The 57,671-nt window shown below is 35.8% G+C and carries 51 protein-coding genes and 1 rRNA gene (1 of these 52 running past the window's edge); 19 read left to right on the top strand and 33 right to left on the bottom strand.

Translation table 11 applies throughout. The features are described from left to right. Both ABMA76_RS00260 and ABMA76_RS00255 read left to right on the top strand, forming a co-directional pair. Positions 1-1,630, top strand: partial view of a hypothetical protein gene (locus ABMA76_RS00260; RefSeq protein WP_393060558.1) — the 3' portion only. 1,001 nt of this gene lie to the left of the window's left edge; only the last 1,630 of its 2,631 coding nucleotides appear in the window; its start codon lies off the left edge, out of view; the stop codon is at positions 1,628-1,630. Then, positions 1,618-2,100 carry a hypothetical protein gene (locus ABMA76_RS00255; RefSeq protein ID WP_392910663.1) on the top strand — a complete coding sequence of 161 codons (483 nt, stop codon included), beginning with the start codon at positions 1,618-1,620 and terminating at the stop codon, positions 2,098-2,100. The genes ABMA76_RS00260 and ABMA76_RS00255 overlap by 13 nt, the downstream gene beginning before the upstream one ends. Here ABMA76_RS00255 and polA read toward each other — a convergent pair. Further along, complete coding sequence (gene polA, locus ABMA76_RS00250; RefSeq protein WP_393060556.1) at positions 2,092-4,749, bottom strand: DNA polymerase I; 2,658 nt, start codon at positions 4,747-4,749, stop codon at positions 2,092-2,094. The genes ABMA76_RS00255 and polA overlap by 9 nt on opposite strands. Before the next feature lie 73 nt (positions 4,750-4,822). On the opposite strand from polA, the gene ABMA76_RS00245 reads away from it, so the two are divergent. Next, the gene (locus ABMA76_RS00245) at positions 4,823-5,290 is read left to right on the top strand and encodes a GAF domain-containing protein (protein WP_392910667.1); all 468 of its coding nucleotides are present in this window, start codon (positions 4,823-4,825) and stop codon (positions 5,288-5,290) included. Here the strand turns inward: ABMA76_RS00245 and ABMA76_RS00240 are convergent. Next, positions 5,287-5,784: an RDD family protein gene (locus ABMA76_RS00240; protein WP_392910669.1), complete on the bottom strand. Its 498-nt coding sequence runs from the start codon at positions 5,782-5,784 to the stop codon at positions 5,287-5,289. The genes ABMA76_RS00245 and ABMA76_RS00240 overlap by 4 nt on opposite strands. 196 nt (positions 5,785-5,980) lie before the next feature. Between ABMA76_RS00240 and trxA the strand changes: the two genes are divergently transcribed. From trxA to ABMA76_RS00215, 5 genes are all read left to right on the top strand, one after another. Continuing rightward, positions 5,981-6,304, top strand: coding sequence for a thioredoxin (gene trxA, locus ABMA76_RS00235; protein WP_021268010.1), 324 nt, complete (start codon positions 5,981-5,983; stop codon positions 6,302-6,304). Between the two features lie 45 nt (positions 6,305-6,349). Then, a complete protein-coding gene (gene gmhA / locus ABMA76_RS00230) occupies positions 6,350-6,931 on the top strand; it encodes a D-sedoheptulose 7-phosphate isomerase (protein ID WP_392858107.1) in 582 nt (193 codons plus the stop codon). A gap of 111 nt (positions 6,932-7,042) precedes the next feature. Then, entirely contained in the window at positions 7,043-7,693 is a 651-nt protein-coding gene (locus tag ABMA76_RS00225; protein WP_392910671.1) for a MotA/TolQ/ExbB proton channel family protein, read from the top strand. 2 nt (positions 7,694-7,695) lie between these two features. Continuing rightward, positions 7,696-8,223 carry an ExbD/TolR family protein gene (locus ABMA76_RS00220; protein ID WP_392858104.1) on the top strand — a complete coding sequence of 176 codons (528 nt, stop codon included), beginning with the start codon at positions 7,696-7,698 and terminating at the stop codon, positions 8,221-8,223. A 21-nt stretch (positions 8,224-8,244) separates the two neighbouring features. Then, complete coding sequence (locus ABMA76_RS00215) at positions 8,245-8,754, top strand: biopolymer transporter ExbD (RefSeq protein ID WP_021268040.1); 510 nt, start codon at positions 8,245-8,247, stop codon at positions 8,752-8,754. Between the two features lie 42 nt (positions 8,755-8,796). On the opposite strand, the gene ABMA76_RS00210 is transcribed toward ABMA76_RS00215, so the two are convergent. The 10 genes from ABMA76_RS00210 to ABMA76_RS00165 form a co-directional block, all read right to left on the bottom strand. Continuing rightward, positions 8,797-10,080, bottom strand: a complete 1,284-nt coding sequence (locus ABMA76_RS00210) for a hypothetical protein (RefSeq protein WP_392910675.1) — start codon at positions 10,078-10,080, stop codon at positions 8,797-8,799. Between the two features lies 1 nt (position 10,081). Continuing rightward, positions 10,082-10,843, bottom strand: coding sequence for an outer membrane lipoprotein-sorting protein (locus ABMA76_RS00205; RefSeq protein WP_392910678.1), 762 nt, complete (start codon positions 10,841-10,843; stop codon positions 10,082-10,084). Positions 10,844-11,003: 160 nt separating this feature from the next. Beyond that, positions 11,004-12,890 carry an AgmX/PglI C-terminal domain-containing protein gene (locus tag ABMA76_RS00200; RefSeq protein ID WP_392910680.1) on the bottom strand — a complete coding sequence of 629 codons (1,887 nt, stop codon included), beginning with the start codon at positions 12,888-12,890 and terminating at the stop codon, positions 11,004-11,006. Positions 12,891-12,899: 9 nt separating this feature from the next. Further along, positions 12,900-13,160 (bottom strand): hypothetical protein, encoded by a 261-nt coding sequence (locus ABMA76_RS00195; protein WP_392910681.1) that lies wholly within the window; start codon positions 13,158-13,160, stop codon positions 12,900-12,902. After that, positions 13,160-14,047, bottom strand: a complete 888-nt coding sequence (locus ABMA76_RS00190) for a tetratricopeptide repeat protein (protein ID WP_393060554.1) — start codon at positions 14,045-14,047, stop codon at positions 13,160-13,162. The genes ABMA76_RS00195 and ABMA76_RS00190 overlap by 1 nt, the downstream gene beginning before the upstream one ends. Continuing rightward, positions 14,047-16,875: a hypothetical protein gene (locus ABMA76_RS00185; protein ID WP_393060552.1), complete on the bottom strand. Its 2,829-nt coding sequence runs from the start codon at positions 16,873-16,875 to the stop codon at positions 14,047-14,049. Before ABMA76_RS00185 ends, ABMA76_RS00190 begins: the two co-directional genes overlap by 1 nt. Then, positions 16,872-18,266 carry a hypothetical protein gene (locus tag ABMA76_RS00180; RefSeq protein ID WP_393060550.1) on the bottom strand — a complete coding sequence of 465 codons (1,395 nt, stop codon included), beginning with the start codon at positions 18,264-18,266 and terminating at the stop codon, positions 16,872-16,874. Before ABMA76_RS00180 ends, ABMA76_RS00185 begins: the two co-directional genes overlap by 4 nt. Positions 18,267-18,277: 11 nt before the next feature. Further along, on the bottom strand, positions 18,278-18,991 hold the full coding sequence (locus ABMA76_RS00175; protein WP_393060548.1) for an outer membrane beta-barrel domain-containing protein: 714 nt from the start codon (positions 18,989-18,991) through the stop codon (positions 18,278-18,280). Between the two features lie 77 nt (positions 18,992-19,068). Next, complete coding sequence (locus ABMA76_RS00170) at positions 19,069-22,266, bottom strand: UvrD-helicase domain-containing protein (RefSeq protein WP_393060546.1); 3,198 nt, start codon at positions 22,264-22,266, stop codon at positions 19,069-19,071. Further along, on the bottom strand, positions 22,266-24,572 hold the full coding sequence (locus tag ABMA76_RS00165) for a PD-(D/E)XK nuclease family protein (RefSeq protein ID WP_393060544.1): 2,307 nt from the start codon (positions 24,570-24,572) through the stop codon (positions 22,266-22,268). The genes ABMA76_RS00170 and ABMA76_RS00165 overlap by 1 nt, the downstream gene beginning before the upstream one ends. 75 nt (positions 24,573-24,647) lie before the next feature. On the opposite strand from ABMA76_RS00165, the gene ABMA76_RS00160 reads away from it, so the two are divergent. Beyond that, on the top strand, positions 24,648-25,496 hold the full coding sequence (locus ABMA76_RS00160) for an Hsp33 family molecular chaperone HslO (protein WP_393060542.1): 849 nt from the start codon (positions 24,648-24,650) through the stop codon (positions 25,494-25,496). Here ABMA76_RS00160 and ABMA76_RS00155 read toward each other — a convergent pair. After that, entirely contained in the window at positions 25,493-26,329 is an 837-nt protein-coding gene (locus tag ABMA76_RS00155) for a hypothetical protein (protein ID WP_393060540.1), read from the bottom strand. The two genes, ABMA76_RS00160 and ABMA76_RS00155, sit on opposite strands and share 4 nt — an antisense overlap. A gap of 261 nt (positions 26,330-26,590) precedes the next feature. Between ABMA76_RS00155 and ABMA76_RS00150 the strand changes: the two genes are divergently transcribed. The 5 genes from ABMA76_RS00150 to ABMA76_RS00130 all read left to right on the top strand — a co-directional run bounded on the left by ABMA76_RS00150 (position 26,591) and on the right by ABMA76_RS00130 (position 35,118). Beyond that, complete coding sequence (locus tag ABMA76_RS00150; protein WP_393060539.1) at positions 26,591-28,621, top strand: (Fe-S)-binding protein; 2,031 nt, start codon at positions 26,591-26,593, stop codon at positions 28,619-28,621. Then, the gene (locus ABMA76_RS00145) at positions 28,602-30,539 is read left to right on the top strand and encodes a hypothetical protein (protein WP_393060537.1); all 1,938 of its coding nucleotides are present in this window, start codon (positions 28,602-28,604) and stop codon (positions 30,537-30,539) included. Before ABMA76_RS00150 ends, ABMA76_RS00145 begins: the two co-directional genes overlap by 20 nt. Continuing rightward, positions 30,526-31,578 carry a hypothetical protein gene (locus ABMA76_RS00140; RefSeq protein WP_393060535.1) on the top strand — a complete coding sequence of 351 codons (1,053 nt, stop codon included), beginning with the start codon at positions 30,526-30,528 and terminating at the stop codon, positions 31,576-31,578. Before ABMA76_RS00145 ends, ABMA76_RS00140 begins: the two co-directional genes overlap by 14 nt. After that, complete coding sequence (locus ABMA76_RS00135; RefSeq protein WP_393060533.1) at positions 31,575-32,330, top strand: hypothetical protein; 756 nt, start codon at positions 31,575-31,577, stop codon at positions 32,328-32,330. Before ABMA76_RS00140 ends, ABMA76_RS00135 begins: the two co-directional genes overlap by 4 nt. A gap of 121 nt (positions 32,331-32,451) precedes the next feature. Beyond that, a complete protein-coding gene (locus tag ABMA76_RS00130; protein WP_392910699.1) occupies positions 32,452-35,118 on the top strand; it encodes a valine--tRNA ligase in 2,667 nt (888 codons plus the stop codon). 31 nt (positions 35,119-35,149) lie between these two features. Here the strand turns inward: ABMA76_RS00130 and ABMA76_RS00125 are convergent, their stop codons facing one another. Genes ABMA76_RS00125 through ABMA76_RS00110 form a run of 4 tightly spaced genes read right to left on the bottom strand, consistent with a single transcriptional unit; the run spans position 35,150 to position 37,801 of the window. Beyond that, positions 35,150-35,686, bottom strand: coding sequence for a GNAT family N-acetyltransferase (locus ABMA76_RS00125; RefSeq protein WP_392910700.1), 537 nt, complete (start codon positions 35,684-35,686; stop codon positions 35,150-35,152). Positions 35,687-35,738: 52 nt separating this feature from the next. Further along, positions 35,739-36,671 carry a hypothetical protein gene (locus ABMA76_RS00120; protein ID WP_392910702.1) on the bottom strand — a complete coding sequence of 311 codons (933 nt, stop codon included), beginning with the start codon at positions 36,669-36,671 and terminating at the stop codon, positions 35,739-35,741. Beyond that, positions 36,646-37,386, bottom strand: a complete 741-nt coding sequence (locus ABMA76_RS00115) for an EI24 domain-containing protein (RefSeq protein ID WP_392910704.1) — start codon at positions 37,384-37,386, stop codon at positions 36,646-36,648. Before ABMA76_RS00115 ends, ABMA76_RS00120 begins: the two co-directional genes overlap by 26 nt. 10 nt (positions 37,387-37,396) lie before the next feature. Then, entirely contained in the window at positions 37,397-37,801 is a 405-nt protein-coding gene (locus ABMA76_RS00110; RefSeq protein ID WP_392910705.1) for a DUF309 domain-containing protein, read from the bottom strand. Positions 37,802-37,927: 126 nt separating this feature from the next. Here ABMA76_RS00110 and hisC point away from each other — a divergent pair, with 126 nt between their 5' ends. From hisC to ABMA76_RS00085, 5 genes are all read left to right on the top strand, one after another. After that, positions 37,928-39,061, top strand: coding sequence for a histidinol-phosphate transaminase (gene hisC, locus ABMA76_RS00105; protein WP_392910707.1), 1,134 nt, complete (start codon positions 37,928-37,930; stop codon positions 39,059-39,061). Beyond that, positions 39,058-40,062, top strand: a complete 1,005-nt coding sequence (locus ABMA76_RS00100) for a fumarylacetoacetate hydrolase family protein (protein WP_393060531.1) — start codon at positions 39,058-39,060, stop codon at positions 40,060-40,062. Before hisC ends, ABMA76_RS00100 begins: the two co-directional genes overlap by 4 nt. Further along, positions 40,062-41,168 carry a homogentisate 1,2-dioxygenase gene (locus ABMA76_RS00095; protein ID WP_393060529.1) on the top strand — a complete coding sequence of 369 codons (1,107 nt, stop codon included), beginning with the start codon at positions 40,062-40,064 and terminating at the stop codon, positions 41,166-41,168. The genes ABMA76_RS00100 and ABMA76_RS00095 overlap by 1 nt, the downstream gene beginning before the upstream one ends. A gap of 2 nt (positions 41,169-41,170) precedes the next feature. Next, positions 41,171-41,800, top strand: a complete 630-nt coding sequence (locus tag ABMA76_RS00090; RefSeq protein ID WP_393060527.1) for a flavin reductase family protein — start codon at positions 41,171-41,173, stop codon at positions 41,798-41,800. Positions 41,801-41,932: 132 nt separating this feature from the next. Further along, the gene (locus tag ABMA76_RS00085; RefSeq protein ID WP_392910715.1) at positions 41,933-42,592 is read left to right on the top strand and encodes a hypothetical protein; all 660 of its coding nucleotides are present in this window, start codon (positions 41,933-41,935) and stop codon (positions 42,590-42,592) included. A gap of 31 nt (positions 42,593-42,623) precedes the next feature. Here ABMA76_RS00085 and ABMA76_RS00080 read toward each other — a convergent pair whose 3' ends face one another. The 16 genes from ABMA76_RS00080 to rrf form a co-directional block, all read right to left on the bottom strand. Beyond that, on the bottom strand, positions 42,624-43,370 hold the full coding sequence (locus ABMA76_RS00080) for a hypothetical protein (protein ID WP_392910717.1): 747 nt from the start codon (positions 43,368-43,370) through the stop codon (positions 42,624-42,626). A gap of 92 nt (positions 43,371-43,462) precedes the next feature. Further along, complete coding sequence (tig, locus tag ABMA76_RS00075; protein ID WP_392910719.1) at positions 43,463-44,743, bottom strand: trigger factor; 1,281 nt, start codon at positions 44,741-44,743, stop codon at positions 43,463-43,465. Positions 44,744-44,846: 103 nt separating this feature from the next. Further along, positions 44,847-45,611 (bottom strand): tRNA pseudouridine(38-40) synthase TruA, encoded by a 765-nt coding sequence (truA, locus tag ABMA76_RS00070; protein ID WP_392910721.1) that lies wholly within the window; start codon positions 45,609-45,611, stop codon positions 44,847-44,849. Further along, entirely contained in the window at positions 45,598-46,575 is a 978-nt protein-coding gene (locus tag ABMA76_RS00065; protein ID WP_393060525.1) for a hypothetical protein, read from the bottom strand. Before ABMA76_RS00065 ends, truA begins: the two co-directional genes overlap by 14 nt. Beyond that, positions 46,556-47,317: a CDP-diacylglycerol--serine O-phosphatidyltransferase gene (gene pssA / locus ABMA76_RS00060; protein WP_392910724.1), complete on the bottom strand. Its 762-nt coding sequence runs from the start codon at positions 47,315-47,317 to the stop codon at positions 46,556-46,558. The genes ABMA76_RS00065 and pssA overlap by 20 nt, the downstream gene beginning before the upstream one ends. A gap of 13 nt (positions 47,318-47,330) precedes the next feature. Further along, positions 47,331-47,777 carry a hypothetical protein gene (locus ABMA76_RS00055; RefSeq protein WP_392910727.1) on the bottom strand — a complete coding sequence of 149 codons (447 nt, stop codon included), beginning with the start codon at positions 47,775-47,777 and terminating at the stop codon, positions 47,331-47,333. A 177-nt stretch (positions 47,778-47,954) separates the two neighbouring features. Continuing rightward, positions 47,955-48,551 carry a hypothetical protein gene (locus tag ABMA76_RS00050; RefSeq protein ID WP_392910729.1) on the bottom strand — a complete coding sequence of 199 codons (597 nt, stop codon included), beginning with the start codon at positions 48,549-48,551 and terminating at the stop codon, positions 47,955-47,957. After that, entirely contained in the window at positions 48,551-50,101 is a 1,551-nt protein-coding gene (rseP, locus tag ABMA76_RS00045) for an RIP metalloprotease RseP (RefSeq protein WP_392910730.1), read from the bottom strand. Before rseP ends, ABMA76_RS00050 begins: the two co-directional genes overlap by 1 nt. A gap of 8 nt (positions 50,102-50,109) precedes the next feature. Further along, complete coding sequence (locus tag ABMA76_RS00040; RefSeq protein ID WP_392910732.1) at positions 50,110-50,928, bottom strand: phosphatidate cytidylyltransferase; 819 nt, start codon at positions 50,926-50,928, stop codon at positions 50,110-50,112. Positions 50,929-50,939: 11 nt separating this feature from the next. Further along, positions 50,940-51,692 carry a polyprenyl diphosphate synthase gene (uppS, locus tag ABMA76_RS00035; protein WP_392910744.1) on the bottom strand — a complete coding sequence of 251 codons (753 nt, stop codon included), beginning with the start codon at positions 51,690-51,692 and terminating at the stop codon, positions 50,940-50,942. 18 nt (positions 51,693-51,710) lie between these two features. Then, complete coding sequence (gene frr / locus ABMA76_RS00030; protein ID WP_392910734.1) at positions 51,711-52,268, bottom strand: ribosome recycling factor; 558 nt, start codon at positions 52,266-52,268, stop codon at positions 51,711-51,713. Positions 52,269-52,285: 17 nt separating this feature from the next. Beyond that, positions 52,286-52,993, bottom strand: coding sequence for a UMP kinase (gene pyrH, locus ABMA76_RS00025; protein ID WP_021268728.1), 708 nt, complete (start codon positions 52,991-52,993; stop codon positions 52,286-52,288). Between the two features lie 78 nt (positions 52,994-53,071). Next, entirely contained in the window at positions 53,072-53,956 is an 885-nt protein-coding gene (gene tsf / locus ABMA76_RS00020; protein ID WP_392910736.1) for a translation elongation factor Ts, read from the bottom strand. Between the two features lie 26 nt (positions 53,957-53,982). Beyond that, positions 53,983-54,762 (bottom strand): 30S ribosomal protein S2, encoded by a 780-nt coding sequence (gene rpsB, locus ABMA76_RS00015; RefSeq protein WP_021268438.1) that lies wholly within the window; start codon positions 54,760-54,762, stop codon positions 53,983-53,985. Positions 54,763-54,948: 186 nt separating this feature from the next. Beyond that, entirely contained in the window at positions 54,949-57,402 is a 2,454-nt protein-coding gene (locus tag ABMA76_RS00010) for a DNA translocase FtsK (RefSeq protein ID WP_392910738.1), read from the bottom strand. Positions 57,403-57,553: 151 nt separating this feature from the next. Then, a 5S ribosomal RNA gene (gene rrf / locus ABMA76_RS00005) occupies positions 57,554-57,670 on the bottom strand. Between the last annotated feature and the right edge of the window lies 1 nt (position 57,671).

Genomic DNA, 57,671 nt, shown 5'->3' with positions numbered 1-57,671 from the left:
TCTAGAACTCGACATCTTAGCGCCTATTTCAGAGGGGGTTCAAAATGACCTTCTTAAAGATCCATTTGCCAGTGTCAATCAAGATATTCTCGATATCGCCTCGTATAACGATGCTGATAAGTGGATAGAGCATATATTCAAGAATCAGACTCAAACTAAGAACTACGTTAAAAATAAACTTATTGATTCATTAACTTTTTTCTCCCTCGTGAGAAATCGCCTTAGGCCAGAAGAAGTTAAAGAACAGCTCGCATTTTATTTTAGAAATCTAGATGGTAATACGATCAAAAATGATCTTTATTACTTATGTGCAGAAGCTTCTGTTATCTCGGATGATATCTTTAGTTTCACAAAGAAACATATTGAAGGCCTAAAAGGAACAGATCTCATCGATAACCTTGACCTTATTTTTTCAAAAAAGCCTTATGATGATGTTATCGATTACTATAAGTCCCTAATGGATGAAGCTCGTGCCTATTGCAAGAGTCTAGATCAAAAGAATATTTGGAATGATGAATTTGATATCGAATACGAAGGATTTCATCAGTGGTTTATCGATAAGACCAGAGCGGCAAAAACTTTTGAAACATTTCCAGAAAAGCACTACGAAAGTGATGCCCTCTCACAAGATTTTATAACGTATGAGAATGGAGACATTATTTGTCGCTCAATAAGTCATTGCTTAAGAAAATCTATTATCAATATTATTGAAACTTCTCGTGCAAGCTACTATGGTGATCTCTTCTGGAAGGCGAAGTTCTCACAAGCTTCTGCAGACTTATTTAATCCATACGCAGATCGTGTCTCTTGCAAGGTATATGATCCTTACTTTAAGACAAAGCAAGTCATGACTCAATTTGTGTCAGATATTGGCCAGGGACTGATGAGTTTCTTCACACCAGGTGTTCTATATACAAGAGTGAGCTTAACACCTGGCTACGTCACTTCTTTTAATAAGATGATTAAAGATGGCCAAATTGAATTTAATAAAGACTATGAAAAATCAAAAGTTAACGTTGAACTAATTACTGAATTTGGGCCATTAATTGGAGTTCCTTGTGCCCTCTCAATCACAGGTAGTACTAAGAGTCCAACGAATTTATATCATTTCAGAGGCATCTCTGTTGGTGCTTGCTTTGATCGTAGCGGTAGTGACATCATTGCCAATAGTGGCTCAGATGTGTCTTCACAAGACCCAACACGTAGAGCGGCATGTGCTGCTTGTCGAATCAACTTTGAAGGTATTTCAAATACACTTACTTATTTTAATTCAAAACTTGGACCTTTCTTCTATGTAGCAAGAGCTTTATATAGCTTATACAAGGGCCTAACTGATTTTGATAATATCCCTAGAAGATGGGAGCTAGACTTAGAAAAACTTAAAACGACTTATCAACGCTTTGGTGAGATTCCTAAGAGGTGCCGTTCGACTCTTTTAAATGGAAACCACTGTTTAAGTAATCAAGATGAGAAACTAGCTATAGAGGCAGTTCTTGAGAAAAACTTAACAATATTCGCCTCAAAGAGAGTTGTTAATGGTTACAAATTTAAAGTCAGAGAATGTAGAAATGATTTAACTGTTAGGGTGGAGCAAAATTTTGCGAGGTTATTTTCATCATGCGAGCAATAATACTATTATTTTTCTTACCAATTATTAGTACTTATGCATTAAGTGTTAATATTATTTGGACACAAGATTTTACAAAAGAGCTACACCTAGAGTGTTCTAATATTGGTTGTCTTGATGGCCAAAGCTCAGACGTTATTGAAGAAGCTATTTGTGATGAATGTTTTTCTGATTCAGTTAACTCTACATTTATCTTCAATAATATAACAACCTATCTTCATCCAAATGAATTGATATCTCTTGATGAGTTTATCACTTACCTTTACACAGCGGATTTTATCTCAATCAACTACAACTCTCCCTATGATCTTGTCTCAAGTCGCTCGATGGAAATTAAGAAATTACTTTATAAAGATTTGTGCCCGAATAAGCACGATGCAATTATTTTTTTTAGAAGAGGATATGCTGATACATTTTCCTCTCCAGAGCTTATTTACTGCGGAGAGGAAATATATACTGCACAATTATTTTAGATCGTACCAGTTAACACCAAATGCAGGGTCGACTTTTAGTGGAACTTTTAATTCGACGACGTTTTCCATGCCTTCTTTGACAAGAGTCTTCATTTCATCAAGCTCTGACTCAAGAACATCAAAGATAAGCTCATCGTGTACCTGAAGAATCATTTTAGACTTTAGTCCACACTTCTTCATTTCTGCATCGATATTAATCATTGCACATTTGATGATATCAGCTGCAGTCCCTTGAATTGGCGAGTTAATTGCCATACGCTCAGCATTTGCTTTGACTGTGCGATTATTAGAATGAATATCTGGAAGGAACCTCTTTCTTCCATACATTGTAATTGAATAACCTGTTTTCTCAGCATCTTCCTTAAGTCCATCTAAGAAGCCTTTGATCTTCGAAAATCTCTCAAAGTATTTTTCAATATAGGCCTTAGCATCTTTTCTAGAGATTTTAAGGGCCGAAGCTAAACCGAATGAAGACTGTCCATACATAAGACCAAAGTTTACGGCCTTTGCCTTTGAACGCTCATCACTTGTAACTTCCTCAAGAGCAATGCCATTAATTTCACTTGCCGTTTGTGCGTGAATATCCTTGTCCTCATTGAATGCCTTAATCATTGTTGGATCTTCACTGTAGTGAGCAAGGATTCTAAGTTCTACTTGAGAATAATCGGCAGCTAAAAGTAAGTTACCAGGTGTCGCAATAAATGCCTTTCTCACAAGTCGTCCTGTTTCAGAACGAATTGGAATATTCTGTAGGTTCGGATTCACACTTGAAAGTCGACCCGTTTGAGCAACGTGCTGATTAAAGCTTGTATGAACCTTGCCTGTTTTAGGATTTACGATTTCAGGAAGGGCCTTCACGTATGTCGAAAGAATCTTTCCTAATTCACGATACTGAAGAATTAAACCTGGGACCTCATTAATATTTTTTGAATCAAGCTCTTCTAATACAGAAGAATCCGTTGAGTAACCTGTTTTCGTTTTCTTAACAACAGGGAATGATAACTCATTAAATAAGAACTCCCCTACTTGTTTTGGAGAATTCAAGTTAATTGTGTCATTCATTGAATATGAATCAACTTTCTTTTGAATCTTATCTAAAGACTCTTGTAGATCTTTTGCCATTTCATAAAGATATTCCTTATTTAAATGAACACCTTCAAATTCCATTTCAGCTAAGATTGGAATAAGCTTATTGTCGATATCTTCATAAACACTAACGAGCTCTTTCTCTTTAAGCTCTTCTCTTAGCTGGTTTGCAAGCCTAAAGACTGCAATTGATCTTAGGCCAGAATAAGAAGCCTTATCTTCAATCGTTTCAAGTGAAGTAATAAAAGGAGTCTTCTTATCAAGAGTTGTTACCTTTACATTTACATTAGATGCGATAACGTCAAGATTATGTCTCGTACTTGGACTAACATTATAGTGAGCCAGTGTAACATCAAAATTATTCGCCTTAAAATCTAGTCCATGTCTAAGTAAGTGAGAGTAGTCACGCTTTGAGTGTTCACTATATACTTCTCTCGATTCATTACCCCATATTAGCTCTAACAGCTCTTTCTCATTAGAGTCATTTACTTCGACAAAGTAAGAATTATTATCATCAAATGAAATACTTATACCCACAAGATTACGAGCATGAATATCTTCACTATCAAACTCTGTTTGAACAGCAAGAGCTGTTTGATCTTTTATAAGCTTCTTAAATTCATCAAGAGTCGTAACTTTGTGCTCAAAAGGAGATGCAAGCTCTTCACCTTCTCCTTCCTCACCATCTGCAATAGAAAGTTGGTATTTGAGATCTTCCATTCTCTTAATCATTGAGTTCATACCAAGATCTTTAAGAAATGTTAGAAGCTCCTCTGAAGGATAGAACTTAATCTCAGAATCATCTGCCTTACACTCTAAATCAATATCTGTGACGATCTTAATTAGTTCTTTTGAGAGCTTTGCATCCTCAACATGTTCAGTAAAAGCAGTTGTTAACTTCTTTCCTTTGAATGTATCTGAAACTTCAAAACATTTCTCAAGAGTTCCATGCTCGGCAAGCAGTTTTGCGGCCCCCTTTGCACCGATTCCACGCATACCTGGAATATTATCCGAAGTGTCCCCCACCATTGATAAATAATCAACGATTTGATCTGGGCGTACCCCCATCTTTTCAAAGACACCCTTCTCATCGTAAGTAACGTCCTTCATCGTATCGAGCATCTTAATATTACCGCCAACAAATTGCATAAGGTCCTTATCACCTGAAGCGATTAGGATTTCATCAAAATCATCTTTCCACTGAACAACAGTTGAGCCAATAATGTCGTCGGCCTCATATGTTTCATTGGCAACATTTAGAAGACCCATCTTGTCGATAAGTTCTTTGATAAGTGCGAACTGAGGAACAAGTTCTTCAGGTGGTTCAGAACGATTGGCCTTATACTGATCATAAAGTTCATTTCTAAAAGAGCCACCCGAAGTATCGCGAGCAAGAAGCATATGTGTTGGCCTATAATTGGCCATAATTTTTAATAACATTGAAAGCACACCATAAGTGGCATTAACAGGTGTTCCGTCTGGGGCATTCATAGAACGAATTGCAAAAAATGCACGGAATATAAAGTTACTGACGTCGACGACGATTAATCTTTTCTTTGACATATAATCTCCAATTTATGCTATAAATCTAGCCAATTATGTTGAATCTGTTAATGATTAATGTGGAGAATCGATTATGGACAATGCACAAAAGATCGAAATTTATACCAGAGTGAAGCGTGATATCTTTGCTATTTGTGAAGGCGAAAGTAGCACAATTGCAAAAATGGCCACCATTTCTTGTATTTTAAAGCAGGCATTTCCCCATTACTACTGGTGTGGATTCTACATGATTGACCCTACTAAAGAGAAAGAACTTGTTGTAGGCCCTTATCAAGGAACCCTTGGTTGTCTTCGTATCCCTTTCGGCAAGGGAGTTTGTGGCACTGCCGCCCAAACATTGGAAACGCAAATCGTTGAAGATGTTCACTCTATTGAAAATCACATCACTTGTGACCCAAAGAGTCAGTCCGAAATTGTTATTCCCGTTTTAGAAAATGAAAAGTTAATTGCAGTCCTAGATGTTGATAGTGATTTACTTGCAAGCTTTAATGAAATTGATAAAAGTAATTTAGAAGAGATTATCAATACAGTCTTCGCCTAAGCTTGAGTCCCCTGGTCTTCAAACCAATTTGTTTTGCGCTTTTTAATTGCAAGCATTGTATCATCGTTTGCCATAACAGTTGTGTCGGCCATAACATCACCTAGGCGATGCCCTGAATCAAGCTTATAGAGGAGATAAAGCTCAATCCCCACAATTGGAACCCCAACGATAACCGCCATAAACCAACCAGCGACAGGGATAATGGCAAATACTAATGGAATAATAAAAGGTAGATTTCTAATAAAACTTTGCTTAAGTGAACAAGGTGTTCCGTCAACTAAAGAAATTACTCTAAAGCCAATAAATTTCTTACCAACAGACTGACCATTTTGAATTGAGTCAGCAAAAGTTAAGTAGACGATCGAAAGAAGAATACCAATTGGATACAAGAATAGAGACAAAACGACGACAATAAAAAGGTCAATTGCCTTAGCGAGTATGCGTGAATAACGTGCAACCTTAATGGCCGACTTTAAGAGGTACTTTCTATCCATATAACTATCTTATCCTATGAATTTTATTAGAAAACAAGGCATTTTTTGCACCTAGTCCAAACAATAGATATTAACTAAAGAAATGCTTAACCTCTCTATCAGTCAATAGACTTTGATTAATAGCCAAAAATAGGATTTTAATATATAACTTTAGACTGAGACTAAATAGAGCACATACGCTCTGGAGGATAATTATATGAGTACTGTTGGTAAAACTGACGTAACAAATTTTGAATCTGATGTACTAAAAAGCGCGAAGCCAGTTCTAGTGGACTTCTGGGCAGAGTGGTGTGGACCTTGTAAAACACTTGGACCTGTACTTGATGAAGTAGCATCAGAAATTGGTGAAACTGCAACAATCTTAAAAGTGAACGTTGATGATAACGGAGAACTTGCTCAACAATACGGAATTAGAGGGATCCCAACAATGATCTTCTTTAAAGACGGTCAAGCAAGCAAGACTCTAGTTGGTGTTCAAACAAAAGAAGAAATTAAGAAGTCTTTAGAAGAACTTATGTAATAAAAGCCTCTACGATAGAGGCTTTTCTTTTTTGAGAAGGAATTTATGTCTAATTTTATTTCCCACGCATTTAATCACGCCCAAGAAACTCTAACAAAATTTATCGCTAATGAAGAAAACTTCGCCACTATGGAGAAAGCGATAAACGAAATGGTTACGGCCATTAAAGGTGGAGGCCGTGTGATCAGCTGTGGAAATGGTGGTTCAATGTGCGACGCAATGCATTTCGCTGAAGAACTTACAGGACGTTTTCGTAAAGATCGCCCAGCAATGCCGGCCATTGCTATCGCGGACTCTTCTCATATCACATGTGTGGCCAACGACTATGGTTTTGAATATATCTTTTCAAAATATGTTGAGGCCCATGGACACAAAGGAGATGTCCTTCTTGCCATCTCAACTTCAGGTAATTCACCAAATTGTCTTGAGGCCGTAAAATCAGCTCATGAAAAAGGGATGAAAGTAGTCGGTCTTCTTGGAAAAGGCGGTGGTAAAATGAAGGATCTTGTGGACTTCCCTATCGTTATTGAAGCTGATCTTTCTGATCGAATTCAAGAAATGCATATTAAAATTATTCATACGTTCATAGAGGGAATTGAGCGCCAAGTTTTCCCTCAAAACTACTAAAGAATTACGAGAAAGAATCGGCAGTTTATTCCAAGTCTTTAAAATCAAGTGCTTGACGCGAATATGAGTTAAAATATTCTTAAGTTAGTACATAATTTTAAGGAGCTATAAATGGAAGGCACAGCTGTATCATCGGTAAACACGATCGCTGCTTTTTTTCAAAACGGTGGAATCTTCATGTGGATCATTCTCTTTATCTGGGCCGTTGGTCTAGCTATTGGATTAGAAAGATTCTTTAAACTAAGCTTTAAATTTGATGTTGATGGAGCATCATTTATGAATGAACTTCGTCGCTATATTATGGCAAATGATGTTGAAGGTGCCTCACGCGTATGTTCAGGATCAAACGCTGCCTTACCAAAGGTATTAAGAAGTGGACTTGAAAGAGCTTCTGCTAAGCCAGAGCAAATTCAAAACGCAATCGATGCAACTGCTTTAGAAATCATTCCAAAAGTAGAACTAAGACTTAATTACCTACAGCTAATTGCTAATATCTCAACACTATTTGGACTACTGGGAACGATCCAAGGTCTAATCGCTTCATTTGCGGCCGTTGCTGCTGCTGATCCAACGCAAAAGGCAGAGCTTCTTGCTAAAGGTATTTCACAAGCAATGAACACAACATTCCTTGGTCTACTTGTAGCGATCACTATTATGATCATTCACGCTTTCCTAAGTTCAAAGTCTGAAAAGATCATCAATGAGATCGATGAGTATTCAGTTAAGTTAATGGACATCTTAAATACAGAAGAAAGTAAGTAATTATGTATAGAAAACCGAGTCGAAAATATAAGAATAAGAAAGTTGAGAGACTGAATCTAATTCCAATTTTAGATTCGGTCTTCATCTTTATCTTCTTTCTTTTAATGTCTGCAAATTTTGTGAGAATTTATGAGATTGGATCTGATGTTCCTATCATTTCAAACTCAACTCCACCAAAGAAGCAAAAAGAGAGATTAGATCTAACTCTAAAGATCAACACGAGTAATATCACTCTACACTCTGGGCCAAATGAGAGACGTATCTTTACAGCAGGTAAAACAGCTGATGGTGAGTACGATCTATTCAAACTAAGAGAAAAGTTAATTGACCTTAAGAAGAGATATGTGGATGAGAAAGAAGTTATCTTCATCCCAAATGCAAATATCTCTTACGAAGAATTAATTAAGATCATGGATGCTGTTCGCGATATCAAGAAAACAGACCCAGAAGTTTGGACAAAGAGAGATGGACAGGACGTAAAGGTTCTAGAGCTATTTAACAATATTATTTTTGGCGATACACAATCGTAGAAATAAAGAATCAGGTTTATTATGAGAAATCGTTCAATTAGAAATAGAGGAATCAGAAGAAAGAAGGAACCGTTTGATATTGACATCACTTCCCTTCTCGACATTCTTGTTATTCTTCTTGTATTCCTAATTCGAAGCTATGATACAACAGGTGTAATTCTTAATATTCCAAAAGATATTACAATCCCACACTCTGCTTCAAAGTCTATTAATGAGCAAGGTGTTGTTGTTCAGGTTTCGACAAAGATCGTCTGGGTTGACGATAAAGAAGTCCTTAATACTGAAACCTTCAAAGGACAGCTCTACTCTCAAGGTGGGAAGCTTATTGTTCCACTTTATAACGAGCTCGTTGCAAAGAAGAAAGAAATTGATGATCTTGCAAAGATGACACCTAATGCGAAAAAATTCTCGGGTATTGTGAATCTGGTTATTGATAAGTCTTTGAAGTATAACTATGTTAAAAAGCTTATGCACACTGCTGCTGAAGCGGGTTTTCAACAGTATAAATTCGTTGTTCTTGGACAAGAGTAGTAATAAAGAAAAAGGCTCCGAAAGGAGCCTTTTTTATTTGTGCTAGAAGAATCTAGTTAAAGTCACGCCAAATTCATCATCCCCATCAAGAACATAGAGCCCTCGATTGTCGGCCTTAGCATCATCACCAATTGTCACTCCACGGAAGTTTAACTTCATCTTCCATGCGTTGTTTAGGCGGCGCTCATAGCTCAAGTAGTAAAGAGTCTCCCCTGCTCTCTCAAGGTCAATGTAGAGACCTAGCATAAACTCATTTGAGTATGCATCGTTAAGTGCTAGGCGATGACCAATAAAGAGATCATTTTGAAAAATCTGAGCTTGGCTTCTTTTATCTTTACCAACACCAAGGACGCGTTGGTATTCAGTATAGAATCCAGAACTCCAATTATTATCATAATTATATGTGTACTCGTGACCAATAGACGCTAGTTGATAGTTAAAGATCTCTCTTTGCCCACCAGTATAGTCAATAATTGAAACTGAGTCGTTTACATTAAAGTCAGAGTAAAGGTATTCGAATTTAAAAGTTTGCTCACCCCAAAAGTAAGTGGCCGCAGTACCGTAATCAGCAACATCAAGATAATACGCATTGATATTCCCTGCTAATAAATCAGGTACAGATGCTGCCGCGAAAACAGGTCTCGTACGATCAATATGGTCAATAGCAAAGACAGTAAGATCGAGATCACCAAACTGATGTGCATAGTAAACTGCGAATTGATCAAATTCATTATCTTCATCTGAGTCCGTAATTTTATTGCCTTTAACGACATTTTGTTTTTGAGGACTAAGGCCATCAAAGATTCTCATTTTAGAATCTGGATAGAAACCTTCTTTAAAATATGGCATATAGATAAACTTCATCGTTCCAATGCTTGTATAGTGACTTAGAACAACAGAAGTTTCTCCAAGTTTTTCAAAGCGTTCAATATTGCCATCATTGATACGAGAGTTGATAACATCCACAACATGGTATGCTTCAAGACGTGACCACATAAAGGTATGTTGTCCTACTGAAGCCTGCCAATTGCCAAAGCTACGCCCTAGGTTTAATTCATTGAAGTCCACATAACTATTGTCTTGATACTTCTCATCAGCACGACCGACGAGAGAAAGGTTATATTCCCACCCGCTCCAGTCACCTCTATCTTCTAAGGTAACTTTAACAAAGGCCAATTCATTAGGCTGATTCTCTCCTAAAAGAGTTTGAGCATCATCAACATAACCTCTAAAGTTTAATGAAACCTCACCTCTACCATCAGCTAAAGAACTAAGGCTTGATAGTGTAAGTGCACCTGTGATTAATCCGTATATTAGTGTTTTCAATTTACTTTAACTTCCTCTTAGTAAGATCATTCTCATTAACGGCCTTACCAATAACTCTATTTTTCCACTTAAAAATCGACTGCTTCTTATTATTAAGGTTTAACATAACAATTTTATTAGCACGCCACATCTTTCTCTTACCAACAGTGTATGATTTGAATTCATCCATTGTAGAAGTTTTAATGTGTTCATTTCTTTTATTGTAATATTCTGACTTAACTGGTGCTAAGTACTTTTGAGAAACGTAAAGCACTACTTTAGAGTAAGAACTCTTAGCCTTTGCAACTCTTTCAAGTACCCAAACTTTTTGTCCTGCAACTTTGTCATCTTTTAGATATTTATAATTGTATTTCTCAATTGTTTGACCACCAATATCCTCGAACGAGAATTCAGAACCCATAAATGAACTACCTTTTGAGCGTGAATTAATTTTCTTAACTCGCTTTAAAGACGGAAGATAAAGCCATTGGTCATCATCTTTTTCATTTTTCCATGTCCAAGTAAGTAGCTTTGTTCCTTTAACATCTAATGGTTTTTTAAACTCCATTAAACTCTTATCAACACCATCAAATTCTCCAGATGCCCCTAGCATTTCACGGATAATTTCAACACCACTTGAATCAACTAGTACAAGCTCCATCGTTGATGTATCACCAATATAACCCTTATTCGCTTGATCCATTTTCCTAGCAATCTCTAGGCCTTTATCATTAGCAAATACAGAAAGTGTTAATAACATTAATAAAAGTTTAACTATCTTCATTAGAAACCTCGTGTTTTTTCGGTATGTTTTCCCATCAGATAGTAGCATTCACAACACAATGATTGAACATTTACTCGTGATAATGACAATGGATTCATTAAATTATTGAAAATATGCCCCTTATTTTACAACAAGGGGCGTTAGTGTTTTTTAGATGAATTTAGTAAGCGCTTGAATTTAAGTTAAGTGGTACGTGAACACCAACTTCGGCCCCACCTTTTGGTCGTGGGAATTGAATTGTTTTTAAATGATTTACAACACAATTTTTAACACTTGGCGGAACACCTCGGTCTGCTTTGGCAACACTTGCCTTTGTCACGTTACCAGAGGCACCAATAACAAATTCCATTCCAAGAACTCCAGAAATACCTTTCTGTTGCACATCAAGTTCTTTCTGGTAACAATATCTAAATTGAGGAACGTTCTCCATTAGAATACGCATAATATCATTTCGATCCATTGAACCTAAAATTACCTCACGATATGGTACACCAGCAATATAAACTTGTTTCTTCTGAACAAGTCCATCTGTACCAAACGATGATGAAAGTTTTCCACTCGCCTTACTACTTAATGAACCAACTTCTGCCTTAACATCAGCTTTCTGAACTTGTGCTGAATCACCTGTCGATAGTGCAGAGTTATCATCTGCAAAGCTTTCACTTGCTCCAGAGCCAGCTTTAAAAGAATTTAGAGCTCCACCTTTGGCCATAAGTGAGTTCATTGAAGAAGTAAAAGATGTTGATTTATAAACATCAACTTTCCCGCGACTTTTTCTATTTGTCGCTAACTTCTTAACTGTAGTTTTCTTATTTGTCGTACGAGCAGGCTTAGACGCCTTCTTTTTCTTTTGTCTCACAACTTGTTTATCATTTGGCTTCCCTTGTCTCGCCTTCCCTTTCTTAGGAGTTGAAGTAGACTTTTGTCTAGGATCACCTTTACTTTTTGTTACCTTTTTAGGCTTCTCAACATTCGAAACCGCCTGTTTAACTGGTGCTTTCTTTTCAACCTTCTTTTTAACTTCATTTTTAACAACATTCTTCTTCTTAGTGACACGAAGTTGTTTTGGACGATAAAGAATTTTTGCGATTCTTTCAGGAACCTTTTCTTTTTCGATTTCTTTATCTACTTTAAAATTCAACATTCCAGCTGCAAAGACTATAAAGAAGAGAATACAGAAAATAAGATATTTTCTTAACTCTTTATCACGTCTAAAGATCGGTGCAGTCTTAACGATTGGAGGAGCTTCTGTTCCTCTTATAAAAACCTTTAGATTATCCTTTTCAAAAATATGGATATCATCTCGACGAAGTGAACTTTTAGCGTTTTTATTATTTAAGAATGTACGATGCTCAAATCCAGGAATAGTTCCAACTGCAACATCATTCTTTCTAATATCTAGAAGCTCAACTTTATCCTTCTTGCCTAGGTATGGAAATTCAATATCATTTCCACGAGCATTTGAACCCACTAAATAGAATTTCCCATCTTTGTGTGGGATATAATCTAGTGAAACGATTTTTCCATTAAATAAGATAATAACTTCCGCTGCTTCTTTATCAATGCTATATTTAAAGATTGGATAAATTTCATCTGGTTCTTCAAATATATATTCAGAGAATTTTACATTATCATCAATACTTAAAGGATAGTTAACTTGGTACTCTTCATCCTTTCTAATTCTCTCGTCATTAAACTTAGGTTGTTTTGGTAAGTTCTTCACAACCTCTTGAGGGTGAATTAGTTGCTGAGGAGGAAGTTGAGCAGTCGAATCAAAAGTGAATGAGTAATTACCAATTGTAATAGACTCCCCACCTTTTAGTTCAGTTGTAACAATTTCTTCTCCATTAACTAATACAGGTTTTGAAGAAGACATACTGTAGATAGATACCTTGTCTGCAAACTCAATTAGACAATGAATATCATCGATACCAGCACCTCTCATACGTACATCACAAGAGTCACTTGCTCCTAAGATAATACGATTTTTCTGAGGTAGACGAATATCTTTTTTACCTTTTAAATAAAATGATCTTCCTTGATCCACTTCTACTCCCTAGCGTATACGATCCAAACCTTTCATCATTTCAAGATGAAAATTTGGTTTTGAAGGTAATTTATTTTTAAATTGACGAAGGTAGCGACTCGAAACTGTAATTTCACCAGGAGCACCTAGTTCTCCATCAACACTGATCTCTTCAAGATTAAATTGTTCAAATTTCTTATATTTATAAACTACTTTTTCCTTAACAGATTTTTGTCCATAAGCTTGAGTAGTTAATAGTAATAAAATGGCAGACATTAATACTTTCATCATTACATCTTCCTAACTTGTTGATAGAAGGCCTTATCCTTAGCATTCATATCAGTAGTATCTAAATCACTTTGAATTGTAGTTGCATGTTCACTCTTTAATTGCTTCAAAGAATAGTAAAGAGCAATTTTAAGACTTGGAATATCAATATAATCCGAGTTCATTTCCTTAAGAATTGTATAAGCATACTTAGGCTTAACATCAAACAGATATGAATATACTAACGAGTTAATCACATCACGATCGTTCTTATTCACTGAATATAAACGTTTAAGCAGAGAAATCGACTTTGAATACAGGCCATATCTAATGTAGATATTAGCAAGGTTAAACATTGCCGTTTTATTATTCTTTTTAAGGATCAGAACCTGTTTAAAAGCTGCAATGGCCTTCGCATCTTTATCTTCATCTACATAGACCACACCAATATTATTAATTGCTGGAATATACTTATCATCTAAAGCAACTGCTTTATTAAAATACACTTTTGCAAGTCTCTTGTTACCAGATTTATAAGAACAAATTCCTTGTTGATTCCAATATGAAGGATTGGCCTTGTACTTCTCATACATTTGATCAAGTTGAGAAAGTCCCTCTTTCGTATTTCCCATATAACAGAGACCTACAAGTCCTGTTTTTTTAGAATCAATTTCTTCAAGTTTATCTAGCTTAACTTTATCCAGAGATTCGTCTTCTAAAACATCATCAACCAGATCATTAATTAAATGATAATCAGCTTCTGCATTATAGCGGATCTGACTCTTTGGTTTAAAATCAGCATTCGTTAGGTTTTCAATTTGCTCACCATCTTCTAATTGCTGAGTTGTCCCCTTCTTTGAAGAAGCACATGAAACAATTAGTAGCATTGAAAGAATAGCTAAATACTTCATTAACGATTCCCCCTCTTATCCATTAAGACCGGTCCTGTCATCGTTGGAAGACCTAGACCTTGTCTCGACAACGTCCCAAAGTTTACCGTTAGAACATCATTTTTATTGATTAAGTTATCTAATTCTCTTTTTAATTGACGTGACTTAGTTGCGAGATTTGCTGAAACGTTGGCCATACTTCCCTTAAAGGACTTCACATATTCAGCGGACTTGCCTGTCGGTGAAAAATTACCAACGTCAGATGAAAATTGATCAAATGAATTAATTAAAAGAGAGTAACTCTTAACCATTGCCTCACCAGACCCCATGGCCACGATTGCTGCGACTTTTCCTTGAATACGATCTAAGCGATTAAACTTTAATTTCATCGTATTATTGAATTTATTTTCAGGGAAGCTAAGAGCTATTGAATTAAAGTTATTAACTTCATTTTCTAACTTATCAACTTCCATCAGAGCGACTTCGTCTATTGTTTCAATTGCTAAGCTTTTCTTCTTTTTCACCTTACTGTAGATATAATTTAGCTCTCCTGCATAACGAGAATTATTCTTCTGGGACCTTGAAAGCTTCGAAAGTTTCCCTACATACTCAGATTTTTTATACAAGCTCTTTGTATAAGCACTTAGGCGTTGACGATATATTGTATCGGCCTTGCTTAATAGTTTAAAATCAATATAGTAATCAAAGATTTGCTCATACGATGCTAACAATGTTGAATTATTGAATCGACACTTAGATTGTGCATCCACAAAACTAACAGCAGCACTATCTTTTCGAGTAGCAAGTCCCATAACGATATAATTCTTAAGTAAGCCTTCTTTATTCTTATCTCTAATCGAACATGTTTTCGTTAACAACTTCTGAGTTAGTGCCATACCTGCATCAACTCTTTGTCTTAAAAATAATTCACTAATAATGCTATTAAAAGATTCGTAGAACTTAGTTATTTCAGAAACGAGCATTTCATCTATTGCGCGATCTAACCATTTGGACATAAGATCAACATTACCTGATTCATAGAATAGAACGGCAATATTGTAAGCAGCATTTCTTTTGGCCTCAGCAGTACTTTCTTTATCTTTATAGATAAATAGGTAACCCTTTAATGCCGTTACCTTATCACCTTTTTGATTTGCCTTTTGAATATCTGAGAACTGGGCAACAAGAATAATTTTATTTAAATGAGTAATAAAGCCTCTTCTAAGCGGAATCCCTGTTGACTTTAACTCACCAACAAAACTCATAAGTTCTGATTTATTCTTTTGAGACTTATTTAGATCGACAATTCGGCCAATCATTGCCTCATTTTTTGAAATTGCTCTTGGGTTTTCCTTGGCATAAACAAAGAATAAGTTCTGAGCTTTTTTGGCGTCTTTTTGTTCATCGACATAATAAGAGAATAGTTTTTCAACTGCTTTATTCTTTTTAACCTTTGAATCTTCATGCTTAATATATGTCGAAAAAACTTTTTCGAAGTATTTAGATCTAATTGATGCAGACGTTTTTTTATCATTTAGTACGACAATCATACCTGCTAGGGAACGCTTAAAATACACATTATTAGTCTTATCCGATGAGATAACCTTATCGTACATAAAGAGTGCTTGCTTATATTCATCAGCTGCATAGTAAGACTCACCAGCATAGAATAGCGCTCTTTCACTTAAGCTAGGGTCGACTTCTTGTGAGATGAAGTAAAGTTCTGCTGCGATACGCCCCTTAAATCTCATGACCTTTGGACGTTTCTTATTGTGTGACATTCCCAATTCTTTTTGGAGATGAGCTGCTCTCTTTGTCACATAGAAAAGTGCTTCTTTTCTTTGTTCAGGGTTTAGTTTTGTTTTAGTGATTGTACGTGCAAAAACAAGAAAATTCTTATTGTTATTATACTTATCGTAAATCTGAAGAAGTTGAACTAAAGACTTCGCCTTATATTCTTCATTATTCCCTCTAAAAGCAGATTTAAACATTCCAGCAGCTTGAGAGTACTTTTGCTTATCAAGAAGAAACATTCCCATATCGTAGAAGTTTTTCTCAGGAGTGCCTTTTTCATTTTGATAAAACTGAAGAGCTCTCTTTGTGTCGCCCTTATCTGCATAGAAATAACCAACATCACGTCCGGCCATATCTTTCTTATCAATGTATTTAGGACTCTTAGATAGGCTATGAACCTCTTTCATTTGCTTAATCGCAGTATTCTTCTTTCCGACTCTAAAGTTAGACCAAGCCAGATTGTATAAATATTTTGTATACCACTTATCATCTTTAATTTTATAGATGACAGTGTCGTAGTATCTCTTAGATTTATTAAAGTCCCCTTCTCGGTAGTAGATATCACCTAGAGCAAGGCGAGACTTCACACCAATTAAGTCATTCTTTGGCGCAGACTTAACGGACTTAACAAATAATGACTTTGCGCGATCCATTTGAACATTCTCAAGTTCATTATAAGCAAGAATATAATAGATATGTGAACGGGCCTTTGCATTTGGCCTCTTCTTCAAGATTGCTAAACCGATTTGTTGAGCACGGTTGTAGTAAGAGCTAGATTCTGCAAAGAACTTCTTGCGATCAATACGCTTCTTATCCTTAATATCTAAATTGAAGAAGTTTTCATTCTCTTGTTCACGAATGATTCGGCCCTTTTCTAAATTTAGTTCGGCCATACGTAAATCGAGCATTGTATCGTTTTTTGAGTATCGTTTCATACGCACAAGCTCTTTAAGCTCCATATCGATTACTGAAACAATACGATCTCTTTTGGTATTAAGTTTGATACCAAAAGAATTAAAACTTATAAGAGTTGCAAATAATAAAACCTTAATCATTTCTGACACTCCGATCGAAGAGCAAATACATAATCACCTAATTCATCTGCCCAAAACTCACCATTAAATGACCAAAAATATTGTTTTGAGTTTCTCTTAAGGTACTTGATGTCTCCTCTTGCACCCGTATCTGTAATTCCACTATATAAAAGTGCTTTTCTTGCATTTAAAGCTTCAAGTCTTAAGTAACTTAGACCAATGAATGACTTTTCTAATTGCGCAGAAGTTAACTTAAAAACCTTTTTTACATATGATCCTATAAGCTTCTGTTGTAAAAAGAGAGAGTCTTTCAGGTTGATTGCAAGAATCTTTCTTAGTCTTCTATTCCTTACTTTTTTAATTGTTTTAATTTCTCTAAGCCCATCTTTATAACTCTTATAAAGTTGAAGAAAAGCTGGGTCCTTTCTTACGTTTTCAAGAAGCTTATTAGTTAATGAATCGTAATACTTCTTTCCATCAACATAACTATTGATAAACTTGAAGTACCACTCAAGAGAGTGTTTCTTAGCAAGCATCTTATCAATAACTTGCTTAGACTTATCGAATTCTTTATAGTGATCATCAATGATATTGGACATATCATCATATAGGCATAGCTTATAGTAGCTCAGTGCCTTCAAAACATTAATCTCAGGATTTACAATATAGTTAAGAACAGGAGCTTTATATGTTACTAACTTACCAAGAGTCCTGTTATAGTCTCCCTTATAATAACTATTCCATGCCTCTTCAATTAGTAGCTCAGGCCAAATATATGATCTTTTATCAATATCAATAAACGCAAGTTCTGACTCTTCAAGATTTCTTTGTTCATACTTTACTCGAGCAATTCCGGCCAAGCAGTAGTCTTGATTAATCTGTAGTTGCCTTGCACGAACTTCATCATTACTACTTGTTGATTGATCAATACAATTTTCAAATGCGCCAACAGCGGCCTTGAAACTTCTTAGCATTGTAAACGCCACACCTTCAAGGTGTAAGGCAAATGGTTTAACCGGATGAGCCGATGGGATTGTACCATTTAAAGTTTGTAATGCTTCCTTGTATTTTCTTCTCTTAAGTTGCTTTTTTGCAAGTAGATACTTAAGAGTCGGTGAATCAATATTTTTCAGATAGCTTTCTGGTAACAGAATAAATTGTCTATCCCCTACTTTTGATACAACTTGTTCAAAAAGATATTCGAAATTCTTATTCGTTCTTCCTTTATATGTAACTAAGTACTCTTTCACGTAAGGTACTGCTGTGTGATACATCTCTTTATCAATTAATTGCTTAATGATATTTGGATAACGAGTAATACGGTTTTTTGATTTCGTTAAGTCAGTCCATATTGACTCAAGAGCATAGGCCTGACCCAATATTAGAAATGTTATAAGCGCTTTCTTAAACACAATAGCTTCCTTTATAAGTCAAACTGAACAGCGAAAGTAAGATCAATATTCGAATACAGTTGATCACTCTCTGAACCAGATTCCCTCGCAGGTGCTGCTTGATACAGGATTCCGTTAATATCTGCTCTAATACTCCATGATTGATTAATATAGAATTTAGTTGAAACATCCCACATTAGTCCCGTGTGAGACTCATCAATAGTTAGACCAGGGTTTGGAGATCCGGCCCTAACTTCTGGACCGTTATTTGTTTCGTTAAGTTTTGCGAAACCTAGACCAAAGATCCAGTCGACATATAAAATAGTGTTGAATGTATTAATTTTAGAATAGAAAGGTGCCCAAGTTACCATAGCACCAATATAGTCATTTACAATTCTTCTAAATGGAATAGAACCACTTCCTCCCCCATTACTATTTCTAACCGAAGCGGCCGTATCGTTTTCTTCACCTGAGTTTGAAGAATAAATAAACTCAGCACCAAGCTCTTCAGTAAAAAAATAACCGGCCCTTAACTGCATCGAAGTTGAATCAACGAATGCGCCAGAAAGGGTCTTACCAAATCCTCCACTCACAAAGAAGCGTTGCTGTTTTTTGAACTTACGATTTTGAAGTACGTAAATTTCTTTATCTTTATCAAGCCATGAAAAATTGTAGAGATCACTTTCTGCTGCGAAAGTTTTAATCGTCATAAAAGTTAAAAATAATACAAAGATCATCCTAATCATTTTAGCGTCCTGCCTTTCAAATAGTTGGATTTACAGTGATTATTTTAACATAAGATGTTAACTACAATTTAAGTCGCTTATTGGTGGCATAAATTTCCATACGTGCATGATGAACAGTGTGGAATCCTTTTTCCGACTAAGTCTGTAAGGTTTCGCCAAGTTGCAAATAAGTCAGCTTCAAGGTTGGCCACTAAGACCTCTTCCTCGATCACTCTTTTTTGGTCAAGAGCGAGGACCTTCAGCTTAATTTTTTCAGTAACTTGTTCACCAACTAATACCAGACCAAGAGCATATGTCTTTAACTGGAAGAAATATGATCGTAACTTATCATCATCAATTAAACCTGATTTGAAGTCCCAAATTTCGATTACCTGTCCGTTTTGATAGAGTAATCCATCAATAATCCCCGTGATCATCTGACCAAAGAAAGAGAATTTTATTTGGTGTTCACTTAAGATTTTATCATGGGATGATTTCTTAATTTCATCTCCAACCCATCCGACTATTTCTACTTCATCAGTATTATTGAATTTTAAATCACGTTCCTTGATTAAATTTTCTACTAAGAAGTGAAGTCTATTTCCGCGATCAACATCTGAAACACCTTGAATGTGTGGTAGCTCAATATCTTTTTCTTTTGCAAACTCTTTGAGATCATCTTCTAGTTTTAAAACCTGATTTAAGTAGAACTTTCTAGAACAAAGAGCTAGCTCCGATAGCTTCGTAACTGAAAGTTCAGAGATTAGGCCGATATCTACTTTATTTTCAATATTCTTAATCCCGAGAGGATCCAGAAAGTAAATTGGTGGTCGCGTTGCTTGAGAAACTTCATAGTCTAGTTCAAAGTCTTCAAGAGAAACTGTTTTTATTTGATAATTTCTAAGTGGAACAATCCAGCTATTATCAGAATGCTTAACATCCTCACCATTTATACTAATATCAAAATATTCGATATTTTCGACGGCCCTAGTGCAGGCAACATAGAAAAGTCTTTTCGACTCTGAAAACTCTTTTTGTTTCTTTATTAACTTTTCTAAAATCAAATTAGGTGATGAATTCAGCTTTTTACTATTGATATCTGCACTCCAAGATAATGCTCCAGGAAGCGCACCAAATTTTGATTTATCCACTACAGTTCGTCCATTAGTGTGAATACCACCTAAAATGATCGTATCGAACTCTAGTCCCTTAGAAGCGTGAGTTGTCATAATTCGAACTTTCGGTTGAGAAAGATAAGAAAAGCTCGCACTGTAAGAGTCTTTTTCTAATGATTTAAGAATTTTATATATTTGATCGATATCACCCTTTGCTCCACCAATGATTCCATTAATTTTTTCAGAGTTATTCTTGTATGCAGAGCTTGATAGGCCCAAGTCAAATACAAATGACCAAAATGCATACTCAATATTACTATTGAGAAAAATATCTTTCATCTTTATCAGATTTAATACATCTACATTTTGATATGATTCATAGTAATGGCTACAAACCCCTTCTATGATAAAGTTATAATATCGTGCTATTGCCTGAAGTCTCTTTTCATCAGCACCTTCCTTAACTCCTTCTATTAAGAAGTTTACAAAGGCCTTAAATATAATAACAAGCGGGTCTTCACCATATGGAATTTTAACTTGGGCCACAAATGGAATTGAGGCGGACATAAGATTAGAAATCAGCTGTTTTGAAGGAGCTAGTGTTCGATATAAAATACATATCTCTTCATCAGGATTTTCACTTTGCTTTCGTTTAATTAACTCACAAATTGCAGCTGCTTCAATATTGTCATAGACTGTCGAAGATTTCTTTTCTAATTCAAGCTCAAGATTTACCTTGTGACCTTTTACAATTCCAAGACCTGCTTCCTTTACATCTGGAAAATTTTGATAATCAACTTTCACACTATACTGATCATGACCTTGATACTTTTCCCCAAGACCAAAGATTGTTTCAAAAAATTGATTATTGAAATTTACAACTGCTTCCTCAGAGCGGTAATTGTTAGACATATAGAGATTTTGTGGAATAACTTTTTCCGTTTGGTTAAAGACAGCAATTTCACCACCTCTAAACCCATAGATGGCCTGCTTTCTATCACCTACACACATTAAGCGATTAAAGTTTTCACCAATAACATTTTTAATAATTTGATACTGCCCTGGAGAGGTATCCTGATACTCGTCGACAATAATATAATCAAAGTTTTCCTGGCAAAGCCTACGTGACTCTTCACTCTCCTCTAATGACTTAAGTGTTAAGTATTCAATATCCGAAAAATCAATACCAGGGTAATTATAATAATGTTCTTCAATATAATTAAATAACTCCTTATATAGAGTTAGCCACTCACGGTATATTTCTTTGTTTTCAAAGAAAGCATCATAATTTTCAGATTCCTTATCATAGAACTTCAATAAAGAATTACATTGATCAATAAGCTCTCCAACTTCTAGAGGTATTCCCTTCGATTTTCGAGGCTTATTAGACTTATATATTTCACAAAAGCGTTTTATATTTTCCCAGCTATAATTCTTAGACAAAAAGAAAGACTCTGATGCACTTAAATGCTTCCACCAAGCTTTCTTGCTATGCTCATCAGAGTAAGTATCACTTGAGTAGTGGTTACTAAAGACTTCATTGCAACCGAGTAAGCCTAATATATTATCGAAATATTCACTCTCGTTAAATGAAACATCGTCTACATCGATGCTGGACCATTCATACCTAAGCTCTGGACTTGCGAAGACAAATTGCATCGAACTGATTAGCGCATCAATATTCTTTAAAAATATCTCAATCTTTTGCTCTTTCAAGTTACGAGTAAACCACTGCTTAGTCAGTTCTTCAATTTTTACATTAATTTTAAAACGATCAACGATATCGAGATTAGCTGGTGCACCAAAAATATAGCCGCGTTTAATTAATTTTAAGCAAAAACTGTGAATAGTTGAAATCCCAAGAGACTCTAGTGCTTCATCAATTACTTTCTTCTTTGTAACATCATCCACATTTGAAAATCGATCAAACATACGAGACTGTAACTCTCCAGCCGCTTCTTTTGTAAATGTCATAACCACTATTTTAGAAAGATATGATTTTAACTGACCTAGGATATCTGTGTGTCCCACTTCAAAAAGTGCATCATACTTCTTCTCTATTAAATATGCTAAGTGTTCGATAATAACTCTAGTCTTCCCCGACCCTGCTCCAGCATTGAGAAGAACACCACCACTATGCATGACTGCTTTTTCTTGTTCTGAATTTAATTGAATGGCCATTACTGATCTCCACCTTTAGCACAAATTGGATTTGCAACGCAGAAGGTACATATACTAGAGCTTTGAGGAGTTGCCGGCCAAGACTCGGCTTCTCTCATTGAAACCATTGTTTCACTCATAAACTCATTAAACTCTTCTTTCTTATAATTCTCTATTCGATTTGTTCTTGAATGAAACTCATTAAAAAACTTTTCTTCACCTATAAATATTGAGTCTTTCAAATTTTCGAGACAAAGGTAACCGCCACCTTTTAAGTGATGCTCCACACCCCATGCTTCAAAATAGGCAAGAAGCTGGATCTTTCTAAATTCATTAATATCTGTTTTTGACGGAACCGCTCCGCCAGACGTCTTGAAATCATAAATATAATAATCACTTCCATCTTTAATAACTAAGTCGATGGATCCCTTGTAGCTTTCGTTTACTTTTGAGATATCTCTTTCAAAGAAGAACTCCACATTTGCTTCATTCTTAATTTCTAGTAGCTTATAAATAATTCCACTACAGTAAGACTCAACTGAGAGCTTTAAACTTTCAATGTCTATCTTTTCCGGAAGTAGAGACTTCTCATCAATGAATCGTTTGAAAGTATTAGAAATTAGCTCCTTAAGTACTCCTCGATCATAATGACTGTGTAGCTCTAAGTATGACTCGATAACACTGTGGTTAATAGTTCCAATATAGCGACGATCAATAAATGCTGAAGAAGAGACATCTAGATCAACTCCCTGAGCATATTTCAGATGCCATTTTTTTGGACAATCAATATAAGTCTGGATGAAGGAAGGAGATAGCTTTTCAGGAATGAAAGCTTTTTGACCATAGATAGTTTTAAAATTCTTCCTTTTACTACCTTCCATATGCCCTGGGCTTAACTCAACACCTTCAAATAAATTTTCTGCTATCGAACTCCCATGAGTTAAACCTTCTTCTAATATCAGATTTCCACCACTGTTGATAAATCGTCTTAGCTGATTTCTTAAAATTACAATATCGAGGTTCTTACTTTGCAGAGGCCCAAACGCACTAAATATAACAAGCACATCATTAGAGAATCTTTGAGAAGAGCTTAAAGCACCTAAGTCATCCTTAGATATATAGAGGTATTGTTCATCGGCATTTTCGAAAGTTAATAAATTATCTCTTGTTCCGATTGTACCAGTATCAGTCATTGAAATATTAACGACTGATGTTCTTGGAAGATTTAAACCTAGAACTTCTTTTAAAAGCTTTAAATCAGCGTTATAGATATTTTCATTCACTGTCGCCTTCTCACTAAAACTAATCACTTCTTTCTTGAAAGCTAGAATCGTTTTAAAGAGCATAAAGCCTTTTTCATTCATATGAGAAAGAGCTAGCTTATCTAGAAAAGTGATTAAGTCCTCTGCCCTTAGATGTCCTTTGTTTAAGTTAAGTTGTTCTTGAACTTTTGAAGTAAGTTGATCAACACTAGTAAAAAATAGTGCAAAGTCCGTTTTAAACCTTTTTTGCGAAAGAAGAATTGAATTAACCTGAGTTAAGTCCAATCCATTAGAAAAACTTAAAATTTGTTTTTCTCCTGAAATCAAATCACTTAAATACTCAGCACTTCTTCCCGAAGGGATTGAAATATAATCACAAGATATCCCCTCTAAATCCTCTACCTCTTTCGTTTGTTCAAGCTCAATCCAATTCGGCCAAAATATTTTACTATCACATTGATTAAAAACTGATTTCTCAAATGGCACAAAAACGTTAGCCTTTTTCCCCATCCCTTTTAACATATCAATCTGATTTGCATTTAAATGGTCAAATCCAATAAATATGTACCCCACATTCTCTTGTGGCCTAAAACTCTCACTTACTAATTGATAAGATTTTTGTTCATCAACAATATGAAATGTTTCAAGGTAAGTATGGAATCTCATTAGACCTGAAATACAATCTTTTTCAAGTGTGGCCAACTGGCTCAACTCTTCGATAAGGGAGCCACTTAAATCAAATGAGCGAACCTCTGTGAATAGCTCAAAGCAAAAATGAAACTTCTCATAATCATCATTGACGGCCGATTTCCAAAATGTCCAAAGGTCAACCATGAGTTCAGACTTTGAAAGTTTAGTTTGTTCATCAGTTAAATTAATGTGATCCGACAGAAACTTAGCAACTGTGATTGTTTCAGTATTCTTTGCATGCCCTTTACGAATAAGATAATCGCGATACAAGTCAGAACGCTGTGGAGAAGGACAGATAATTTGCCAGTTAGCAATATTTTGATTCTCTTGAAACAACTCATCAAAATGATTTTTATATAAATAGAGGTTTAACACGTAACATTACCCTTTTTAAATGACACTTTAAGCAAAAAGCGATATATACAAAGCGCCTACAAGGAGAATTTTACTGTGATTAAAGAAAGCCGTCTATTCAACTTCATTAATAAAGAGAAAACCTTCGCAATTTCTTTTCTAGAAGGTCAAAAAGTTATCCACGATCTAGCACTTATTCACAGTGTCAACAACCAGGGCTTCGGCTTCTTTAGAGATTGTACTCTTTCAATTCTTCCTCTAATTAATTTTTTAAAGCCACAAGAAAATATGGGAATCTTCATTGATTCAGACAATCCTTACTTTCGCTTTAAACTTGAAATGAACCAGGCCGGCTTTTTCAGAACACTAATTCTTCCAGAAGATCTCCCGGCAGTGCCAGAGAAAATAACAGGTAAGCTTAGAACAGCAAAACAATTTCCATATAGCAAAACTCCTTATTCAAGTATTATCAATGTCGATAATCGCTCTATTAAAGAACTTATGAATGACTTCTTTGATAAATCGTATCAGATGAAATCTCAAATTATTATCAGCGATGACAGTGACCAGGTTATGCTTGTCACAAAGCTTCCAGAAGTAAATGTTGATAAAGAAGAAGTCGTTGAGTCTATAAGCTTAAAAGATTATATCAAGCAGAACAAAGAGAGCTTCGATAATATTTTCAAACAAGCTCTAAATGAAGATAATGAAATTCAAAAAACATTTGAAGGACTAGATTTTGACTTTTTAAAGTCAACAGAGATTAAATTTAAGTGCAACTGCTCTCGTGATCGTATGGTTACAGGAGTAGCAGGAGTTGTACGCTCTAGTGGCTTTGATGATGTATTTCACAATGATGCTTCAATTGAAACGAAGTGTGATTACTGTAAAACAGCATACTTGATCACAAAAGAAGAAGTCTCTAGTATTCTAAATCTACACTAAAACGGAAGAGTCGTTTCTTCTGATCGCCAGAAGAAGCGGCTGTTTAGATCCGACTCAAGATATATCCCACAAAAATTTTCAGCGAGTGCACCATCGGCCCAAACAGGAGACATCAATTGTGATTTCTTATTTGTAGCAATTGGGATTGATTTCCACTTCTTATTAACCTTGCGCCAATCAATAGCTTTTGGAGATACCGAGCTTACTACAATCAAGTAGTCATTTGTTGTACTAACTTTCTTTCTCACCTGAACTAAAAAATTATTTAGGTATGACATATATTTCGCAAACTCCTTCGCGTCCTGTCTTTTTAAAATTTCATAAAGATCGTAATCAACAATATTTACAAAGCGACGATTTGAATCACTCATTGAGTCAAAGACATGCTCAAAGAGATTCATCGTATTTGAGAAACATTTATTACCACGACAAGACTGGTCCTTGTAAATTTCACCAACCTTGTACTCCGCTGACTTTTGAAAGTGAAAAGACTTTGCTTCCTTTAAAGTTTTGGCCCCAGAAATAAATAAACGAGTGTTTTGATAAAAGTTTGCATTACACTTATTTATCTTTCCTAAGTTCGGCGCACTACCTCGGTAGATGACCGAGTTACTATATCCAGAATTAATAAACACATCCCAAAGGCTCTTTCTTTGGTACTTATCACATGTTTGGTTAGCCAAACCATAGCCATTAACTTGGGCCAGTAGTTGATCCTCAACACTTGGAGTAATCGTCATCATATTATATGACCACATTTTTCCAAAACATGCGAAATTTTCTAGCTCAGTCTTTGCCGTATAATTTAGGTTTTTAAAATGCAGATAACCCATGTGCTCTTCGCTTAAACCGGGTATTTGAATAAAAATTAGATTTTGTGGATAGTTATTAAACGAATGTTTTTTTAAGTTAATCGTATTTACTCTTGAACATGATAAAAATATTCCGAGAAGTAATAAAAATATTAAGTTTTTTTTATCGTACATCATAATTTCCGACTCATTAAATAGGGATTCTTATGATATATTATCATATATATAAGATTGAAATTATTAAAATTAATATTCACGTTTAAAAAGTAAGCGAGGGAAGAAATGAATCAAACTCTTGATGCTGCCACGCGAGAAATTTTTTGGAATATTCCATTCTCGTTTAAGGTTGTCATGTACATCCTATTTTTTGCAGCAGTCTTTGTTATGTTCAAAGGCCTGTATCAAAAAATTCAATTTATCACTGGTAAGAAAGGTCTTGATGCCATCAAAGGCCTAAAAGAGCTTCTACCAGAGAAACTAAACTGGGGAGCATTCTTTAAGACAATGCTTCTAACTGGTAAAGTTCCACGTTTTAGAAATGTTGCAATTTTTCACGGCCTAATCTTTTGGGGATTTGTCATTTTGTGGATTGCCACGGATCTAGTTGCCATTCACGCAGATACTCCTTTTAAAATTTATAAAGGACCTGTTTATATCGTTATCTCCTTCCTAGCTGATATGGCAGGACTTATGGTTCTTGCAGGTATCGGACTTGCATACAAAAGAAGATATATTGACAAGCCTGATTACCTACAGGCCACGAGACCAAAGCAAGAATTATTTATGTACGCTATGCTAATCTGTCTTGTTGTTCTTGGATACCTGATTGAAGGTGTAAGAATTATGGGAACAGGAATGCCAGTTGGTGAAGCGACTTGGTCTCCTGTTGGCTGGTTCCTTGCAACAATCTTTTCAGCAATTCCACTTTCAGAACAAACATGGGCGTATTCATATCGCGCGATGTGGATGGTTCACATGGCAAATACAATGTTATTTGTTGCCGCATGTGGAACAACAAAGTTCTCACATATCTTCGTACTTCCATTTGCTGCTCTAGTTACACCTCCAAGACGTGGTGCTGTTCTTGAGCCAATGAATTTTGAAGACGAAACAGCAGAAACTTTTGGACTTGGAAAAATTTCAGAGCTTACTCTTAAGAACAAACTAGACCTTCTTGCATGTGTTGAGTGTGGACGTTGTACACAAGTATGTCCTGCAAACCTTGCAGAGAGACCTCTAGATCCTAAGAAGATCATTACAAAAGCTCGTGACCTTGCTTTTGAAACAGCGGCCAAAGGCGAAACAGATGCAGACTTCTGGGAAAATACAACTTACTCTTCAATCGAATTGGATTCATGTACGACATGTGGTGCATGTATGGAAGAATGTCCTGCAAATATTGAGCACGTTGATATCATCATGGGTGCTAAGAGGTACAAGACTTTAACTCTTGGTGAGATCCCAGCGGATGCTGCAACAGCAGTTCAAAAAGTTCAAATTAATGGTAACCCTTGGGGGATCTCTCAAGATGATCGCTTCAAGTGGGCCGACGGTCTTGATGTACCAGTAATCGAAGCTGGAAAGAAAGTTGATTACCTTTACTACGTTGGTTGTGCCGGTTCATACGATGCTTCTAACCAAAAAGTTGTTCAAGATACAGTTAAACTTCTTAAGAAAGCAGGTGTTTCATTTGCAGTAATGGGTAAGACTGAAAAATGTAACGGTGACCCGATCAGACGCTTCGGAGATGAGTACTCATTCTTTGAAATCGCTATTGAGAATATTGCCAATATGAGACAATACGACTTTGATAAAGTTGTAACTCACTGTCCTCACTGTCTTCACACAATTGGTAAGGAATACGCTAAGTTTGATGATGGTGACTTTACAACAGTTCACCACACAGAACTTCTTGCTGACCTACTACGTTCTGGAAAATTAAAACCAGAAAAGAAAGTCGAAGAAAATCTTACTTTCCACGATCCATGTTATCTTGGACGTCACCACGGTGAATACAATGCTCCAAGAGAAATTCTTAAGGCAGCTGGTGTTGAGATCAAAGAAATGGATAAGAAAGAAGATACTGCCCTATGCTGCGGAATGGGTGGTGGAAACATGTGGTACGAGGTTGAAGCTGGTACAGATCTAGCTGCTGGACGCCTTGAGCATGTTGGCGAAAAGAAAGTTGATAAATTAGCTACGGCCTGCTCTTTCTGTATGATAAACTTTAAGGGTGGAATTAGCGAAAAAACAGGTACAGAAAACCTTGAGATTGAAGACGTTGCTTCAATCCTTGCAAAAACTATCGATTAAATCAATTATACTAGGCTCAGTTCTAGCTGGGCCTAGCTTTTTACAAAATCAAATACTCGCCCAAAGCACTCAAGAAAATCAAACCAGTCTATTAGAAACATTTGAAGAAAAGTTAAATGCATTTCAAAATGAAGTTAATGAAAAAATCCTCAATCCACCAAGCGATAAGGTAACTTTTAGACAAAACTTTAAAGATGAAGAGAAAATTGAGTTATCGAAGAGGCAACTGAATGCCATCATTCTTTACAGTGAACAAGATTATACAGAATTGTTTCATGTGAATAAGTGCTCAATCTATACTCTTCTTAAAAATCGTCTTATTAGAATCAATAATCGACCTCTTTTAAATGTTGAAACCTCTATTACGTTGGGAAGTTCTACTTCTACGGCCCTTGTCCCAATAGATGCCTTTTTAGCACACTATTATAAAAGTAATTGTCGCCTCTCGTTTAAGCAGTCTCGTCTGTTTGAAAAAGGGCTTTTAAAAGATACATTTAAAAAACTAACTCCTAAATTCCCAAGGAATCAAACTCAGTGTCTTGACCAATACAAGGAACTTAAAAGTAATATCAATCTTGATCATATCTGTAGTGCCCCCTATACAATTGAGCTAGCAGACAAGCTTTCACAGAGGCTACGAGATAATTCTCTTAGTATTTCAGAGCGAAGCTATATCAACTCCCTAAGAAGGCAATCTAAAACCTATACTGATGAGGTTAGTGATAGAGATATTCTATACTTTAAGAATTTTTGCAGTAACTTAAGTCGTGAAGAGTTATTTTGTAAAAACTATTCTAAGCAAGACTTTTGGTCGCTAATTATAAATAAACAAAAGTCTCCTGATTACATCGAAGTTCGCTGTCGTAATATTTTAGCTAAGAGTTCTGAAGTAGATTTGAAAGATCTAGATTACTTAAAATGTATTTCTCTTTTACGAAAAGAACCAAATCGTTGCATGACTCAGGGACCAGCAACTGGATCAGTACTCTACCCTATGCCTAGCTGTAATGAGATTTCAGAAACATTAAAAATTTCAAGACTGAAGAATAACTTCAATGACTGTCCAAGAAATATTGGTAATTACGCTATCGTAAATGGTTCTCGAGTAATTAAACACTTTGCAACTAATGATATAAAGAGCAAAGATTGCGTCTTCCCTTCTTATGAAAAGATCTATGGCCTATACCTAGAATCAGATGAAGAAGAAAAGTGGCCACTTCGTATTTGCTATAATTCTAACAATGGGAAGAAGTGCTTACCTTTTATTCCAGGAAATTCAAAAGAGAATTACAATGCCCTAAATATGGTTGTAGCAAATGCACTATTCCAAACTAAAATTGTCTCTAGTCGAATCAAGTGTGAACAAGTTTCTAAAAAACAGTACAATCCACTTCGTCTAAAGTATAAGGCCGGATGCTGGATTGTTCCTCAGGAGCTGGCCTGTCGTTCTGAAAGCTGCAAATACAATGTGATGATTGATAATCGTAAAGCACTTGAGATCTGGAGTGAGGGCTCTCTTTCCTTTGACTACTTCAAGACAAAGTACAACTCTTCAGATGCTGATATTCACAGTAGAATAATATCTGTTCTAAATATTAAAGAACAAGAAATCAATTCACTTACTTCTTTGAAGTTCTTTTTGGATAACAAAAAGAATGGAATTATTCACGGTCAAGGATGTGCGGAGGATATCTATCCTTCTCATTACCAACTAAGAAAGATCGGAATTTGTACACCTATGCCATTTATTATTGATGGTTACAAAGAAATTAATAATAATACTTATCTAAGTTTTAGAAGTGCCATGGATGATATCAATTCTCCTCGCTCCATATTATGGGCGAATGCCTTTACATCACTTTCTAGGTACTCAACACTGAGCCCTTTAAAGAATTGGGAGTTATATGGCCTTTACTAAACTTACAAAGATCATTATTTCATCACTTCTTGCGACAAGTGTACTTTCAAAGTCAGCACTACTTGAGTTATCGACAAGACAAAATGTTCACAATCTTAAATACGACGATTTAAATGGGATTACCTTCTATTTAAAAGGAAAGAACGCTATTGCATATTCAGCAAAGAATCGCGCCAATACAGTTTTAGAAAAGAAGACTGATAGCGAATTTGATGTCATCAAGGCATCTGATGATCTCTACATTATCAGTGTTAAGAGTAGTCACTATAAAGATTTTTCATACATCTCTGAATCAGAAATATATTTTTATCAAATCAAAAAGAATCAATTAGACTTTGTTGGAAAAGGTAGCTATCCAAAATTTCACCATAAAAGTAATTATATCTCTTACACAAAAGAAGATGAAAGTAAGTTATATCTTGAAGTCGTAAATATTAAAAACAATCTCGATCGTTTTTCAATTCCACTAACTACAAAAGACATACTTCATCAAAGTGAAGTAGAGATTTTTGATGATAGTCTCATCTATTACACAGATAAGGGCCTTGATTTTAAAATCAATCTTAATATCTTTAATAATCGTTCTAAGAAGAAGTATCTTCTTCATCAATATGATAAGGCGAATAAGGTTGTGAGCCTCGCTAGTTCCGATAAGAAAGTATTCATACTTGAATCATCTGGTGGTAAGAATCCATATATGGACTTAACAGAGTTAGAAAAAGGAAGAGTTGATTTTACTAAAAGAACTCCACTAATTAACACACAGTCTGGTCCGGCCTTTAATTTAAATATATTAAATAATGAGCTATTCTTTATTCTGACGTTAAAGAGTGAAAACTCTAACCTCTTTAATCAAAGAGAGATTGTCGCTTACAATCTAGAAGAAAAGAAACTCTACCAAAGAACCGATTTAAACTATATTTCAAATATTGTGCTTCATAATAATTCAATCTTAGTTCCTTATAAGGACAAGATCTACTTGTTAAAAAATAAAGAAGGGAAATTCAGTATCAATAAAGAGATTAAGTCAAAACTATGAGATTTATAATTTTATTACTTATCACATTTAAAGTTTTTGCATCTGCACCAACACAACAAGAGCTTAAGTTTTCACCAAGCCTTAGCCCGATGCTTAAGAATTTAGTAACAGAACTTTATCTCAATAGTAAGATAAACCAAGAATATATTATTAACCTTAGTAAGAATCTAACCTCTCCACTTGATAATGATTTTATCGAGCTAATGATTTTAAACTCCATCCTAAATACAAAGTTAAATAAGCAGTATGAGCACGTAAATATCTCTCAAGCACTCTACAACGAGCTTGATCAGAATATTAAATCAATCGAATCTTCTCTTCCATTTTCAAAATCAATATCTTCTAAAATTTTAAAAGATATTGGTGAGTTATTAACAAATAGAAATTTAAGAGAGTACAACGCCTATATTAAAAATAGAGATCTAAAAATTTCACCGGAGCTAAAAGCATTCATGAACCGAATCAGCTACCTACAATATTGGATCGATACGCTCAAAAAGCCAACTTCTGTTCGCAATGCAACACTATTAAAAACAAACTTAGAAATTCTCAACTCCCTAAATCGCAATTTAAGTATTACGGCCGCAAGTTACAAAAAAGATAATGATATATCTTATATCTCTATAAATGACATTGATCTGATCAAGGCCAGAAGACAAGTTGATAAGCTTCTCTTTAATAACGCGCCAGATAAAGATCCTGATTACAAGGCCCCTCAAGAGCTTCCAGAGCCCGTCGAAAACTGGGAATAAAGTTAAAGGTGGCGTGTACTTTTTGGGGATTTCAACTATTTACCCATCTATTTTTAAAAGAAATAACGTGTATCCTATGATATATAATTTCAATTAGTTAAATCGAAAAAAGGAAGAAATTGTGACAAAAAATTTCGATGAGCTACCTAAAACATATAGCTCTAATGATGTAGAAAAGAAGTGGTACCAGAAATGGGAAAATGAAAAGTATTTTACTCCTAAAGCAGGAAAGACTGGTGAGTCTTTTTGCGTCATCATGCCACCTCCAAATGTCACAGGAATTCTTCACGCAGGTCACGCACTTGATATCACAACTCAAGATGCCCTTATTCGTTTTAAAAGAATGAAAGGTTATGAAACTTTATTTCTTCCAGGAATGGATCACGCAGGTATTGCAACTCAGTCAAAAGTTGAAGAGCTAATCTGGAATGAAGAAAAGAAAACTAAGCACGACTACTCACGTGAAGATTTTCTAAAGAAGATCTGGGAGTGGAAAGAACAATATGGTGGTGTTATCGCTAACCAACAAAGAGTAATGGGTGCTAGTTGTGATTGGGATTACTCAATGTTCACGATGGATCCTGAAGCAAACGAGGCCGTTCGACGCGCTTTCGTAACTCTTTACAATGAAGGTCTAATTTATCAGTCAGACTATATCGTAAACTGGGACCCAAAGCTTCAATCAGCAATCTCAGATGCAGAAGTTGATCACAAAGAAGTTAATGGTGCCTTCTACCATATCCTTTATTCTGTAAAAGACAGCGATATTAAATTAGAAGTTGCAACAACTAGACCTGAAACACTTCTTGGTGATACGGCCGTAGCAGTAAATCCAAACGATGAAAGATTCGCTCATCTAATTGGTAAGAAAGCAATCGTTCCACTTTGTAACCGTGAAGTACCAATTGTTGGTGATGAACACGTTGATATTGAAAAAGGAACTGGTTGTCTAAAAGTTACTCCAGGTCATGACTTCAATGACTTTGAAATTGGAAAGAGACACAATCTTGAAATCATCAATATCCTAAATCTAGATGGAACTCTTAATGAGCACGGTCTTGAGTGGCAGGGGCTAGCTTGTAAGAAAGCTCGTAAAGGTGTTATTGAAAAACTAAAAGAGTTAGAACTATTTGTTAAAGAAGAAAAGCACGTGCATCAAGTTGGTCACGGTGAAAGATCTGGTGTTGTTATTGAACCAATGATCTCAAAGCAATGGTTTGTAAATGTTCACGATATGGCCGCTGAAGCTGTTGCAAAAGTTGAAGATGATACAACTCGCTTCTACCCTAAGGGATGGGAGAATACTTACTTTGCTTGGCTTCGCGAGCCAAAGAACTGGTGCGTTTCTCGTCAACTTCTATGGGGACACAGAATTCCTGTATTCACATGTACATCATGTGAACACCAATGGGCGGATGAAGCTCTTGAGCCTGAATCATGTCCAAAGTGTAATTCAAAAGAGCACACACAAGATCCAGACGTTCTTGATACATGGTTCTCTTCAGGGCTATGGCCAATGTCGACACTTGGTTGGCCAAATGAGCAGAGAATGGAAGAGCGCGGTTTTGATAAGTTCTACCCAACTTCAGTTCTAATCACTGGCTTTGATATTATCTTCTTCTGGGTTGCTAGAATGATGATGATGGGAACAAAATTTTCTAACCAAGTTCCATTCGATAAGGTTTATATTCACGCAATCGTTAGAGATAAGCTCGGTCGTAAGATGAGTAAATCTCTTGGAAACGGAATTGATCCACTTGAGATGGTTGAACAATACGGGGCAGATGCATTCCGCTTCACTCTTGCTGCTGGTTCAGGTTACAACCGCGCAATTAACCTCGATCCAGAAAGAATCGCTGGTTATAGAAACTTCATTAATAAGATTTGGAATGCTTTCCGATTCATTTCTCCATTCTTAGACCTTGCTCAAAAAGAACTTCCAACTAACCTTGATGATCAAGAGAAGTGGATTCTATCGGAGCTTAACGATGCAACAAAAGTTGTGAATGAATCTCTCGATGCATTCCGCTACGACGACGCATGTTCAGAAGTTTACTCTTTTGTTTACGATAAGTTCTGTTCTTGGTTTATTGAGCTTTCAAAGAATACTCTTAACGGAGAAGACGAAGCGGCCAAAGTCCAAAGAGCGACTGTTCTTAAGTACTGCTTTAGAAAAATAACTGCCCTTCTCCACCCAATCACTCCTTTTATTACAGAAGAGCTTTGGGGTTACTTAAAAGAAGATAGTGAAGATCTACTCATCTCAGCAGACTACCCTGAATATGATACTGCTCTTAACTACCCTAGTGAGCAAGTTAAGATGAATAAGTTTATTGAAGTTGTTTCAGGAATTCGCTTTCTAAGACAATCGGTAAATATCAAACCAAAAGACGAAGTTGAAGTAGTTCTTTTAACTGACGATGAAGAAGCATCTTCTTACTTTGCAGATAATATGGCGGGTATGCAAGATCTTGCTCGTGCAAAAGATGTAACAATTGCAACAAAGTCTAGTGAAAATCCTAAAAAATGTATCATGAAGGCCACGACTCACACTGATATCTTTTTAAAGCTTGATGGTGTGATTGACCTTGATGCGCAAATCAAGCGTCTAGAGAAAGACTTTGATAAAACTCAAAAAGAATTTGATAAGATTGGAAAAAAACTTAACAACGAAAAATTTATGGCAAACGCACCTGAAGAAGTTGTTGTTGAAGTAAGACAAAAAGCAAGTGACTTTGAAGAAAAACTAAACTCACTTAAAGAACAAATCGAACAATTCAAATCATAAAAAAATAAGGCCCTTTCAAAAAGGGCCTTTTTTATATCTCAAAATAGAAATATTCTTCTTGATAGATCTCACCATTAAATTCGAAGGGAGATTCTTTTAAAACCTTTCCACCATTTTTAATAAAGAAGCCTTTTGAAGGATTATCCTTAAAAGTACAAAGGTAAAAACAATCATATCCTCGATTTTTAAAGTCTTTAATTACAGCTTCAAATAGCTTTTGTCCCATACCAGACTTCTGATACTTTTTTAAAATATAAAAGTCGTAGATTTCACCAGGAATACCATGCTCATGTTCACGAGCTGGCCCATAATCGATAAAGCCGACCACATCACCATCTGGTGCATGAAACACAAGAGTTCCACCCTCAGTGGGCCTGCGAGGAATTTTTCGCTCCCAAGTTTGTTGTACATCTGAATACTTTAATGAATAGAGATAATCCTTAGAGAGAATCCCTTTATAATTTTCCCAAAAACAATCGACATAGATTCTGGCCAATGACTTGATATCATCCACTTCCACAGGAATGATTTCAAAAGGAGCAAATGTAAGATCTTTTGCGGCCACCATAGAAATATTTTAGCAATATTATGCCGGCCTCGCAAACAAGTCTTTTTTAGAGCTATGGAACTAGTCTAAGTGATTGATAATTAACTATATAGTCTTCTAAATCCGGAAAAGTTTTTAGCTGAATTAGCTCGCTAATTCCATATGATAAAAGCGTCGATCCACTAAAACAAAGACGACCAATGGTCTCAGGCATATGCTTCCACTCTGGGATAGTCAAGTCTTCATCACCTACTAGGAAGGCGACCTGGCCACGATTACGACTCATTTGCGCAGTTGCAAGCGACTTTGTAATGACAACATCAAACTCGTCAATACGACGACGTAGAATATTTGGTGATTCACTAAATAAACTTATTCTTTTACTTACCTTTACCCCATCATAACTCTCTACTGCTTCACTTGGAATATAACCATGAAGTTTTAATGTCGGTAAGCATTCTGCTAGAAAGTTCATCCTTTCGACAAATTCAACGTCATACTTATGTGGATAATTGATAAATATATTTGAGATTTTTTTATGTGTAAAAGTGTGATCAATATTAGAATCGTTAAACTTCCCTTCCACTGCTTTTAAAGCACTTACTTTCTTTTCATCTAAGTACTCTCCACTATACTCTGGTAAAGATACTTGATAAAAGAAACTTTTTGGTCCTCCTTGTAAACCAATCTTAACATTTGCTCTAAAAGCTAGCCCTAGAACTGCCGAGTACATATCATTCACATAATCAATATAGTAATCAGTATTAAAAATTTCGTGTAAGTTTGCTGCAAATTTATGTGCTGCAAACATTGACTCCGTCTCTTTCTTTGAAATTGAATAGGCCCAACATCGCTCATGTAACCAAAAGTCATCTATCTGAGTTGCATCGGTATAAACAATTGCAACTTGATTGTCCTCATGTTCTTTAACAATGGCATTTACAACGGGTAGGATCGAAGCAATTTCTGCTTCATCACCTTTAACCCTGAGTAGGAACTTCTTCACTTGGAGTCCTCTCTTTAACTCTTAATTCACAATAAATTACTGTAAAGAAAACAACAGCAAGAGGAAGAAAGAATAGGTTTAAGATTGGAACAGAAATAAGAACCATAAATCCAACTCCACCTAGTAAATAAGGAAGAAAGCCTGATTTTACATCTCCTATGCACTCCGCAAAAGTTAAGTTATTTCTAGACCAAGAATAATCAATAAATGAAATCGCAAGAATTAGTCCACCTAGAACAAATGTAATCGGTGGGAAGAAAAATCCAATACCAATATTGATAATTGATAAAACAACAATCACACCAATCTTTTTAAGTTCATTCATGAGTATACTAGGTAGCCTCTTTAAGGTCTGGGCAAGTGTATCACTCGTCTCTTTTTGTAATTTATAAATCATCTCAACTCGTGAGCTAAGCATATCATTAAAAGGAGAGGCAATAACTGAGACCACAATAAAGAATGTCCAGTTGATAATTACTCCTAGAAGAATAATTAAAACTCCAGAAAAGACAGTGCTAACCCATCCCTGATCTGGATACTTTTCATTGATATAACCATGTCCCCATGTTGAGACTTCACTAAAGGCATAGTGCCCTAATGAATAGTAAAGAATAAAACCAATTAAAACCGGACAGAGAGCGATCAAGATAATCTTTTTGTCTGACTTAAGAATATTCATTGAACGAAAAAAGAAATATGGAAGTTTTCCAATCATTTTGACTCCATTAATTTTGAACTGGAAATTTAAAAGTTTTTAATTTTGAAAAGTCTTTTAAAGTTGGCTTTACGGGAATCGCCTTCACAATACTTTTCAAATTTTGCCAGTCTAAGTATCTATCCATTATATCCGACTCCACATGATTTTTTTCAATGAAGTCAATTTTACCTTTGGCCTTATTGACCATCCCAGTCGCTCCATTAAGATTGTCATCTTCATGGTGGTAAAGTGCTGTTGCGAGTTGAATCACAACCCAATACACATAACGCGCATTGTCTCCCATAGCATCCATCCAAAGGTCTTCAACGACCTCATGACACATCCAGTAATGACCTGTATTAAATAAGTTAAGCCCCTCTTGGATTAGTTCAAGATGCTCAGTAGTAAATTGTCCAAAGTGATAATTATTCATAATAGAGTTAGTCTAATTCATCTCGTTCTCATAGACATGATGCGATGACCAAAACTATTCAATCGGCCCTAAAGACGATAGAATTTCTCAAATTTAATTTAACTAAAATATGAAATAGGAAGAGTGATGCATCATAAAGATCTCGTACCAGAATACTTAAAAAATCTACAAGTTTACCAAGCTGGTAAGCCAATCGATGAAGTTGTTAGAGAAAAAGGACTTACACGAGTTTCAAAACTAGCTTCAAATGAAAACCCACTAGGACCTTCACCCTTTGCCATTCGTGAAATGACTCGTGGCCTTTGGGACCTTCATCGTTATCCTGATATGCATGCTTATGCTCTAAAATCAAAACTTGCTGAAATTTACGATCTAAAATTAGAAAATATTATTTTAGGTAATGGGTCTGAAGGTATCATGGCCTATATTGCTCGTGCCTTTCTTAAGCCAGATGATGAAGTCCTTACTTGTGACAATACTTTTATCGGTTTCTATATTCTTGCAAGAAGTGTTGGTGCCAAGCTTAACAAAGTACCACTAACTGATGATTACCGCTTTGATGTAAAAGCACTTGCTGACAATATTACAGAGAAAACAAAAGTCATCTATATTGCTAATCCGAATAATCCTACTGGAACATATATTACGAAAGAGGAATTCGACTATCTTATGAAGTACGTACCTTCTCATGTTCTAGTTATTCTCGATGAAGCTTATTTTGAATTTGCTCAAGATCAAGACGATTACCCAGATTCGATGAACTATCGCTATGATAATGTTCTTACACTTAGAACCTTTTCTAAAGCCTATGGTCTTTCAGGAATTCGTGTAGGATATGGTTTTGGCCATCCTGAATTAATTGGTTACCTTTCTCGAGTTAAGCTTCCATTCGAACCAAATCTGATTGGACAACTAGGTGCTGTTGGTGCCCTAGAAGATCAACCACATCTTGATCGTACGTTAAGAAATAATAGAAAAAGATATGACGAATTAATGGGCTTTTTAGAAGAAAGAAAGTTTTCTCCTATTAAATCAATCACAAATTTCGTTACATTAAAGACAGGAAGCAGTGAAGCTAGTGACTTCATGTTTGAAGAATTACTAAATGAAGGTGTAATCATTAGAAAGCTTGTAGCAAATGAAATGCCTGAATACGTACGTATTAGTATTGGAACAAAAGATGAAATGAAGCACTTCTTTGAAGCATTCGATAGAATTCTTCCTTCTTACAACAAAAGATTCAGAAAGGATTTAGTATGAAAATTTGCCAATATGTAAATCATGGAACTCATCGCCCAGAGCCTCGTCTAGGTATCTTATTAGATAATGGACTCGTTATTGATCCCAATAATGTTTGGGCATGTGATTATGAAAGAGAAGGATATTTTAACTTTTGGCAAAGAGCAAACCACACTTGCCCTCCGTCTCTTTTAGAAATTTTACAAACGAAAGATGACCCTATCGACTTTCTAGGGGAATGTTATGGCCTATACTTATTCTTAGAAAAAGTTGGTGATCTAACTCTTAGAGACGGAACACCTATCGCTTTTAAATCTGTTGAGATTAATCTTAAAACACCTATTGATAAAATTCCAAATTACCGCGACTTCTATGCACATGAAAAGCATGTCGCTGCTGGATTTAAAAAAAGAAATGAGCCAATCCCTGAAGCGTGGTATGAAATTCCTGCTTACTACAAAGGGCCAACTCATGGATTCATTGGACATAACCAAGAAGTTTTATGGCCTCACTATACAAATATTCTCGACTACGAGTTAGAACTTGGGATGGTCATTGCAAAAGATGGTATTAATATTCGCGAAGAAGATGCAAAAGATCATATCTTTGGATTTACAATTCTTAATGATATTTCTGCCCGTGATATTCAAAAGAAAGAAATGGCCGTTCGTCTTGGACCAGCAAAAGGTAAAGATTTTTGTTCAGTAATTGGACCAGTAATTACAACTTTTGATGAATTCGACTTTAAAGAACCAAATCTAAAAATGACGGCAACTGTAAATGGCGAAAAGTGGTCAGAAGGATTCTCTGGTGACTCTCACTATAGCTGGGCACAAATGATTGCTCACGTCTCTCAAGATGAGTGGGTTTTATCAGGAGACCTTTTTGGTTCAGGTACTGTTGGAACAGGATGTGGACTAGAGATCGATAAGTGGCTTAAGCCAGGCGATGAAATCACTCTAGAAGTAGAAGGGATTGGAAAACTAACAAATAAAATTGGACCACAAAGAGGTACAAGATAATGGCAACAGATAATAAAATGGAAAGCTTTAAAGCAAGTGGCGTTTATACAAAGCAAGCTCACGTTGATATTCCGGAAGGTTTATACGAGGAAGAACATGGACGAAATGGCTTCTTTGGCCGTGTAAGCCAACTCTACCATACTCAACCACCTGTTAACTGGACAAATATTTCAGGAGATCTAAAACCAAAGAACCTTCCATCTCTTTTTAGTCACAAAGACCTACAGGATGATTTTCGTGCAATCTTAACAAATAATGATTGTGAACTTAGTCTAGGAACAATTACAAAGTCTCTAGATTACTTTTTAAGAAATGCTGATTTTGATGAACTCTACTTTGTTCACGAAGGTAGTGGTACTTTTGAAACAATCTATGGCCACGTACCATTTGTAAAAGGTGACTATATCGTAATCCCTCGTGGCACAACTTATACAATTAAAATTTCACAAGCTGCAAAATTTTTCCAAGTCGAATCGAGTTCTGAATTTGAAGAGCCTTCAAGAGGACTACTTGGGCCAAATGCTCTTTATGATCAAACTGCTAAATTTACTCCTGAAGCGGCCCTAGGTTCTGACCAAGATTGGAACGAATATAAAGTTAGAGTAAAGAGACTTGGAGAAATCACAACCATCACATATCCATTCAATCCTTTAACGGCAAAGGGATGGAAGGGCTCAGTCTATCCTTGGAAGATTTCAATCTACGATATCTGTCCTATCATGAGTCACCGTTATCATATTCCTCCATCTGGACACACTACGTTTGTCGCAAAGAACTTTGTCGTTTGCTCATTTGTAGAAAGACCACTTGAGGATAAGAAGCATAAGGTTTTAAAAGTTCCTTTCTATCATTCAAATATTGATTTTGATGAAGTACTTTTTTATCACCAAGGAAATTTCTTCTCTCGTGATAATATCGATGCAGGGGCACTTACTTTCCACCCTCAAGGCGTTCACCACGGTCCACACCCAAAGGCCTTTGAAGCAGGTGAAGATAAACTATACACAGACGAGTATGCCGTTATGGTTGATACTCGCTACCCTCTTAAACCAACGAAATGGTTTGAGGAAAACGAAAATAAAGACTACTGGAAAAGCTGGATGTAATTATGGCAACTTTTGATACAACAAAACAAGATTTTAAAGACAATTATAAACTACTAATCGGATCAGTTGTTCCAAGACCAATAGCAGTTGTTTCAACTGTTAATGAAGATGGAACAAGTAATATTGCTCCATTCTCTTTCTTCACAGTAGTTAGTGCAAACCCGATGATCATTGGTTTTTCTCCAATGATACGCTCTAGTGATGGAGAGAAGAAAGATACACTTAAGAATATTCTTCGCCAAAAAGAATTCGTCGTAAACTTTGTGACTCAACATAATTATAAGAAAGTTAACCTCTGCTCAACAGAGCTTCCTCATGGTGAGTCTGAATTCGACTTTGCTAAACTCACAGAACTAGATTCTGAAGTTGTTACACCAAAGAGAATGAAAGAATCACCAATTCATTTTGAATGTAAGCTTAGAGATACTTTAAGCTACGGTGATGTACCAGGAACAGGTACTTTTGTGACAGGTGAAGTTGTTAGGGTGCACGTGGAAGACGAACTCCTTGATAGTGGTAGAATCGATCAAGATAAGTATGCCCCAATTGGGAGAGGTGCTGGAAATGACTGGATCGTCTGTGACCACAGAGTACAAATTGAGCGCCTAATGAAGGCTCAAATTCAAAAATAATCAATAATTTCAAGCCCTTAGGGGCTTGAGTATTATCTATACACCCCTAGTAATTTTTCCATTTTAGACCACCTTGCTGTCAATTTTCGCTAATATTTCCTTGAACACACCTTAATAAAGAAGAGGAATTTTATGAAAAGACTACTGATAACAGCTATGATCATGACAGGTGCTACGGCCCAAGCAGATCTATTTGATAACCTAACAGCAAATTTAAACCTTTCACCTTCTCAATCTAATAACTTAAGAAATGGACTAGCATCAATCCTAAGTGGTGGTGGAAGCGGTTCTGTAAAAGAAGCTGAAAGATATAGCTTTAACAAATGTTTTGAAATGCTAAGTGTCGCAAAACAAGAACAGATCAAAAGTGGTAAAAAGTTTATCAAAGCTGGTTATGCTACGGGAAAATTCTATTCTAATGTAATTGAAGGTGACTATAAGCAATTTCATGATAGAAATGAAGACATTAGTAAGTTTGGGCGCACTCTTATGAGAGGTGTTTCGAATTTAGATAGTATTAGATTTAATAGTACAACTTCTGATAAAGATGCTCCTCATCTTGATTACTATTGTTCAAGCTACATGGATATCGAAAGTGTATCAAAAGTAATTGTAGGAAATAAAGAGTGTCGTAAAGTTGATCTAGCTTTAAACGCTATGGATGCAAAATCGAAGAAAAGATTTAAGGCATCTGCATCAAACTTTTTCTGTGAAGGTGAAAATATTGTGAAGACAGATTTTACTGGAAAGAAATACGATGTAATTTACGAAATGAATGAAATTCAAGAATAATAAAAGCCGCTCTAAGCGGCTTTTTCTTTATCTAAAATGTATAACCTAAGCTTAAACCATATGTGAAATCATCTGAGTTTTTATCATCATAAGAAGAGTTTAAGAACGAATATCCCGTTTCCATCTGAACATAAGCAGTATCAAAATCAATCCTTATTCCAGGAAGCACTAAAATAACTTCTGGAGACTGCTGTCCATCATAAGAAATAGTTGCACCATCTTTCAAAACTCCATCGACCTTATATTCCATAAACACAGTATTTAAATAAAATAGAACTGTAGGGCTTACTCGGTAACCAACGTTAAGAGAGGCCCCTAGAGACTTAGCTTTCAAGTCAGTAGTATATACTGTCGAATCAGTATTCAGTGAGCCATCTTCATGATAGCCAAAGCCGAACTCTCCCTGAAGAGACATCTTTAGACCAACTTTCTTTCGATCCCCTCCAATAAACTGATACTTAATTTTTAAAAGATCAGAAGTATCAGGATAAGTTTGAAGTCCAATATCAAGTCTTGGAAGAAGTCCTAGATTACCTTTAAAAGTAAGAAGTGGCTCAGGCCCACTAACAGACTCCTCTGTCGTCGTACCACTAATAATAAAGTCATAGCCTTCAGCAAGATCAACATCATAGCCACTAGCAACACCAAGTGCGATATCTACCTTACCTAAGCCACCCGTTGTTTCAGGACTATCCATACGAGATGTAGGAATATTGTAATCAAGCTGAGCGCAACTTACGAATGTAACTAATACTAATAAAAAACTAGGAAATCTCATGAACTCTCCAATAATTACTTTATTAAATTATATTGAAGTTTTAGATAATTTAAAGAAGAAAAAAAAAGCCCGCAGAAAGCGGGCCCTTAGTATTATTTAATTTTTAATTCTGAGTGAAGTTTTGCAAAAGTTTTTTCTTCACGGATTGCATACATAAGGTTTGCTTTCATACGCTCATCTTTTGTGTAGAATTCTTTTACTTGATCAGCAGTTAGACCCGAAAGGCTTGCACTTTCTTCAATTTTCGCATCGAAGTCTGCATCTGTTGATTCAACTTCGTACTTGTTTGCAAGATGGTCTAGAATTAGTCCCGACTTAACTTGGAAAAGAGCTTTTTCATCTAAGTCACCGGCCCACTTCTCAAAGTACTCACCTAGCATCTCTTCTGTAAAACCTTGTTGCTTAAGGTTGTTTGCAAGATCATTCTTTAGGTGCTCTTTTTGTTGAGCAATCATAGTTGATGGAACATCAAAGCTATTTTCAGAGATTAGTTTTTCAAGAATTTCTTGATTTAACTTTTCAGCTGCTTGTCTTTCATTTTGCTTAGTTAGGTTCTCTTGAGTTTTTGCTTTGAAATCTTCTACTGATTCAAAACCTAGCTCTTTAGCTACTTCATCAGTAAAGTCAGGAAGCTTTCTTTCTTTGATTTCAAGAAGTTCAACGTGGAACTTAACTTTTGCTTCTTTTAGTTCTTCTACGTGATACTCAGATGGGAAAGTAACTTCTAGAGTCTTCTTCTCACCTGCTTTCATACCAATCATTTGCTCTTCGAATCCAGGGATAAATTGACCAGACCCGATTTCTAGTAGGTATTCTTCACCTTTCATATTTTCAGGTTTTTCACCATCAGCTTTTTCACCTTCGAAGTTCATAACAGCGAATAGTCCGTTAGCTAGTGCTGTACCTTCAGCAGCTTCAACCATTTCTGCTCTTGGAGCAAGGTAGTTCTTACGTACTTTTTCAACATCTTCTTCAGTTACTTCAACAGTATCTTTTGTGAATGATAGTTTTGAGAAATCTTTAAGTTCTACAGTTGGGAAGATTTCAACAACAGCATCAAATGATACAGACTTTCCATCTTTGTAATCCATATTTTCAAAGTTAGGGTAACCAACTACTTTAAGATCTTCTTTATTAATTGCTTCGAAAAGTTCCTTTTGTACGAAACGATTTAGAGCATCACCTTCAACCTGTGGACGGTATAGTTTTTCAACCATAGCGATTGGCGCTTTACCTTTTCTGAAACCTTTGATTGAAACTGATTTTTGCTTCTCTTTAAGAGCAACAGTAATTTGCTCAGATAGATCTAGGTTATCGAATGAAAAAGATAATTTTTTTGTGCAGTCATTAACTTGTTCTACTTTATAAGTCATGAATAAATCCTCACTTCGCTATGCGACAATATTAACATTATGAATAGCCGAAATTAGCTAGAATATGGCAAAAAGTCAATGAATATAAGGGGTTTCAATTAGCCTAATACTCAACCTTAACCAAAAATAGGCCCTGTGGTGGTGCCGTCGGAGCAACCTTTTCAACACTTGGACTAGTCAATTGCCCCACAATAACTTCTCTTGAAATCTTTCCTTGAGCATACGACCAGATACTTGAAACAATTAAGCGAACCATCTGCTTCAAGAAGCCATTACCAGTTATCTCCATGATAAAGACATTTTCTTTAAGTCCTGGCCCATAGTTCATTTCACTTTCAAAGACACTACAGTTGGTCACTTTTCGAGTTGTCGACTTAACCGGCGTTCCCTTAGTTGAGAAACCTTCAAAGTCATGCTCGCCGATAAATAGCTGACATGCTTCATTCAGCTTGGCCAAGTCCAAATCTTTGCCTAGGTAGGTCACATAATTTCTCAAGAAGGGGTTGGGCTGTTTTTTAACTGAGAATATGTAACGATAGGTCTTACTCTTCGCGTTAAAGACCGGTTGAAAGTCATCTGGTGCATACTCTGAGCCCACAACTTTTATTGCATCCGGTAACTGACTATTAAGTCCGCGCATAAGGGCATTTGGATTAATGTCTATGGGAAGAGTTATTCGAGTAACCTGAAAAATTGCATGAACACCTGTATCAGTTCTTCCGCAACCAACAACTTGTATATCATCAGACTTTGATAATTGTTTTAGAACTTTTTCAATTTCACCCTGAATACTTTGCTGACCAATTTGCTTCTGCCATCCAAAGTAATTCGTTCCATCGTATGAAAAAGTAACTTTATAGATACTCAAAGTTAAAGCCTATACCAAAAGAAACTCCGCTCACGCTAAAGTCTTCTCTTTTAAATCCTGAAATATCCATTGTCTTGGCCATAAGACTAATACTCATTTCACTAATGTCACTGAACTTCTTTAAATCCATTCCGAAATTTGGAAAAATATTATAAATCGAAAAATCAATCGAAGCTGAAGCGTTATATCCATAACCTACTTGACGAATATCTTTATCGTCATCACCTTGTTCACGATCATCTCTATTTTGCCAAATAGGAGCAATTACTGGCCCACCTTGAGCTGTAATTGAAATCTTCTTTCCAAGGTTTAACATCGCACCAAGATTTAAATCAATTGGAAACAACCATAGATTAAATGTTGTTCGTGAAATTGTTCCGCCTCCAAACTTCCCCTTTCCAGAGTTAAATGAAAGTCCAAGGTTTCCCTGAAAGAATGTCGAGACAATATTTCTTTGAAAATAATTTCTATAATTGAATGTAAGATAACCTGCTTGAATAGAGTCAGCTTCAGAGTTATCGTTTTGAAATGTTGATTCAAAAGTCCCAGTACTATCTGAGTAGTCATAAGTATCATAGATATATGTAAAACCAATTTGAGTATCTGCTTTCTGATAAACATCTTTTAGTAGATCTTCAGTTTTATACTCAACATATGAATTTGGACTTGGGTCTCTTAAGATTGAATCTTCATCAGTGGCCGTTTTCAACCACTCTTTATCTTGTGAATTCATTACAGCATTTTTAAGCTCTTCATCTGTGTACTGCTGAGGTGTTGAACCAAAGATATCTGGAATCGAATTCTTATCCTCTTCACTATCATTAGAACCTTGATCATTTTCGTACGGAGAATCTTTTAGATCTAACTCTCCAGGCAGAGGCTGATTAAAGTCTATAGAAAAAACATTTGTACTTGAAACTAATAGCGTACAAATAAAGAGGTTTTTAAGATTCGCTTTCTTCATCTTTTTCTTCCCAGTCGAATAATTCAACTTTAGTATCCTTACTAAAAATATTATACACTAAACATCCGACAACATAGGCAGTAATCAGCACAAAAATCATCAGTTGCTCGTAAATAAGGATTAATACTAGAATGAGAAGAATCATCGCAAGTACCTTGCGGCGATTTTTTCTTACATAATCCGAGTTTTTAAATGAATTAAACGGAATATTTGAGATCATTAGTAGGGAATAAAAAATCACATATGCAGCTGCGTAGTAACTCTGATACTCACCAAAGTTAAACTCTAGTGTCACCATAATAAAGCCAATAATCGCTAAGGCCCCTCCTGGAATTGGAAGACCTTGGAAGTAATTAGATGGAACCTTATTAATATTTGCATTAAATCTAGCGAGCCTTAGTGCGCCACATAGTAGGTATAAGAACGAAATAACAATTCCTGGCCTACCAAGGTTTTGAAAATACTTAAAGTAAATAATTAAAGCCGGTGCCATACCAAAAGAGATAACATCACTTATAGAGTCAAATTGTTCACCAAATTGAGACTGAGTCCCAGTAAGACGAGCAATTCTTCCATCTACGCTATCAAAGATTGCACCCAGTAGCAGAATCATACAAGCAGGGTAGAACATACCCTTTGTTGCCATAATAATTGAGGCAAATCCACATCCCATATTCAATGCTGTAAAAACATTCGGTAAGAAAAAAGTTAGCTTATGTGGTTGTCCGTCATATCTTGTCATTTGAATTTCCTTCTTATTCTTCTATATAGCGACCTACGATTGTTTCTCCGCCCCTAACCTTTTCATTCATGGCCACGAGGAGTTCAGAGTTTTCGACTTGCATCTTTACCGTAGCACCAAGTGGATAGAAGCCAATATCAACTTGTCTTCTTCCAAGGTCCCCTGGCAACACAATTAGCTCTGGGTCACGTTTAAAAAATGAATTTATAAAAAATAGTCTAATCTTTCTATCGTTAGAGTCTTCTAGAATAACTTTTGTTCCAAAGTCCTTATCATTAAAAATGACGTTATTTACTCTCGCCGAAATTGGTAAATATATCCCATATCCGCTCAATAGTCCCATTCTAATTGATAGTTCTGAAACGTTCTTCGATATTTTATTAATACCAACAACTTTCCCTGATACTGGAGAATAGATCGATCCACGAGTTGTTACCTGATCTTCTTTAAAGGAGCTCAATTTCCTTCTAAACAGGAATAGAAATACAGCTACAATAACAAAGTAAATTGAAAATAAATAAAAGCCGAATAATAGTAATAATAGAAATGCTACTACTATAATAAAGTTGATTGTGGACTTAGATAGATAAAATATTTTCACTTTAATAATTTATCAATATTCAACTGACATGTCATACTAAGACTTTTTAAATTCGACGTGAAGTGGTCGAAAATAATAAGGCCTCTGCCTCATTCTTTCACTTACAACCTTGCTAAAAATCGGTGCTGGATTCTTACGAAGCACCTCTCGAGTATCCCCTTCACAATGCTCTGAAAGCTCATTTGCACCATGAGTATATAATTGTGACTTATCCACAATACCCGAGCAAAACGCTTCGAATTCAGCTTGCGTTAGAAGCTTCTCCTCATCATTTGTACGAATATAATACTCTTTCTTAAATGCCGGAAACATCCAGTGAGTCGAGTCCTGTCCAAGAATACTTGGAATATCAGAGCTATAAAAAGAGAAAACTTCAATATCATCTAGTTCAAAAACTTGTGCAAGCCCTTCACCTACTCTCATACCAGTATAAGAACCTGGGCCAGCAATTGAGATAAGACCTTTAATATTACTCACATCAAGCCCATGCTTTGAAAGTAGAGCATGAATATTTTCATGAAGAACTTCAGAAGTCTTCTTTGTTTCAACAACGACATCTTCAACCCAAGAGAAGTTCTCGTCTAATATTCCAAAGTGGAGAAGATGTGATGTATCAATAAATAAGTATATCATTAGAAGAATCGCGTAAAATCGTTAAACAACGCCCCAATCATTAATAGTAAAAGAATAGAAAGACCAAATTGCTGAGCAATCTCAAGCTTTCTTCTTGATAATGGTCCACCGTTAATTGCTTCTAAAATAAGAAAAACTATATGCCCACCATCTAATACCGGAATTGGGAATAAATTAATAACACCTAGGTTGATAGAAATTAAGGCCATCAACTGGAAAAAATATGAAATTGAAGTATTGAAAGAGTCGGAAGCAACTTTTCCAATTGTAAGTGGCCCACCAATATTCTTTAATGAAACTTCTGCTGTGATAAGTTTTTTAAAGCCTTCAAATGTTTTAACAACGCCATCCCATGTACGGTATAAACTTCTTGGAATTGCTTTGAAGAAATTCATTGGCTCAGTTGTAACATATTTACCAGCGGCATAAATACCATGGCTATAAACACCAATTAACTTAACAGTTTTACCACTTTCAGTTCTAACGTCAGGAGTAATATTAAACTCTTTAGTCTCACCCTTTCTAATAACTTTTAGTGAAGCTTGACCTTCATTTTCTTGGATTTCACCTCTAAGCTCATCAAATGAATTAACTTCTTTTTCATTTACCGAAGTAATAATATCCCCGGCCAAAAGACCTGCTTTATCTGCAGGAGACTTCATTTGAACACTCTTAACAACTAAGTCCATAGGAAAGTAATTATTTGTAAAAAGAGCGTGCTTAAGACCATTCGTTACATCTAAGTGTGCAACGGCCTTAGCTTCCTTATCAAATATTGGCTGACTTGTTTCAGTATCGATAGATTTCACAGGAAATAGATCGAGGTGTCCTGCCTCAATGGCCAATTCTTCTAAGCTATAGTCAGTATTTGGTTTACTACCTTTAGAAACAATAAATAGATTACCATCTGCTGATTTAACAATTGGCAGAAGTAAAAATGGCGGATATTTTACCATTTCTTCAAAGAATTGTTCTGGCTTCATATCAACTTTCACAACTTCTTTTCGGCCAAGGCGCTCAACAGTTAAAGAACTAATATGGCCATCACTCTCCAGCACGATATCACTTGGAGAAGTTACAAGATGTTCATTTACTTTATTAACAATATCACCACTTCTAAAACCTAATTTATAAAAGCGTGTCTCTTTGGCCACATTTCCAATCTTAATTTCTGGAACTTTTTCACCAGTTAAGAAAAGAGCAAAGAAGATAAAGAAAGCAAGAATAAAGTTAGCAAGAGGACCACCAAAAACAATCCAAAACCTTTGCCATTTTTTCTTATGAATAAAAGAAAATTTCTTTTCTTCTTCAGAAATACCATCTTTGTTGAATGGGTCATCTCCAAACATCTTCACATATCCACCAAGTGGAATTAAAGAGATAGCGTACTCTGTGTCACCTTTTTTCCATCTAAACAGTTTTGGACCAAAACCAATTGAAAAAACTTCAACCCTTACACCAAAGAGTCTTGCAAACAAGAAATGTCCTAGCTCATGAAAAAATACGAGTGGACCTAAAAATAAAATAAATATAACAATTTTCTCTAACATACTAACCCTTATAAAATCTTATAACTCAACAATAGTGTGTAAAACGGTATAACAAAGAGAAGACTATCGATTCGATCGTAAACCCCACCATGTCCAGGAATCAAGTTCGAGCTATCCTTTACACCTATTTGTCTTTTCAACTTAGACTGAATCAGGTCACCGACTTGACTCAAAATACCTAAAATAAAAAAGATCAGTACATATTTTACCGCAAAATCACCTATTAAATAATACCATACTAAAGTTCCTAATAGGCCAGATGTTGCGGCTCCACCAATTAAACCTTCAACAGTCTTATTAGGGCTCACCGTTGCCCACAATTTCGTCTTTCCAAAGTTCTTACCAAAAAACCAAGCACCAGTATCCATACCAAAGTTAAATACTAGTAGAATAATTACAAGAGCTTGCCAATTAGCATGATTAAGAAGTGAATGAAGATTAAGAAATGGAATCAAAAATATTACCATGCTTAAAATTGTTACTCTTTTTAAAAGGTTAACAAAATTCATCGACTCCATTGGAGAAATGAACAAGTAGCCTATTAGAACAAGGTTTAATAAACAACCTATTGAAGGAATAAGAAGCCCATCAAATACGTGGTTGTTGTTCATTGCCCAGAACTGAATTCCAAGCAAAAGAACAAAATTAACGAGTGTGAAAATACCTGTTACTTTAAGAGAGAGAAAATTCTTTGCGAATTCATAGAAGCAAGCTGCACTAACAACGATAAGGAGTGCTTCAATACCAACAACACCAATAGAATATGCTAATGCGACGATACCTATCATTACAATGGCAGATAGGACTCTTTTTTGAGTATTTGTCATTTTAATTCCGTTTAATTTATTAATCTAATATTCTTTCTAATCTTATTTTTAGAAGCAGCTAATGATTCCGTTTCACAAACTTGCCCAAAACGTCTTTCACGTTTCTCGACTTCATAAATAATATTTTCAAATTCTTTACATGTGAAATTTGGCCACATCGTTTCCGTGAAATATAATTCACCGTATGCAATTTGCCATAATAGAAAGTTTGAGATTCTTTGATCTCCCCCAGTTCTAATCATTAGGTCAACATCACCTAACTCAGGGGCGTGAAGGGCCTGAGAAATATTCTCCTCAGTAACTTCAATATCTTCAGCGATTAATTTATTTACAGCGCTAATAATTTCAGCGCGTCCACCATAACCAAATGCGAAAGTCAGCTTTAAACCAGTATTATCCTTCGACTCTTCTTTTAGTCGATTGATAATTTCAATTGTATCTTTAGGAAGTTTTGAAATATCACCAATAATATTAAACTTAATATTATTTTTTAAAACTTTAGCTCTTTCTTTAATAAGAAATTTCTTTAAAAGAAGAAAGAGAGTTCTAATTTCAGAAGGCGGGCGGCCCCAGTTCTCAGTAGAGAACGCATAAAGCGTCAGGGCCTTAATTCCCATGTCGTCAGCTTTTTCTACAACATCACTAACAACAGAACTTCCACGTACATGTCCCCACACACGACGATGAGCGCGGTTCTGTGCCCAGCGCCCATTGCCATCCATTATAATTGCAACATGTTTTAATTTAGACGTTTGAAAGTTCATCATTTATTCAAATAAAGATTAAAGAGTTAGAAGCTCTTTCTCTTTTGCTGCAATGATCTCGTCTACTTGTTTAGTATACTTATCTGTTACAGTCTGAATTTCAGTTTGATACTTCTTAGAATCATCTTCAGAAATCTCTTTAGCTTTTTCAGCTTTTTTCACAACTTCGTTACCATCACGACGAATGTTACGAATTGCAATTTTACTGTCTTCACCAATTTTTTTGATTTCTTTAACCTGCTCTTTTCTTGTTTGCTCAGTTAGCGCAGGAAATGCAATTCTAATTAAGTTACCATCATTTGATGGATTAAGACCTAAGTTTGCATTGATGATTGATTTTTCAATTTCACTGATAAGAGTTTTATCAAATGGTTGAATTTGAAGAAGTCTCGCTTCAGGAGTTGAAACCTGTCCAACCTGGTTAACAGGAGTTGGAGAACCATAGTAGTCCACAGTAACGCCATCTAATACAGAAGCTGATGCACGACCAGTTCTAATTTTTGTTAATTGATGTTTTAGAGAATCAATTGACTTTGACATACCAGTTTCTAATGATGATTTAATTTCATTAATCATAATATACCTCTTATTAATTATTTAATTACTTTAGTTCCAATGCTCTCGCCTGCTACGGCCTTTGCAATATTACCTTTTTCAAACATATTAAATACCACAATTTCCATCTCATTATCCATACAAAGTGAGATAGCAGCAGAATCCATTACCTTGATTCCCTTATTTAATACGTCGATATATTTTAATTGATCAAACTTGACTGCGTCATCATATTTCATAGGATCTTTATCATAGATTCCGTCAACTTTTGTCGCTTTAAAAATTACCTGTGCGTCAATTTCATTTGCTCTTAGGGCAGCTGCCGTATCTGTCGTAAAGTAAGGATTTCCTGTACCTGCTGCGAAGATAACGACACGCTTCTTTTCAAGGTGTCTCTCAGCACGACGTCTGATATATGGCTCACATACCTCTTGCATGTTAATAGCCGACATTACTCTCGTAAATACACCTTTTTGCTCAAGTGAATCTTGCATCGCAAGTGCATTTATGACAGTCGCCAACATCCCCATATGATCTGAAGAAGTACGATCCATACCTCTTGTCGCTCCCGCTACACCACGGTGAATATTTCCACCACCTACAACAATAGCAACTTCTACACCCATTGCTACAAGTTCTTTAACCTCTTCAGAAATTTGGTTAAGAACATCGTGAGTTACACCATAACCGGCCTCGCCAGCTAAAGCCTCACCTGAAAGTTTTAATAAGATTCTTTTATATTTCATATGTCCCCAATAACACTACAATCAAATTGCAAAAAAAAAGGGCTTAAAAAAGCCCTTTCTTATATTTAGTAATTAATTTTACTGTTGAGTCATCTTAGCAACTTCTTCAGCTAAGTTGTCTTCTTTCTTCTCAATCCCTTCACCAAGATTGATTTTATGGAAAGCTTTTACAGTAATATCACCACCAACTTTACCAGCTACGTCAGCAACAAGCTTCTTGATAGTAAAGTCTGGGTTCTTAATGAATACTTGCTCAACAAGACATACTTCTTTAGCAAGTTTTCCAAGTTTACCTTTAACGATCTGATCGATCATGTTTTCAGGTTTACCTTCTTCTTTAAGTTGTGCACGGTAAACTTCTTCTTCTCTCTTTTTGTAATCTTCATCAATATCATCTGAAGTTAAGAAAGATGGGTTAGCCGCTGCAACGTGCATTGCGATATCTTTTGCAAGTTCCGCAACTTCTGGAGCATCAGTCTTATCAGTTCCTAGCTCAACTAGAACACCAATTTTTCCACCGTGGTTATATGAACCAAGAACACCTGTTGTTTCAACTGCAGCAAATCTTCTTAGATCGATTTTCTCACCACATTTCATAGTAAGTTCAGTTGTTTCAGCATTCTTAGCATCTTTAAGTTCTTCAATAGAAGCTGGCTTATTTGAAAGAGTCCAAGCAGCAACATTACTTGCGAAACCTTGGAAATCGTCACCTTTAGCAACAAAGTCAGTTTCACAGTTAACTTCAAGAATAACACCCTTGCTACCTTCTACTACAGATACAACTGTACCTTCAGCAGCAACACGGCTTGCTTTCTTAGCAGCTTTTGCTAGACCTTTAGTTCTTAGGAAATCTACTGCTGCCTCTAGGTCACCATTAGTTTCTGTAAGAGCTTTCTTACAGTCCATCATACCTGCACCAGTTTTTTCTCTTAATTCTTTAACAGCACTTGCCGTAATAGCCATTTTTTACCTCGCTAATTATTTATTAATTATTCTTCTTCACCAGCTAAATCGATGTCTTTTTCATACTTAGAAAGAATTTCTTCTTCTAGAGCTTTATCAGTAACTTGGTTACCAGCTGCTTTAGCTTTGCTTGCGCTACCTGCGATAGCACCTGCGAAGTAATCAGAGAAAAGAGTGATCGACTTGATTGCATCGTCGTTACCTGGAACAACGTAGTCAACACCTTCTGGATCACAGTTAGTATCAACGATTGCAACAACAGGGATACCTAGTTTGTTAGCTTCTTTTACAGCAATTCTTTCATTGTTTGGATCAACAACAACGATTGCACCTGGAAGCTTTCTCATATCCTTGATACCACCAAGGTTTTTTTCTAGCTTTTCAACTTCTTTACCAACTTTGATTCTTTCTTTCTTAGTTAGTAACTCAAAGTCACCTGTTTCTTTCATTTTCTCAACTTTTCTTAGCTTATCGATTGAAAGGTTGATTGTTTTGTAGTTTGTAAGCATCCCACCTAGCCATCTGTTAGTTACATAATATGCACCACATGACTTAGCAGCAGTCTTAACAGTTTCAGAAGCTTGTCTTTTTGTAGCTACGAAAAGAATTGGCTTACCTTCAGAAGAAGTCTTCTTTAGGAAGTCATAAGCTTTTTTTGCTAAAGGAATAGTTTTAGCAAGGTCAACAATATAGATCCCGTTTCTTTCACCAAATACATATGGCTTCATTTTTGGATTCCACTTGTGAGTCTGGTGACCAAAGTGTGCACCTGCTTTTAAAAGATCATTAATGTTTAATTCTGACATACGAACTCCACAGTTGGTTGAATACACTAACTCGAACCGAATGGACCAACCCTTCGAGCAGCTGTTTATTTCGCGATATTGCGATGGTGCATTTTTAACACGATGACACTGCGGATTCAATATTTTTTTGTAATATTTTTAGAGGAATTATTGGCCCTAACTTACCGAAAGAAAGGGCCTTTTTAATTATAGTGTTGGTGAGTTTCCATCAACTAAAACGCGACGCGGCTTAGCTCCTTGAGCAGGACCTACGACCCCGCGTTTTTCAAGCTCCTCAATAAGATTTGCTGCTCGGTTGTAACCGATTCTTAGTCTTCTCTGCAACATAGAAGCTGACGCTGAGCGAGATTCCATAACCACTTTAACGGCTTCATCATATAGAGCATCACCAGAATTCGATGAAGATGCAGGAGTGATATGTGAACCATATGAGTATTCATCAGTTTCTACTTCTCCACCATTCTCAAGAAATTCCATTGCCTTTTCATCGAAACCAGACTCCAAGGCTTCTAATTTCTGAGTCAAGGCTTCGATCTCAACTTCATCAACATATGAAGAGTGAACACGTTGAGTGTTAATACCATGTTTATAAAGCATATCCCCTTTTCCAAGCAGTCTTTCAGCACCAATTTTATCAAGAATTGTACTCGAGTCGGTACGAGAAGAAACCCTAAAGGCAACACGTGTTGGGAAGTTAGATTTAATAACACCTGTAATTACATCTACTGAAGGTCTTTGTGTTGCAAGAACAAGGTGAATTCCAGCGGCACGGGCCTTAGCAGCGATACGAGCAATATTATTTTCGATTTCTTTCCCTGCTTTAGTTAATACAAGGTCAGCAAATTCATCAACAATAATTACAATATATGGTAGCTCATAATCTTCAGCAGTTGTGTCTTCATAATGATGGTGAATCTTAGCAAGCATTTCAGGAGTAGCTCTCTTAAGCTTTTCATTGAAACCAGAAATATTACGAACACCAAAGTCCGCAAGAATTCCATAACGACGATCCATTTCCTGACAGGCCCAAAGAAGCGCAATTGAAGCAGTTTTTGCATCAGTTACAACAGGCATTAGCAGATGCGGAAGCTTCGCATAAAGCGCCATCTCGAGTTGCTTAGGGTCAATAAGAATTAACTTCATTTTCTTAGGTGATTTCTTAACAAGGAGTGAAACGAGTAGTGAGTTAATAAATACCGATTTACCAGCACCAGTTGCCCCTGCAACTAGCATGTGTGGACATGTCGCGAGATCAATAACAAAAGATTCACCAAATGCATTCTTCCCCATAGCGATTGGAAGTGAATACTTAGCATTTTGAAACTCTTTAGAACTCAATACTTCATCTAAATATATAATATCACGAGGATTTCTTGGTACCTCAACACCCACAGTATCCTTACCCATCATTGCTGGAACGACACGTATAGGAGCACCATATAGAGCTAAAGATAGATCATCGGCAAGACCAGCAATCTTAGAAACTTTAACACCAGCACCAGGTCTAAACTCAAAAGTATCTACAACAGGACCTTTTAGAACGTTTACAATTTCCCCTTCAATTTTAAACTCTGTAAGTTTTGATTCTAAGAGAGTAATGATTTGTTCGAAATAAGCCTTGTCAGGTTCATTAGAAACCTTCTCAATTGTTGCTTCAGTAGCAGTATCAACAATATTAAAGTATTGATTATCAGTAGATGTATCGGCCATACGATTAAGAGGAGCTGTCACAAGAATCTTTTTAACCTGTGGCTCTCTCTCAGTACCTTCTTCTACTTGATTACTAGAAGTATTACTAGCTTCAGAATCTTCAGAACTTTGTTGTACACTACGAACAACTGTATTTGACTCATCAAAAGAAGGACGTGTAAGCTGTGGTTTAATTACAGCATCTTCAATATCTTCGTCATTATCCGTTTCAACAACTGAATTTTCTTCAATATTACTCTTAGACTTTAAGATATTTTGCGGTTTAATCTTATTAAGTGAAGCAAATAAAGAACTTTCCTTTTTATCTTCATCTTCTTTCTTATCATCTTTAAGAATACTATCCATTCTTTTACGAAGACTATTATCGTGCTCAATCTGAGCAACTGGCTTTTTCTTTTCAAATGGTGCAGCAAGAGCCTGTTTGGCTTCAACGGCCTTTCTTGGTACGGCCTTAGTAAAGTTGAAAGCTTTAATTATACTTTCTTTAAAGCCACCTCTAAACGTACCAAAAAGAAAAAGACCAAAGGCTACACATGTATAAATACCTAACCAAAGTGAAGTAAAAGCATTCTTTAGAATATATTGTAAACCGATCCCTAGTGCATCTTGAAAAAAGAAAAATGATATAGCTCCAAAAAAGAAAACTAGAGGGAAAAAATTTAAAACATCAACCATATACTCACGTTTGTCATAAATAAATGTATGACATAACGAAAATACAAAAAATGGAATCAAAATCCAGGGCCCACTAAAGTAAGAACCAAATTTAACCATTGAGAAGAAATAATAACTAAAAATGTTACCAGAATTACCAGATGTAATTGTGAAGTAATTATCCGGTAAATCATTTCCAAAGTAAAACGAGATAAAAGAGAATAATGTTAAGATAAATAGGATAACTAGTTGAGTTTTAAGGATATTTTTCTTCATACTTCTATTGTATATGAAATGTAAGTAAAGGCAAAAGAAAAGGCCGTAAACCCCTCTAGAAGCAAGATAAAAAGAAAAACAGAAGCTAGTATAGAAATTTTATGGCCACAAACAAAAAAAGCCAGATCCTAAGATCTGGCTTTTTATATAGAAGGTGCATCTTCCTAGTCTCACACCAAGTTACCCTGGCAATACCTTCGGCGCAAGCGGGCTTAACTGCTGAGTTCGGGATGGTATCAGGTGTTTCCCCGCCGCTATCGACACACCAA

The sequence above is a fragment of the Halobacteriovorax sp. ZH5_bin.2 genome, from assembly GCF_043196375.1.
Taxonomy (GTDB): domain Bacteria; phylum Bdellovibrionota; class Bacteriovoracia; order Bacteriovoracales; family Bacteriovoracaceae; genus Halobacteriovorax_A.
The sequence above is the reverse complement of the archived record's forward strand: the minus strand, read 5'-3'. Positions and strand labels throughout refer to the sequence as shown.

Bases quoted from the DNA above. Each gene is read 5' to 3' on its own strand.
- ABMA76_RS00220 (WP_392858104.1), top strand. From the start codon at position 7,696: ATGTATAGAAAACCGAGTCGAAAATATAAGAATAAGAAAGTTGAGAGA.
- polA (WP_393060556.1), bottom strand. From the start codon at position 4,749: ATGTCAAAGAAAAGATTAATCGTCGTCGACGTCAGTAACTTTATATTC.
- ABMA76_RS00080 (WP_392910717.1), bottom strand. From the start codon at position 43,370: ATGAGATTTCCTAGTTTTTTATTAGTATTAGTTACATTCGTAAGTTGC.
- uppS (WP_392910744.1), bottom strand. From the start codon at position 51,692: ATGAACTTTCAAACGTCTAAATTAAAACATGTTGCAATTATAATGGAT.
- ABMA76_RS00095 (WP_393060529.1), top strand. From the start codon at position 40,062: ATGGCAACAGATAATAAAATGGAAAGCTTTAAAGCAAGTGGCGTTTAT.
- ABMA76_RS00195 (WP_392910681.1), bottom strand. From the start codon at position 13,160: ATGATGAAAGTATTAATGTCTGCCATTTTATTACTATTAACTACTCAA.
- ABMA76_RS00140 (WP_393060535.1), top strand. From the start codon at position 30,526: ATGGCCTTTACTAAACTTACAAAGATCATTATTTCATCACTTCTTGCG.
- ABMA76_RS00010 (WP_392910738.1), bottom strand. From the start codon at position 57,402: ATGAAGAAAAATATCCTTAAAACTCAACTAGTTATCCTATTTATCTTA.
- ABMA76_RS00225 (WP_392910671.1), top strand. From the start codon at position 7,043: ATGGAAGGCACAGCTGTATCATCGGTAAACACGATCGCTGCTTTTTTT.
- ABMA76_RS00065 (WP_393060525.1), bottom strand. From the start codon at position 46,575: ATGAAGAAAGCGAATCTTAAAAACCTCTTTATTTGTACGCTATTAGTT.
- ABMA76_RS00170 (WP_393060546.1), bottom strand. From the start codon at position 22,266: ATGGCCATTCAATTAAATTCAGAACAAGAAAAAGCAGTCATGCATAGT.
- ABMA76_RS00205 (WP_392910678.1), bottom strand. From the start codon at position 10,843: ATGAAGATAGTTAAACTTTTATTAATGTTATTAACACTTTCTGTATTT.
- ABMA76_RS00215 (WP_021268040.1), top strand. From the start codon at position 8,245: ATGAGAAATCGTTCAATTAGAAATAGAGGAATCAGAAGAAAGAAGGAA.
- ABMA76_RS00175 (WP_393060548.1), bottom strand. From the start codon at position 18,991: ATGATTAGGATGATCTTTGTATTATTTTTAACTTTTATGACGATTAAA.
- rpsB (WP_021268438.1), bottom strand. From the start codon at position 54,762: ATGTCAGAATTAAACATTAATGATCTTTTAAAAGCAGGTGCACACTTT.
- ABMA76_RS00125 (WP_392910700.1), bottom strand. From the start codon at position 35,686: ATGGTGGCCGCAAAAGATCTTACATTTGCTCCTTTTGAAATCATTCCT.
- ABMA76_RS00155 (WP_393060540.1), bottom strand. From the start codon at position 26,329: ATGGGTTATCTGCATTTTAAAAACCTAAATTATACGGCAAAGACTGAG.
- ABMA76_RS00085 (WP_392910715.1), top strand. From the start codon at position 41,933: ATGAAAAGACTACTGATAACAGCTATGATCATGACAGGTGCTACGGCC.
- ABMA76_RS00050 (WP_392910729.1), bottom strand. From the start codon at position 48,551: ATGATATACTTATTTATTGATACATCACATCTTCTCCACTTTGGAATA.
- ABMA76_RS00090 (WP_393060527.1), top strand. From the start codon at position 41,171: ATGGCAACTTTTGATACAACAAAACAAGATTTTAAAGACAATTATAAA.
- ABMA76_RS00135 (WP_393060533.1), top strand. From the start codon at position 31,575: ATGAGATTTATAATTTTATTACTTATCACATTTAAAGTTTTTGCATCT.
- ABMA76_RS00240 (WP_392910669.1), bottom strand. From the start codon at position 5,784: ATGGATAGAAAGTACCTCTTAAAGTCGGCCATTAAGGTTGCACGTTAT.
- ABMA76_RS00190 (WP_393060554.1), bottom strand. From the start codon at position 14,047: ATGAAGTATTTAGCTATTCTTTCAATGCTACTAATTGTTTCATGTGCT.
- ABMA76_RS00245 (WP_392910667.1), top strand. From the start codon at position 4,823: ATGGACAATGCACAAAAGATCGAAATTTATACCAGAGTGAAGCGTGAT.
- ABMA76_RS00255 (WP_392910663.1), top strand. From the start codon at position 1,618: ATGCGAGCAATAATACTATTATTTTTCTTACCAATTATTAGTACTTAT.
- ABMA76_RS00110 (WP_392910705.1), bottom strand. From the start codon at position 37,801: ATGAATAATTATCACTTTGGACAATTTACTACTGAGCATCTTGAACTA.
- tig (WP_392910719.1), bottom strand. From the start codon at position 44,743: ATGACTTATAAAGTAGAACAAGTTAATGACTGCACAAAAAAATTATCT.
- hisC (WP_392910707.1), top strand. From the start codon at position 37,928: ATGCATCATAAAGATCTCGTACCAGAATACTTAAAAAATCTACAAGTT.
- ABMA76_RS00040 (WP_392910732.1), bottom strand. From the start codon at position 50,928: ATGACAAATACTCAAAAAAGAGTCCTATCTGCCATTGTAATGATAGGT.
- ABMA76_RS00100 (WP_393060531.1), top strand. From the start codon at position 39,058: ATGAAAATTTGCCAATATGTAAATCATGGAACTCATCGCCCAGAGCCT.
- trxA (WP_021268010.1), top strand. From the start codon at position 5,981: ATGAGTACTGTTGGTAAAACTGACGTAACAAATTTTGAATCTGATGTA.
- ABMA76_RS00150 (WP_393060539.1), top strand. From the start codon at position 26,591: ATGAATCAAACTCTTGATGCTGCCACGCGAGAAATTTTTTGGAATATT.
- ABMA76_RS00115 (WP_392910704.1), bottom strand. From the start codon at position 37,386: ATGATTGGAAAACTTCCATATTTCTTTTTTCGTTCAATGAATATTCTT.
- gmhA (WP_392858107.1), top strand. From the start codon at position 6,350: ATGTCTAATTTTATTTCCCACGCATTTAATCACGCCCAAGAAACTCTA.
- pssA (WP_392910724.1), bottom strand. From the start codon at position 47,317: ATGACAAGATATGACGGACAACCACATAAGCTAACTTTTTTCTTACCG.
- frr (WP_392910734.1), bottom strand. From the start codon at position 52,268: ATGATTAATGAAATTAAATCATCATTAGAAACTGGTATGTCAAAGTCA.
- pyrH (WP_021268728.1), bottom strand. From the start codon at position 52,993: ATGAAATATAAAAGAATCTTATTAAAACTTTCAGGTGAGGCTTTAGCT.
- ABMA76_RS00185 (WP_393060552.1), bottom strand. From the start codon at position 16,875: ATGATTAAGGTTTTATTATTTGCAACTCTTATAAGTTTTAATTCTTTT.
- rseP (WP_392910730.1), bottom strand. From the start codon at position 50,101: ATGTTAGAGAAAATTGTTATATTTATTTTATTTTTAGGTCCACTCGTA.
- tsf (WP_392910736.1), bottom strand. From the start codon at position 53,956: ATGGCTATTACGGCAAGTGCTGTTAAAGAATTAAGAGAAAAAACTGGT.